Here is a 57,671-nt window from a genome sequence, read left to right as displayed (position 1 = left end):
CCGGCTAAAGGCTTCAACTTATTAATAGCAGCTGGAATTCTCTCTCTAGGTATAGTATCTAATTTATTTGAGCAGGCTTCCACAAGAGCTGTTTCCGGGAATTTATCTTGCGCAATAGTTTGCATACTACAAAGTGCCAGTAAGGCAAGTAAGATATATTTCATATAGTTAGGGTATCAAAGCACAAGATATAATTTTATTACTTTTGATACATGCACATCGATCCAAATACTGGGAATTTTACCATCACAAACAATGTTATCATCTCACCAAGTTTGATGCGTAGCACTTTTTTGGAGATGGTGGAAGGTTTGGGATTTGAAAACTGGACTTCATCGGATCGGTATACCTCCTATCTCTTACGCAATTTCGAGCAAGGGGAATGGAATATTATTATTTGGTTTGCTGATGAACAAGTTACCCACGCCTCTATCAGCCCCGGTAGTAAATATACATTCGAACCTTGGGCTATGTCGCCCGAAGAAAAGACTTGTGTGAAAGCCCAGTTAAAAGCCCTGGGTGGTGCTATGAAGAAAAGTTGGGGTTCTCTTTCGTATAATGAAGACATAAAGAGCGGGTTTGTAGATATCGTTCTATTATACCGATCGCCAACTGTACCCGCTCCAATTAAAAAATTATTCGAGCAATCTGAAAGTACCAGCGGCACTTTGCATAAGCTAGTGGGGAAGATTTGGAAAAGGCGGTAGTTAATCCCAGTACATAAATGATTGTGGCGTCACAAATTGCGCATTCATGTCTTTGGGATCAATTGGTTCAGCATACAATATCGGCGATCCTATTTTAATAGCATAAGCTTTATCACGCCCATCAAAATAAGACTTAAAAAAGTCATATTGTACACCAGAAAACTCCTTCGTTTTATTCCAAATTGCTTTGGGAGAACTTGTCAAAATGTCTTCAATCAAAAATTCACCTACAATTCTACCAACAGGCATTGTAGCATAGACTACAATTTTATTAACATCTTTATTAGTAAATATGGCTTTTCTATACTCAAACTTCTTTTCGCCACTAAATATTTTCTCAACAAATTCTGGCTTAATCGATAATAATACACGCATTAATTTCTTCCTTTACCTTGATAGTTGTATTTGAGAAGTCAAAAGTATATTGAAAGTATATAGTTATTATAATAAACTTCTCTACTCATTAAACGTCTTCTTCACAAACCCCGATACATCCACCTCCACAGCTTTCAACTGTTTCTCCAATGCTGCTACACTCCTATCAAACACTTCCCGTGTAACGCCTTCATTCTCCCTTCCTGTCAAGTAAATTTTAAATGTTGTTGGCCGGTGCTTTACTTGTGCTAACATCATATGCATGCCTGGAAATGTTTCACTAATGGGGGTATACACATCTTTCACATCGTACACTGGAATGGCCGTGGTCATGTCGAACACAGGGAACTTCGAAGAATCTACCGGGCCGGGATTGCGCCTGCGATCGTAGCCGTTAATAATATGTAGTGTAGAATCGTATACTCGGAAATACAAGGTCGTGTTGGCACTATCATTCATATTCAAGATCGTTTTCGTCATGGGTTTAAAAGTACGACCACTGATGACGATCGTTTTGTATGCAAAAGAATCGGGATGTTGAATATACTTTTCTAAACTATCATTCGCCATTTGGTTTCTGAACATTTCTATGCCCGTTACATCCACAACGGCTACATCCGGTAACATCACTAACTTAGCGGCTGTATCATTCGTGTATAAATACATTGCGCCTTGTGAACGTACAAATGAATCTATCACGGCTTTCGAACGATCAATATTCTCTTCGTAACGTGCGCGTTGCTCCATGGCATATTTAGCGAAATCAGGCTCTTTTCTTTTGAAGAGATCTTTACCACACGTACGAATAAATGCAGTAATAGCAAACACCGCTGTAACGGGTATCATCCATGTAGGACGTTTATTACGCGCTGTACTTTGCTGGGCTTGGCGACTTAATGCTCCTTCCGGGATATTGGTTGCCGATGGTTCATTGACGATATAAGTGAATGGATTTTTCTTTTCAAACTTCAATAGCTCCATTGTTAACTGGGCCGTAAAGCGTTCGAATTGTATAATATCTTCTTCATTGTTAAACAAATTCGCCCGGTAAGAAAGTAACCAAGTTGCTTTCTTGCCATTCTTCAAGCTCAGTTTTAACGAAGGCTTCGGCAACCAAACCGAGTTATGGATCTTCACAATATCGCTATAAGCAATGTTTCCATATACCAACGAATCAAACCCATCACGCGTAAAAACGATCTCATCTTTCCCCCGCCTATTACGCAATAATAAAATCATACCCACCACCAACGGCACTACCATCGAAAGCGCAAACAACCAAGCCGAGCGAGGATACCAATAGGCTACCGAAATACCAAGAAAAATAGGCACAACAATTACTAATACAAAATATAGCCAGGGAGTAGGCTTCTGGAAGCTAAAACTAAGCGGGTTTCTCATCTCTGCAATCGATTAATGGAACCCCGAATATAAAAAAAATTCCCCAGCCGAAGAACGACCGGGGATTACATGTTTATCAACCAAATCAATGGCTGTAATTGATGGTAGTGAACTTAGTTAGCAAAAATGGTGGCAAGCTTCTTGTTCAATTCCTCGCCACGTAAGCTGATAGCCATAATGTTGCCATCCTTATCGAGGAGGTAATTAGCCGGTACCGCGCGTACGCCGTATAAACGACCTACCTCGTTGTTCCAACCTTTCAAGTCACTCACATGAATCCACGGTAAGCCATCTTTTGCAATGGCTTCTTGCCACTTATCTTTCTTATCATCCAATGAAACCCCGATGATCTCGAAACCCTTATCTTTATATACCGCGTATTGCTCGCGCAAATTAGGGTTCTCGGCACGACAAGGTCCGCACCAGCTAGCCCAGAATTCTACCAACACGGTTTTGCCTTTCAAGCTGGCTAATGAAACAGGTTTGCCATTCACATCTTGCTGCGTAAAACCAGGCGCTTTCGCTCCCAACTTAATGGTTTTAGCGGCTTCGATACGCTGGCCCACTTCTTTCCCAAAATCCATCTCTTTCAACCAAGGAGCCATGGCTTTAAAGATCGGTTCAATACGGGGGACATCCACATTTCCACCCGCACCTTCCGACAAGGCCACCATACCGAAGTACGAGTTAGGATTCGCTTTCGCGAATAACACTTGCTTTTCGTTGCGCGCGTTGATGCTATTTCTGAACATGGTGTTGACCTTATTTACATACACCGTATCTTTCTGCTGTTCGGGTGTAAGTGCCGAGAATGCTGCGTTTGCTGCCTTCGTTAAATCCATGATCGTACCCCCAATTTGCTTGTTGTACGCTTGGTAATCGTTATACACTTTTGAACCAGTGAAAACGGCTGTTGCCAATGAATCTTTCGAAGTGATAGTTATTTTTTCTTTACCGAAGTAGAAGTATATAACATCACCTGCATACACTGCTTTGCTTTTACCTCCTACACCGTCGTGGTTCAATGCCAACCTCGCATAAGAATAACCCGCACTTTGACCGGCGAATTTGAATTCCCCGTTCACTAAAGTGGCAGAATCTTCAACGGTAGTGCCGTTATCCATGAAATCGATGTACGCCTTAGCAGGTGCGTTCAATTGACCAATTTTACCGGAAATGGTAAAAGGTGATTTTTGAATGGCTGCTTGTCCAAATGCCAATGCAGGCAATATACTAGCGGCCGCGAATAATATTCTTTTCATAAATGGTTTCCTTAATCTTAGTATTTAATGTTCGGGTAATCTTCTTTTGCATTGATGAGCTGTTGCTCATTTTCCATGGTCCAATCGAAAGCAATCTTTGCTTGTGCTTTTAAATCTGCACCGGCAGCACCACTCATGAAATGCACAAACTCCCCGAGGTTAAGATCTTCCGTATATTCTTTGAAGCCTTCCCAGTTGATTTTTGTATGCACGTTTTCTGATATGCTCTTCATGTACTTTACAAGTAACTGTGTTTTGCCATACTTCATGTACAATGGATACCACCAATCTCTAAACCAGTAATTACGACGGTTCGGATTTGGATAGTTCACGCCATTGGTTTGGCCATTCCTGATCACTTCTTGTGCCCAATCGTTCCATCCCATCGCTAAGAATGTGTCGAAAATCACAATGTCGGCGAATTGGCTATCTCCCCATAATTTAGCAGAAGGAGAACCTTTAATGCCATAGCTGGAACCTTCAATGATATGACTTACCTCGTGCGTCATTACTGCCATCATCGTCATGGTATCTTGCCATACACTTGATGTAGCTACAAGCATGTTGCGGTAATTCACTGTACCATCCATGTAACCTGCTAAGGTGGCAAAGAACACGCCGCCTGGTTCTAAATACTCTGGGCCATGTGCAAATACCAATAAGCGTCCATCTTCACCATAGGCGCCGTATGTAGCTTTCGTGTATTTCCATACTTTGTTCATATTAGGACCCGCCCAACGTACAATATTCGAATCCACATCAGAAGCTAGGTACACCGCTACTTGATCATCTAAATACGCACGGTGCATTTCCGATCTAAAGTCCCACCATTTTTCACGAATTACTTCAGGTGCGAACTCCACTTTCGTGGTGGCTTCATTTGTATCATCTTTTTCGCACGACGCCAACATGCTCATCGCCACGGCGCAAATGCTGAATATTTTTAGGTATAATTTCATGATTGCTTGTTTGATTACGCTTCATTTATCAACACCGGTGTAGGCGATGTATCACGTACACCGGTGTTTGTATTTACTTGCGAATAATAATATCGACCGGCTCGCCTGGGATACCTTTCACACGGCTAACAATTGGCCCGTTTTGGCCTACGCTTACATCCAATTTCAACACTTCCCCGTCAATACCGGCTGTTAACTCGGTACCGGCTAAGTTCAATTGAATCATCGTTACTTTCTTACCACCGAAGTTGGCATCCAGTGCGCGTAAATCTTCGTTCACTGGGTTGTAGCGGTAGATCTTATCGTTGGAAGTGAAGTAGAAGATATCTACTGCACTACGTTGCCATTTGGTAGTAGCCGTCACTAAATCAGAGCCTTTGAATACACGTTTGTGAATAGGCTTAATAGCACGTTGTGCATAGTTGGCCATATCAACCGACATGGCATATTCATACACTTTACCGTCGGCTGCTTTAAAGTAAGCATACGATGGGCCCATTACAGCTTGCATAAAGATCAATTCACCGGCTTCAATGCTTTTCGGGTTGAAAGCCGCTGCTGTTACCGTGTAATCGCTACCCATGTAGTTACCACCACCGTCGAACGATACAAACGCACGGCTCTTCATATCAAATCCAAAGTAGAACACCGGTGTGCGAGAGAAGTATTTCGACAAGGTATAATCGCCCGGCACCATGCTAGAGAACTTACCAAAATCTGGTGCAAACGGAGCCGTTTGTGTTACAGAGAGGTATAGTTTGTTATTAATGATACCTGTTGGCACCCCCATAGAACCTTCAAAGTATTGGGTAACCATGGGTGTAGGTGCTTTGAAAAACTGCTCGATAAACGTGCGTTTTTTCAACATTGTACTACCATCTAGGATGATGCTAGGATGAGTTTCATCTTCACAGATTACCCACATATCTTCTACCGTATTGGCTTGGTACGCTAATGGCTTAGCATACAATTGCACCGGTTTTGAAGGAAGGTTTTCGTTGTGAAGGTTGAAGTACAAGTTCGCGTTTACTGTGCTATCAGGACGAATAAACGACAACTTTGTAACGCCATTATCGAGGCTCAATACAGCAGTACCTTTCGAGAACTGCGTACCACCCATAACTTTGAACTTATAGAAGTATTTAAGTTGGTTACGTTTATCGGTAATGGTTAAACGCGCATTACGTTCCATGGGTTTTAAATTGTACACCATGCGTAATGGGTAACCTGTATAGGTTTCGGCACGTGCCTCTTCCGCTACAATAATTTCCCAATAGTATTCTAAGTCTTTTAATGGATCGCCACCTTCTAACTTTACGTCTGGACTGATGATCAAAGAATCACCCACCATCGCGTTCACGGTCGAATCCACAAAATTTTTAATCACCGGTTCTGTCGGCGGGGTGTAGGTATAATTCCCCAAATCTTTCTTACACGCACCCATTCCTACGGCCACCAAAAAAAGGATATATACGAAGTGTTTCATAAGCAATAATTAGAAGATGATTTGTTGACCATATTCATCCATGAACACATACTTGTTCGCAGATTGGAAATACTTTAAATGGAAACGTTTTGTTGGTGATGCGATGTTATAGAAATCGTAGTCGCCTGTATTATCGTTTCTTTTCTCTAACATGTACCCCGTTTTGGTATTTTCCGCTACCCATTCGAATGGATAATTGAGGAAGTAACTAACGTTGGCGATGTAGTACAACGCTCTTGGGATTTCCATGTACGCATCTGGGTAAGAACCTGGGATAACTAAATCCCTTGTACCCGATGAGATCAAGAATAACTGGTGTTTCGTTCTACTGTACCTGCCCAGTTGAGGCCATGCAGGCCACCATAATGGTTGCTCTAAACGGTTCGAGAAGAAGATACGTTTCGAGCGGATATCATCCGGTAATTCCGAATCGAAGTCCTTTCCTCCGTAAACACGTACCGTTAAATCCACCGATTTATTCGCCAAGGCTGTATCTATGTTCAACAAAATAATCGGCACCATGGTAGTACCCGAGTCTGCCGGCATAATATATTCCGATTTCAAAGGCTCGAAATGCAGGTTTCTAACCGCCGATGTGCCTTTATCAACAACAGACATGGTGAAGCTGCGGGGCGATTTTGATTTTTCTCCCGAGATAATCACCGGTATCCACACCGTATCACGTTCTAAAGTTGGGTTATAGGCAAACGAATAAACAATGCTATCCGTGTTTTTATATTTCAAGTAAATGTTGTCTTTCGACACGCTGTAGGATAAGATCTCCGACTTCTTACAACTGAAAAAGGCCAAACAGATCAATGCAGCGAGTAAGCAATATTTTTTCATGATGCCGGTTTTAGTTGTTTCTGTAAGCGTTTTCATCATCTGGTAATGGGAATACGAAAACGTTGTTGCTAGGTTGTTTAACCTGGGTTGAGCTGATAACCACGTTTGCATGCAAGCGTTTGTACATATAGAACATTTGGCTTTCACCATAAAACTCTTTACGCGCTTCTTTCATCAATAAGTTCAAGAAGTTATCTCTTGATCCCATATTGGTTAAAGTCATCCCAATACCGCGCATTTTCCTAGCCGTATTATAATACTCCACAGCCATAGCAGGATTCGTATCCATGCTCGCTTCTGCCGCGATATAGTACATCTCCGTCAAACGCATGGCCGGTGCTACCAATGGATGCATATTCTTCAATGGTTCCGCATTTCTTACATATTTCAATAAAATAGCTCGTTCTGTACCACCGGTCGCAGAAGCCTGGGCTCTAAACCATTGTTTCAAGCGCCAGTCTTCCCCACCTGGACCGGCGATCTCGTAAATATCATTTACTTGCGAAGTTGTACCACTTAAGCTAGGGTTCGAATTCGAATATGTGCTGATCAACATATCCTGGATATTTTTAGTATCCACAAACCAAGCGGTCATTAACTCGTTATACATAATGCGATCTTTCTTTTCTACGTCCGTTTGGAAAACATCTGCCTCTTTAGTAGGCAAGAATTTCTTCGCTTTAATGACTTCTTCTGCATTTGCTAATGCATTGGTATAATCACCTTTATACAAGTACACGCGGGCTAATTCACCACAAACCGTATAATAGTTCATTCTATGTCTACGGTTTTGTAAAAACATATCGGGTGTTTTCAATTCAGTACCTGTTGTTGAGCTTGGATATCCTACTACGTATGTTGGCAACAAAATAGGATCGCTTTTCTTCAACAATTCTTTCGCACGGTTTAATTCGCTTACCAAGGTATCGAGGGTGGCTTTCACTGTAGAGAAAGGGGTAGAAGTAGTACTAATCTGAGTCACAAAAGGAATACCACGCAAGGTGGGTCCAGATTTAAACGATGGAGCAAACATGCGTAACATATCGAAATGTAAATACGCACGTAAAGCAATCGTTTCTCCTTTAATCAAGGAATAGTTAGTGCCTGAAAACTTAGTTGTATCGTTGTCGATGTAGGCTAAAATGTAGTTACAATTCGCAATTGACTTATAAGCATTCGTCCACACCGAGTAAGCCATGCCACGCAAGGTGCCATTATAATAATCGAAGTTGGCTGTATTTTGCATGTTCACATCACTCGCGAACTGGTAGTTCTGTGCTAACACATCCAAGTTGCCGAAGGTAAGGTTACCACCGTATAAATCACGGCCGGCACAGCTTGTATACACACCATTCAATGCCTCTTTGAATCCTTGTTCATTCGAGAACAATTCCTCTAAATCGATCTGTGTTTGAGGCTTAATGTCGAGTATTTTACTACAAGACGAACATACCCACAGCAGCATGCATATCAATAAGAAATTTTTCATGTCTATTTTGATTAGAAGGTGGCCAATAAAGAAACCGTTAAACTGCGAGCAAATGGATACGATATACCACGCTCTTGTTTAATAGACGCAATTCGGAAGATGTCGTTGCCTTGGATGGCACCACGAAGTGACTGTAAGCCCCAACGGCGTGCAACTTCTCTTTTCACGTCGTAAGAGAGGTACACAGATTGCAATTCAAACAAGTTATCTTTCTGAATAAAACGGCTCGATGCATATGTTGTATTCAAATCGGCAATATTCTTATACAAAGCCTTATCACCTGCCTGTATCCAACGCATCGCTAATGCACGGCTATCTACGTTAAACCTAGGATCAGCATTTTCTACGCGGTCTACCAAGGTTTGGTTATACCAATCGCCACCAAATTTATAATGCGCACTTAAGCTCAACATCCATTGTTTGTAAGTAACGTTTGTTCCTACGAAACCTTCACCTTTCGGTGTCATATTACCCACCGGCTGTGTTTCACTGATGTAGTAGTTGTACGTTAATTTACCATCACGCATCACGTAAATTTCACGACCATTTTGCGGATCAATACCCATCGATTTAACGGCGTAAATTGTATTAATCGACTGCCCTTCTTGGTAACGTAACAATGGCACACCTTGTGCTTTATTATCCTCGTTCAATTGGTAATCGTTCACACTTTCATTATACTTCTTCAAGGCATTAGAGATCTTTACAATCTTATTCTCGTTGTAAGCATAGTTACCAGTGAAGTTTACGTTTAAATCTTTCGATTTATAAAGGTTGGCCGACAAGTATAATTCATAACCGTTATTAGCCATATCACCCAAGTTTTCTTTATAAGTAGTGTAACCGGTTGATGGCGCTACGTTAATATCGGTTAATAAGCCTTTCGTTAATTTATGATAGTACACCGGTGTGATCACGATACGATCGTTGAACAAACCAAGCTCCATACGGAAATCGTAGTTCTGCGTTTTTTGCCAAGCAAGCGCACTGTTACCATAACCATTTACAATAGCACCAATACCTGTTGAATACCAGTTAGCTGTTTGGTAAGAGTAAGTAGTTCTCGACAAATAAGGAGGGAAGTCAACGGAACCAACAAGACCCGTAGTAGCCGTAAATTTCAAACGAGATACGTTTGGTAAAATAGCCCTAATGAATTCTTCATTGTGGGCATTCCAACCAAAACCGGTCGACCAGAATGGCGCTGTCCTGTTTTTTGTACCGAAAGTGGAAGATCCATCCATACGGAAAGATGCATCTACTAAGTAACGATTTTTATAAGAGTAGCTACCGTTAAAGAACGAACCCAATAAGCGGTTTTGCGTAATATCGGCGTTAGGAGCCGAATTAGGGGTATAAATTCTTGCGAAAGCCAAGCTAGAGAACTTATCATTCGAGAAGCCGCGCGCTTGGAATCCTTTGTAATCCATTTTAGTAGATACGTAGTTCGCACCTAATACAGCGTTAATAGCATGACCACCTAAAGTTTTGTTGTAAACCAAACGGGCATTACCATCAAAACGTGTATAATTTGTAAAATTAAAGGTATAGGAACCTCTATTGAGGATTTCTTCTGTTGGGGTATTGATGAAGGCCGAGCTATATGGAGAAACGAAAACGTCGTTAGTGGTTTTAGTATTGTTATAACTTATTAAACCAATCAAACGTAAATCGTTATTAATTTTCCAATCCGCCGAAAATGCATCGAGCAACTCGGTATATTTCGATTTATCGAAGTTGCCCAAGCTTGCCTCGTACAGTGGATTGTATACAGGTACATTCTTGATTTGATCAGGACCATCTTTATAAGTATCTACTCTCCAATTCGCAATTTCTTGTATCAACTTGCCGTCTGGTCCATAAATCGGGTAATACGGGTTCATGCTTACATACGTAGAAAAGCTACCATACTTAGAATTTTGTTGATTAACAGCGGTAAGGGTCAATTCGTTTTTGATTACCAACCTGCGAGATGGGTTGTAACTGAAACTCATACCACCACTGTATTGATCGCGGTAAGAGGTTTTCATTACACCAGGGTTTGTTTGATAACGTAAATCGATACCATAACGGAACGTAGTATCACCACCTTCGGCATAAATCGTGTGCTTCTGGCCGTATGCATTTCTCAATGGTTGTGATAACCAGTAAGTATTAACGCCGCTCACCACGTTTTTCAGCTTCGCGTAGTATTGTGCTGTTAATTCATCTACCGTATTGGCCGAGTTGTTAACACCAGAGTATAAACCCGCTAAACGTTCGTATTCCAGCTTATCGGCCGCGTTCAACACGCTATAATCCGATAAGTCTGCCGCCGTCATACGCATTTCACCGTTATAGGTTAAACGAAGTTTACCAGGAGTAGGTGCTTTCGTTGTAATAACAATTACACCATTCGCTGCACGAGAGCCATATACCGCGGTTGCCGCTGCATCTTTCAAGATCGTAACAGAGGCAATACGGTTAATATCAAAATCCACCACTTTCTGTAACGATACTTCAAACCCATCCATAATAAATACAGGTAAGTTATAGTTGCTCGACAAGTTATTACGATCCAATACCTCGCCGTTCATAGCAGGTAAAGAAGTAGAACCACGTACGTTAATTTTAGGCATCGCATTCGGATCGGAACCGAGGATATTATTTTCACTGATACGCATAGAAGGGTCGAACGACGCTAAACCTTTTAAAATGTTTTGCGAGTTCAACCGCTTCAACTCATCGCCTTTTACCACGATGGCATTACCAGTATAATTATCTTTCTTAATTTGTTGGTAACCTGTGATGACCACGTCGCTCAAAGCACTCGATGTAGGTGCTAAAAGAATAGTAAGCGCCGCTTTATTCTTAATCACAATTTCTTTCTTCTTATACCCTAAGTAAGAAACCTGTAACACATCACCCACAGCAGCATCAATTTTAAATGCACCGCTTTCATTAGTTTGAGCAAAAATATTCTTGCCTTTTACCACGATGGTTACTGCAATCAACGATTCGCGTGTTAAGCTGTCGATGATCTTACCCGTAATTGGGCCTTCTTGCATAGGTACTTCCGCCGCTGCTACGCGTGTAGCGGGTGGAAGGGAAATCACAATCGTTTTATTAACAATTGTATACGTTAATGAAAAGTTCTTTAAACATACAGTCAATGCATCTTCTAATGCAACATGTTGTAAGTTGACATCCTGTTTCAGCGTAGCGGGATTGATATTGTCTTTATAAAAAACTAAGTACCCGGTTTGCTTTTTAATGGTTTTGAAGATAGATTCTAGGGACGCGTTTTGCATATTCATGCTCACGTACGATGTGTTCTGACGAGCAAACACTGATACAGAAAAGCTACACAGCAAAACGAGCATCAACGTCGATCTCAACACAACACACAAAAGTTCCCTTACCCCTGCCCTGCGCGGCAAAGGAGAACAATGAAAATTGAATTTCATGGAGATAATAATTTAAATCGGTAAAATGTTTTTGGCCTTCTTGCCGTCGATTACGGCGTACCGGCTGCGTTGTAGAAAATGTTGGCTGATCAATGCATAAGCAGACTCTTATTTAGTTTGGTTGATAAATTTTTAATACTACTGTTCTAGAAAATTGGTTGATTTTACTTGTCATACGACACAATGATCGTATTACCTTGCATTTCGAAATGGATATTATTTAGCGCTAGAATTTTTAATACGTCTTCTAATTTGTTGCTACGTTCGATTTCGCCGGAATACCTATCGCCGGGGAACTTACCGCTAAATTGTACATTCACATTATACCAACGCGCAATTTCGCGCATGATGCTGGTGATATCTTCATTCTTGAAAGAGAAGATTTCATTCACCCAAGCCGTTTCCAGCTCTACATCGGCATTGACTTTACTTATTTTACTACCATCCTTTACAACGATCACCTTTTCACCGGGCGCGATAACAATAGTGTTGTTGGCATTGGTTACTTTCACCGCTCCCGTTACTAAAGTTGTTTCTAACTGGCTTTCGTCTTCATAGGCGTTAATATTGAATTGTGTACCCAGAACTTGCACAGCTTGCTCGCCGGATTTCACAATGAAGGGATGTTTTTCATCTTTTGCTACATCGAAAAATGCTTCTCCCACCAAGGTTACTACCCTATCATGATCGCTAAAACTTGTAGGGAAGCGAAGTGATGAAACAGCGTTCAGCCAAACCTTTGTACCATCGGGCAGCACGATCTTGTATTTTTTCCCGTTAGGGGTAGAGAAGATATTCATCTGTGGCGGCGCTGTAGGATCATCCGCATGTTGATTGTACACAAGTGAATTATCACTTCCTTTCGTGACCTCGCTACCCCCTTGCTCTGCGATGGTGCCGGGTTGTTCCTCATCAAGATAAATTACTGACCCATCGGCCAGTTGCAGCTGCGCCCTGTCCATTTTGCGCGCGCTGATGGTTTTAAAATGGTTGGAAGTTGATGCGATGTTATTTGTATAGAAATAAATACTGGAACCAATTGTTAAGAATACCGCCGCTGCTGCTGCCCATTTAATCCACACGAACCTTCTCTTCCTTGGTGCAGCAAAGTGTGACGCTATTTTGAGTTCGATATTGGCTTTCATTTGATCTCGTAAAGCAAGGAATTCATGTTCATTAGCTGCCGTGATCAACTCGTCTTCCCCCTCGAAAACATCAAAATAGGCTTCTAGGAACCTCGTTTCCTCCGCGGTGGCTCGGCCTTCGCGGTATTTTTTTAAGAGTAGGATAAAGCGTTCCTTATTTTGATCTTGGTTGTCCATCAATTACAGTGTTCAATATTATAGAGTCGAAAAAACGGGATGCGCCCATTCAACTACAAAAAATTTTTATTAATTTTTCTTAACGAGGAATTAATCGAGGTGGTGGAGGATGAAAAGGATGTGTATACACATCAGCGCATGGCGCACTTTCTGTAAGGCTTTGCCGATTTGGTTGCGCACTGTTTTAATAGATATGTTCAATTCGTCGGCTATTTCTTGCGTAGTCATGCCTTGGTGAAAACGCATATTAAATATAACCCGTTGTTGTTCCGGTAAGGAATCGGTTAATGCTTTGAAGGCAGCCATGAACTCTTTAAAGCGCATGTTTTCATCGGCCTGCCCGTAGGTAGTAGCCGGTTCATCCCCTTCTTCGAAGTTCGTATGTACAAGAATATACTTGCTTTGCTTTTCCAATTGCTTGAATACCCCGTTCCGCGCAGCCACATGTAAATAAGCCCCAATATTCTCAATAGGAGCCGCCTCGGCTCGTGTCCAAACCTGTACAAATACATCTTGGGCCACGTCTTGCGCGAGTTCCGTGTTAAGTAGCCGTTTATACGCGGTGTTGAATACGGATTTCCAATATTTATTGTAAAGGATGTCGAATGCTGCTTTATTCCCTTGGTGTATTTCGGTGAGCAGCCGATCATCCGTTACATGCAGCAAATCGTCACTGTCCATAACTTCGTACATTTATATGAGTCGGGAAATTGAAAATAGCCCATCCTACTAGTCTAAAAATTTTTCTCCAATACAATCGCGCGAATGTAAAACCTTGCAAGATACCAGTCCATGGCGATTTTATCCTTTTTGCCAGGTATATACGACTTACTAGCTTTGGTGCATGACATAGGTGCTATAAAATTACTAAATCGTTTTAGGAAAAGAAAATAGAGAAATGAGCCTTTTATGGCAATATAGTATTACTTTTTGCTGAAATAGTATTAGCCAGAACAACTGTAAATTGAATGTTAACAAAGTTTTATTGGGAGGTCGAAATATTAGTTGAAAATATGCCCTGTTGGGGATGTAGGTGCTTGATAGCTGCAGCTATCTTAGTGAACGGTATGTACTCCCTATAGTATAATAACTCGTGGTTTACTACCAGTACAATATCATTCCGAGGTATTGTCTTGCCTTGGGGAATGCGTTGTATATATAATACATCCTGTACAATTTCCCACGGAATGGTGGTACCTTCTATAGTAATGTTTTTCGAGGTAACAACTACTTTTCTTTTTGTAAAGAAAAAACCACTACTAAGCATTAATATAATGCCCAACAACGCATTCAACAACACACCTTTAACCACCATTCCCCCATCTCTATCAGCTAATCCTTTAGCAACAACTATCACCATCAACGGTAGCATAAAAAAAATAATAATAATCCAACTCCCAACATTCAAATCGTCGGCTTTCAATACAATAGCCTTGTTATTCTTCTTTAACATGTGCGTAATAGGAGCATCGTGCACATCTAAAATACGGTATGGGTGATGGTGCCTTCTTGGCTCTTCGGTTTCATTTCTATCTATCTGCTCCCTGTATGTCATGCTATCACTTATTTAATATCTCTCCAAATAGGATGATAATGTGCAATTGCCTCTAACAATTTCCTACGGGGAATAGAGGTTTTATGGTATAGAAATTTATCTTTCAGTTCTAGTACTAAAAATGCTTCATGTATGCTATTCAACTCCAATGCATTTCCGCCTTCGTCGATTGAACCCCGTTGAACATGAAACACATTAGAAATGGCCGACCACGGAACAGCCCCCGTAGGCATCACAATCTTCTCTGGATCAAATCTAATTTGCCGATGTTCCTTCCTACCCAACCACGCCCCCAATACTAGGATAGCGCTGGCAACTAATATAAAAGGCGTGTAGCTCATGGCATTTTCTACGATCATATTCATAGGAATAATAGCCAGCGATATACAAGCCACAGCTACTAAGAAACTAGTACTCGTAAATGGGTTCGATTGCACATACCCACCCTTCGCGTTATACTTAGTATGAGGACCTATTTGTACATCCTGGATATGCAATAGGTCAACAGTGCAATGTGCATGGAATTGAAGAAAGTGTTCTTTTTCGTATGCAATAATCTTTTCGTACCGTTCGATACCAGCTAGTTTGGTGTAGAATGCCATGTTATCTATTTACTAAGTATTAAATGGAAAGATGATAATATGTTATTGCTTCTAATAAAGCATTCTCCCATTTTGATGTTATATAGTAATGAAAACCATTTTTCAACTCCAATCCGAAAAATGATTGAAAACCTACTTGTAACCGTTGAATGCCTATTAGTTTTATGTGATGTGCCATGAATTAATGTAGTCAAGGGCGATAATAGGCTATGGCAGTGAACATTCTTTTCGCAGCAATCGACGTTTCGTAATACACCAGCCTGTCATTCAACTGGATCACCAAAAATACTTCTACCTGCCGCCTCTTACCATATCCCCACTTCCTGGTTAAGTAAAACACTTCGTCTACTTCCGGCCACAAAAAAGTACTATCATCAAATGTAATCCCATGTTTTCCAATTACCAAAGGATCTATTGGCTTACTAGCATTGTATAAAAAAACACCAGCCCAAATAAAAGCACACACAACAAAAATATAACTCGATACTTTCCCATCGCCATACAATAACGCTACTACTCCACCCACAATACCCAAAATTGCTAAACCTACCGGCATCAAATACTGTTGGAAGAAACTAGGTCGTAGTTCCACCTGCGAAAGCGGGAAAGTAGTTTTGTGATTAATTTCAACTTCGCTAATATGAATGATATCTAGCTTTGGATTATACTTTTCTCTCAAATAGTACATTTCAAACTCGTATAATCTTTGGTATATCCCTGTTTGTTTATACGTGGCCTCTTTTTTAAAAAACATGCATAGATTAGTTGAATTAAAAAATATTAGGTCCACAGCTTTTACTCCATTATCCCATACTTAGGATTATAATGCACAATGGCCGAGAATAGCTGCTTTTCTGACACTGAAGGCGCAAAATATATTAGGCTCGTAGGAGTTTGAAGCACTAAAAAACTTTCGTTATGGCGATACTTGATATTAGCAGTACTTCGCCATTCCCTGTATACAAAAAATATTTCTTCTACATTTTCCCACAATACCATATCTCCATCCATATTAATCCCCTTTTCATCCACAATAATAGGATTACCAGGCCTAAATAATATGACCCCAATATATCCCACGGCCGCTAACAATGCTAAGTAAACCAATGCATCTCCACCTCCACGGGCAGTAGATGAAAAGAAAGCTTCGTTGCCTGAAAATAGTAAAAAACATATTACACCAATAGGCGGTAATAATTTTTTGAAAATATTGGGATAAAGTTTATAACCGCCAGGTGTATAATTTCTATTCGGCTCCACCCGTGTTTCTAAAATGTGAACGATATCTACTGTTGGTAAATAGTATTGAGATAAGAATATCTTCATCTCGTGGGCGTAGACACGATAATACCTAGGCGTGTGCTCGTCGGAAGGAATGTGATTGAATAACATATTTGCTGTTATAAATTAGTTAGGTTGATAACAAGATACTATTTTTTTTAAACTACCTAGGTCGAAGATGATTGATAGCTGTTGCTAACTGCTGTAGGTTACCATTAATAGGGAAAAATCGAAATGCTTTATCCTGGTGAAAAACGATATACTTAACATGGTAGTATTGCTTTAATTTTTTACGGTAATATACAAATTCCCTGTCCACCACATAAATCTCCTGTAAAGCCTTCCAAGCAAAGAATTGGTCTGATAGAAATAACCCATTACGTGTAACTTTATAAGCTATCGTTCTTTCTGTTTTCAACACTTGAATAAACAATAAAACAGCCAACCCTAAAATTATACTCGTCAATATTAAAGCTTGCACAATATGTGCTTTCCCAAAAGATACGAATACACCTGCCACTGAAAGCATTGTTATAAACATCAGCACTACTAGCACAATAGGTTGACTAGTATTCTCTTCATACGTAAGTATCTCATCGTCTTTCAACTTTATAGTAATAGAGCGCGGTACCTCCCGAACATCCTGCACTGTAAAAGATGCTTGGTTGAACGATTTATCAAGATGTTGACGCTCATGATCGATGAGTCGATGTAGTGGTAAAACAAATTCCATGAAATAGCAAAGTACTATAATTTTTCAGCGGACACAATTTGATTGCACGGAAATCATAGGTATTCGAATGCACGCAAATGAGCTCCAAGGAAACACGCGGTGCATATTATAAATGCAGAAGCTCGTACATCCAGTTTGATTTCAGCCAATTTGCAACAATTATTTGAAGCACGAGCACACCACTTACGCATCATTTCATGAATAAGTCATTATATTTGTTATACACCACTCATGCCATATTGAGGCAATTTAAACAGGACAAGTATTAATATTTTCATGACATTATTAGAATTGGTCACTTATTTCCGCCAGGGAGCCGATTTTCAAACTTTTTGTAAAAACCATTCATTGAATATGGATAGCGAAGTCATTGAAATTTACACAACGCTCCCACTCCATATAGATAATGAACTATATTTTTTTGAAATTGAAAAAACGGGGGGCAAAGTACATTTTCAGTACGACAACCATATATACTTCAATCTTATTGACTTCTTCTATTTTATGGATGCCATTGAAGCCTCTAATGAAACATCAAATGCATCATCTACCGATCTTGCAATAAGTAAACGGTTATTTGACTATGCAATACACGACGCCTAGACACTAATAGGAGGCGGCCTTATACAGACCGTCTTCAGCCAAATTACAAACATTTCATTTTCAATCACTTCCAAGTTCACTCCATGTTGTTACCATGTAATTTCCATGTAGCTATAAAGTGTTTCCTATGTGCAATGATGCTAGTGGCATCGTGCATCCTCTTATGTTTCCTTTTATTTACCCTTACCCAACCCACTAATAATCAATACAGAGCCTTTTAATCCACTGCTCCTACACTTCCTTCTTACCCCTTAACTTTAATAAACATACAGGATTGTTTGTGTTTGTAACCCAGCACATCCATCAAGTTTTATTAACCACTAAATCAATTCGTTATGAGCAAGCCCAATGCGCTCAACCTGAAGCGCCTGGAAAAGGTGGCTTTTTACCCAACTAAGAACGGTTATATCACTGTTGAACGTCAACGGAGAAATATTAACTGGGAAGGGAGCAATATGAGAAAATACGTTCGCACCGCAAAGAATTTGGTGCCGCTGCACAAATAGCCTCTAATGTGCACATGGCCTTCAAAGCATCTATGGAACAATTTCGCGATAAAACTATGTACAGGAGGCTATCAAGCCAGTTATTGGCGGCCTTACAGCAAGATGTAAGCCATGTTCGGGGTGAACGCACCGTGGAAAACGGCAACCTGCAAGGCTTAAAAGGCTTCGAATTTAACAAGCAAACGCGCTTTCACCGGGTATGCCGCGCATCGCACCAGGTGCAATTAAACAGGGAAAAGGGTACTGTAGATGTAACTTTCGACAAGTTCGACCCCCGCTACGAGCTAACGGTACCTAAACACACCACCCATTTCAAAATGATGCTAACTGTACATGCTATTAACTTCGATACCCATCAAACCGACAGCTATAGCACGCTTACGTCTACCATACCTTTACATACCCAACTACAAGACGGCCTTGCTTTACACCTCGATTTCAAACCCAACGATCCACGACACTTGATAGTATCTTTGGGCATCATATTCGTAGAAATCCTAGACGGCCGCGAATACGAGATTAAAGCCGGCATACACAATGCTATGTGTATTACAAGGGTATACGAAAAGCAAGCCCTGGTTACACAACCCGCAAAGCCATCAGCAGCTACTATTCTTGCTCATAAACCTGTAGCGCTTATTCCTCCTACTACATTAAAAAGGCAACATCAAAATAGCACCCGTAAACTACATCGTTCCATTATAGGTACAAAGCAAGTATCAACAGCACAAAAAATGGAACTAATAGAATAGACTTCGGTGATGTTTGATGGTACATTTCTTACTGTAAAAACTACAGTAAGCGGGATAGCTATGCTTTGCAGGTTCATTTTTTTAAGGCCGTAGGTGATTAATGGCCGTTGCTAGATGCTCTTTATCCGGTGGCATAGGAAAGTATTGGAAGTCTTCGTTAAAGTATAAAACGAAATATTCTTTGGTGTCATATACCTTCCGACCTTCATCGTAGTAAGGAAAAAACCGCGTTACAAAAAACACTTCGCCTATCCCTTCCCAGCCATACAATTTATTCCCAAACACAATACCATTTTTATTCACCGTATATACTACGCGCGGCTTTTTACGGAATGATAGATACATACCAAAAGCTGTAGCTATTATAGTAAACGCTATCCCAACTAAACTTGCTAGGATATTTGCTTTTCCATTGCCCCCTGCTATCATTACTTGCAGGAAAACAAGCACTGTCCCTATAAACAAGATCACTAATGCATCGGAATTAAAATCACGGCAAATCTTGAGTTCTTCATCATTAAGTTTAATGGTAATAGAGCGATGTATTTTGTTAACGGGCTCTATATCGAAATATTCTTGTTTCCTGCTATTGGATAAATTCTCTTGTTCAAAATCGACTAATAGGCTCATCGGGCTCGTGGTTTCCATGCTTCTATAGTTAGGTTGTTAACAAATTACAGAAATTTACTGGTATCATCAAGGCTTGGACGTGTTCTATAAGCGTCAACTTTCACCAATAGCATAAAATTCGTAACTTCCTACACAAATCATCCTTTGTGAATGGAAAAGATTGAATTGCAAGCCCCCACCCTTCATATCAACACTCACACTCCATTGAATCTTTCAATGGATGACCAACATCTATTTGCAACAGCATCCTCCCTTACGCCAACACCTGTTAGTTTACTACGGGTCATGAACGCGCACATCCTAAAATGTCAAATATTTACTTGGAAACCGTTACGTTTCTATACGGCATACACCAACATTTTACCCATATCCAAGTGGGCAATTAGTAAAAGGTTGTTTCGCTTCTTCACCACAGCTAGCACAATCTCCACTGCCATTTGGCCTACCGACGAATGGAGTGCCGAGTACTACCATTGGTTTGCCGATGCATTACCTAGGATACTGGCAGCCACAGCTATTGTAGGTAATAGCTGCCCTGTTTTGCTACCCGCTTACTATGCAGAAAGAACGTACATACCCAGTTCTTTAGCATTTCTAGGGTTACAAGCCATTTACTACAACAAAGGGAAACAACTACAAGTAAAAGAATTGATACTACCCAGCCATACAGCACCCGTAGGTGAATCGCATCCACATTACATGAAGTTACTGCGTGAGCAATTCATACAACACAAACCTACTGGCCAACGTAAAATTTATATTAGTAGAGAAAAAGCACAGAAACGGAAGATCAGTAATGAACAAGCAGTACAAACCTTAGTAAAGCAATATGGTTATGAAGTACATGTAATGGAAGACTATTCGCTAACACAGCAAATAGAGATATTATCATCTGCTAATAGCGTTATTGGGTTACACGGAGCAGGTTTAACCAATATGTTATTCATGCCCGCCGGTAGTAAAGTACTTGAAATTAGAAATGAAGGTGATAATAAGTTGAATTGCTTCTATTACTTAGCATCGAATTTACAGCATCAATACTATTACTTAACAGCCAAAGGGGATAAAGCAGATACGTATGATGTGATAGTGGAGGTGGATGTGAAGAAGTTGGAGGAAGTGATGAAGCTAATGGAAAAGTAAGTGCTTTACATCTAACTGTTTGTTTAACATTACATATAAAGCACCTACTGTGGAAATTAAGATTTTTTAGGATCAAGGAGCGGCATAGAAAACAACACCATCATTACGATACTCCGGCATAATTGTTTGAAAATTTGACACCTTCGTATAATAATGGTTTGTTCCTACACTACTATAATAAGTGTATATTGGCACTGATCCAGCAACGGGAGTACTATAGACGTAAAATATTAAACCCGTCATACTCCAATTAGGGTATTGCAAAATGGAAGGGTCATTTGCAGTAAGTGATAAACAGTGGTCCTTTAAACTTGAATTGTAGTATTCATAAACAGGTATACGGCCTGTAGCAGGTTTAAGAAATGCCCTGAAAACACGGCCATTATTCACCCATCCACTATAAAAGTAATTGAAATTCTGGTTTGGAGTAAAAGCGTGATCAGAATTGGCTGCATGGTAGAAATCAGTTATAGGTTGCGCTCCAGGATCCCCGTTAGCTGTAAATAAATAGGCTAATGCAAACATATCGTACTGGCTAAATGTAGAACTTCCTGTACCGGCATGACACGCTTCCATCCAAGAACGGTAATCTGCACCTGATGGTGTACCTGGAATTTGTACTGCCCCAAGTGGATTAACAGGCTCGGCAACGTTAATACCACAACTTGCTCTATTAAAATAGTCGGTATGACGGAAGCCAATTGTATGCCCTATTTCATGTTGAATAATACTGGCTGTATACCCAACACTGTTCACTGTAGAAATATAATATGTGTTAATATTGATTACAGATGCAGGATTACCATTTACATCTGGAAAACCAGTCGCATCATTAACACCATCACCAGCATAACCTAGAGAAGTACTTACTTCATAATATCCCTTCACTAATATATCTTGCCCGGTACTTACTCTTTGAAAAGTTAATTGGTAGCCTAGATCATTAAACCTTGCAATTGCTTCATCAACAGCTTGTTGGAAGAATACAGTATTCGCACTTCCATCTAATGCAACTTTAATTACTCGAGGAAGTCCCGTTACAATATTATATGTTCGGTACTGTTCTGTTTTTGCAATCTGTATAACAGGACTACTTGGTACCTTACTATCCAAGTAAGTTCTTGACAAGTAAATATCGTTTTCCACGATAAATCCTTTGCCCATGGGTATTATTCGAGATGTATCAAAGCCTAATGCTTTAATCTTCTGAACAATTGACGCATCTAGTTGATTGGTTGACACATCATTTTTCTTACAAGCGGATAAAACAAACAATCCTACAGCAATGCATACTACTAGCGTTTTTTTAAACATAATTTGTAATCATTAAGGGTGAAGAGAAAAGGGTTAATAAGCATCGTTAAATACAGTTAACATTTTATATAATTGCATAAATGTATTGATATACAATGCAGTGAGAAATCAACTCTCAATGTTTATATATATGTTTGCCACATGAATAAGAAAATTCTTAAAAAAATGGAACAGTATAAAAAGATTGCACAAAAAAACACTGTCACTGCTTCAAGTACAGTACCGGATGCTGTTCTAAGAGAAGACAACTTATACAAAGTCATCCGTACTCAAAAGGATGCAGATACATTTATGATCGAATTGAATAACGTGATTAGGCAAGCACAGGCACAGCGATAAGCACGTTTCAACACCAAGCTATCTCATAAATATAAATCCCTCTAATAATACATTACATGCACAAAGAGCTTTTAAAAAAAATGGAACAGTATAAAAAGCTTGCAGCAAAAGGTACAGCTATTCCAATGCCTACGGTATCAAATACTGTTAAAAGAGAAGATAACTTATCTAAAGTTATCCGCACAAAAATGGATGCAGATATCTTCATGAATGAAGTGAAATTCCTCGTTAGCATTGCAAATAAATAAACATCTCACTTTATTATACTCCAAAAAGGATAGCCACCAGCTATCCTTTTTTATTCCCCACAAAAAAAGCCCGCCCACTACAAGTAGCGACGAGCTTCATCTAGGGTTAAATAGGAACGTGCATTTAATGACCTTTCAATATGGCCATGATCTTCTTAAATATCTCGGTATTCTCATACACCCCTCTAAAATCCATTGAGCGAGGACCATATGCAAATACAGGTACCATCACCGAGGTATGATCGTTGGTGCTGAAATGCCCGAATACTGTGCCTTTCTCTAAATCACCATCCAATAAGGATAAGCCGCCTGTTTCGTGGTCGGCTGTTACAATCACCAGTGTTTCACCATCTTTATCGGCGAACTCCATAGCGGCAGCAATGGCATCATCAAAATCCAACATTTCTGTTACTACATAGGGTAACTGGTTGGCATGACCGCCATAGTCAATTTGTGCACCTTCTGCCATGATGAAAAAGCCAGCCGGGTTCTTTGCCAAGGTAGTCATGGTTTTCTGCAAAGCAGCTTTCAATATACCACCACGCCCATTCAACATAGAAGCACCAATAGTATCGTTAATAAGCAAGAATTTACCTGTTTGAAGGGTATTTAAGGCATTTACATCCGTTGTGAAGGTAAAGCCTGCCTGTTCTATTTTTCCCGCTAAATTGCGGCCGTCTTTGCGCTTTGTAAAGTGCTTCTCCCCGGCACCAATCATAATATCTACATTGCTTCCTAAAAAGGCATCTGCAATTTGCTCCGATTCACTTCGGTCTTTCGCATGACCATAGAAGGCCGCCGGTGTAGCATCGGTAATATCTCCTACGCTAATTAAGCCACTGCTTTTCCGAGTAGGGGCCAGCAACTTGGGAATAGCATTCAATTTAACTCCCGTTGCATCAACAGCGATGTAACGGTTATTCGTTTTCTCGCCCGTAGCCATGGCCGTACCACCGGCGGCAGAATCGGTAATATAACTATCGGAAGAAGCGGTGATCGAAAACCCGATATTCTTAAACTGCGTAAGGTTCAGCTTTCTCCTATTGGCGGTAAAGCCACTGTAGATTTGCGTTAAACCCATGCCATCACCAATCAATAGGATCACGTTCTTTACTTTACCTTGCCCATCGTTGTTCACATATTTAGCCCGGTAAATAGCATGTACCAAGCTACTATCGCCATGGAAACTAGATGCTTGCTGTGATTGTAAGAAGGTCGACAATTGCGCTGGGTGATCTGTACCAATGTAATCGGCGCCGAAATGCATTAAGGTGCGCCATGTATTCACGTTATCGGCGGTACCCCAGAAACGAACTTTTTTACCGGCCGTATGGGCACTGTCGATCCAACGTTCGATCAATTTCCTACCCTCCTCCACGATCACCCCTTTCCCGTTCCAACGAGAGAATGTTTGCAGATCGGCACTTACCATAGGAATACGTTTCGATTGTGTAGCATTGTAGATAACACCTTTCTTACCATCGAATAAGAGATAAGCAGGGTATTTATCCCAAGTATCGAGCGGTGGATGGTTCCCCGAAATCACGATTTTAACATAAGGGTTATGGATAATAACCGGGTACTTCTCCAGTACTTTTACCAGCGCTTGCAAGGTAGGCTGAGCGGCTGTTTTAATATCGATAAGGAGTTGCAGCACTTCTGTGCTTTTCTTTGGATAAGCATAGCCGCTATTTTTTTCAAGAGTATGCTGAATGGGTTGCAAATACAAGGCTTCTAAGGTAGCAGCGGGTGTAATATCTTTCCGTGTGTGCGACACGAACAATGTACCATCCACTAAAAACACATCTGCTTCAATAGAACCGAGTTGTTGTTGATAAGCCGCGTAAAAAGGAACAGGCTGTTCATAGTCGTTATGAGAATGCCCATTAAGCGTAGTATAAGGGCGATTTTGAGCGAAGGAAACTTGGCAGGATAAAAGAGCTGCACATGTAAGAAGGCGGACGAATTGTGTATTGTATGTCATGTTAATTTTCTCTCCCTGTTTTTACTAGTAATGAAAAGCGCATGGTCGGACCCCCGCCATGCGCCTTTTGTTATTATGTGTCGTTAAAATTTCAATTACCAACCTACATTTTGCTTCACAACACCGGCGCTGTTTTGTACTTCACTGTTTGGAACTGGCCAAACATGGTGCACTGCCGGGTTGAAGTTACGTGCAGGCCATGCAATAGAACCATCGTAGTGGTGTAAAGGCTTGGCGTAAGCCGCTTGCGCATCACCCCAACGTACTAGATCCGCATGCCTGTTGGCCCATTCGCCCGCTAATTCCGCCCTTCTTTCCTTCTTCAAATCGGCTAAGGTAGCACCTGTAATAGGTTTCAAACCGGCTCTTTTGCGGGTTAAGTTAATTTCATCATCACCACTCTTACCTTGCATAATGCGTGCTTCTGCTTTAATTAAAAGAACTTCAGCGTAACGGATTAAAGGCAATGCTAAATCGGTAGTAGGATGATCGGGGTTCGTACTAGCATGAATACCACCTGCATAAGTAAATGGCTCCATGTACTTACGGAATTGGAAACCCGATAAGCTATTCTTCGAATCGTATACTTTGTTCTCACCAAAATACACAAATTTATCACCCGGTTTCAAGATAGTTGCTGCTCTACGCAAATCGGTAGAGTCGTAAGAATCGTACAATTCTTTGGTAGGCATATAATACCCCCAACCATTGTACAAGCCCCAACCTTTGTTCTCTAACATTACGCCCGGCAATATGCTACCGAAACCGTTTCCATCTCCTTTCGCGAAGGATGCTACCGACCAGATATATTCTTTGCTGTAGTTGTTAGCGATGGTGAATACGTCTTCGAATTTATCGAGCAGTTTATGTTGACCGCTTAATATCACCGAATCGGCATATTGTTCTGCTTTCACATAATCTTTCTTGTATAAGAACATTTTGCTCAAATAGGCAAATGCCGCTGTTTTGTGAGGGCGACCATATTCCTTTTCAGTATACGTACTGAAATATGGTAAGTACTCACTAGCCTTGATCAGTTCGCTTGCCACGTAATCGTATACTACATTCACGTTTGCAGCACGTGGGATTGGCTTATCAGCCACCACGCTATCGCGGCTAACGATAGGTACACCCGCACGGGCATCACCATAAGTAGAACCTAATTCGAAGTACATTACACCACTTAAGAAATACGCTTCACCAAGAATACGACGCTTCAATTTCTCGTCCATATTAATCTTCGGCACATTCTTAATAATGTCGTTCGCACGCTTGATGGTGATATAACGCATCTTCCATTGCGATTCTGTATAATCTTTACCTATAAAGTCGCGGTTGAAGTTTTTGATGTTATCACCTTCCGCTTTAACACGACCGGTTACCATATCATCGCTGGCGTTAATGAACCACCAAAATCCACGGCCATAGAAGTTTTCGTTATCAAACCATTGGTACATGGCATTCGATGCGTTTACGGCATCTGTTTGATTGGTCCAGTAGTTGCTGTTACTGGGGGCACCTTCAGGAACAATCTCTAATTGTTTTGAACATGCACTCAACAAGCCTGTGGCAGCAAATAAAAGCGCTAAATTTTTTATATTGCGTTTCATTGAATTAGTTTTTAATCGATTAGAAGTTAACATTCAAACCTACCATGATCGTACGTGCTAAAGGGTAGCGAGCTTTGTCGATACCTACTTCGTCGGTACCTACTTCTGGATCGAAGCCTTTGTATTTCGTGATCGTGAACAAGTTGCTACCGGTTACATAGAAACGTACCGTGTTTAAGCCGGCTTGTTTCAAGATGTTGTTAGGTAATGTATAACCGAGTGTTACGTTTTTCAAGCGTAAGTAAGCACCGTTCTCCAAGTACCAGTCTGATACAGTACCGTAGTTACCATTTGTGTCTTTAGAATTGAGGCGCGGAACATCGGTGTTCGTGTGGGTAGGTGTCCATGCATCTAAAATACCTGTTAACATATTGTAGTTGGTACCGATGCTGGGGTTCATGTTGGTATATTTCAAAGCATTGAACAATTTGTTACCGCTTACACCTTGCGCGAATACGTTCAAATCGAAACCTTTATAGCTGGCATTGAAGCTAATACCGTAGTTTAATTTAGGGAACGGTGTACCGGCAAAGTATTTGTCGTTATCATCGATCACACCATCATCGTTTCTATCTACGAACTTGCGATCGCCCGGTTTAGCAGCCGGTTGGATTTGTTTACCGTTGCTAGCTTTGTAATCAGCAATTTCCTTTTCTGTTTGGAATAAACCGGCAGATTCTACTACCCAGAAGTTATACAACGATTGACCGGTTTGTATACGGATTGGTGTTAAAGAGCTACGTACGTTAATGTTAGAGGTATTGATAGAAGTTCTATCACCCAAGCTCAACAACTCATTCTTCAAAGTAGAAGCGCTGGCGCCAATATCCCATTTAAACTCGCTTCTATCGTTGCTGCGGTATGTTACACCAAATTCCCAACCTCTATCTCTTACTTCACCCACGTTCTGGTACATTTGGTTCGATACGCCCGAAGTACTTGGCAAGTCAACCGCTAAAATCATACGGTCGATGTTTTTAGAGAAATAATCAACTGTAACAGACAAACGGTTATTCAAGAAACCCAGGTCCATACCTACATCCGATTGTTTCGCTTGTGCCCATTTTAAGTTCGGGTTAGAGATCGTGTTTTCGGCATAACCTTGGTTCAGAGAACCTTCTTTACCCATGTAGATATTAGAAGCCGATAAGTTAGCATTGTAAGCGTTAGAAGGCAATGAACCTAAGTTACCCAACAAGCCATAACTACCACGAATTTTCGCGAAATCTAGGAAGGTTAAGTTTTCGCGGATGAAGTTCTCCTGCGTTAAGATCCAACCACCTGTCACCGCGTAATATTTCTCGTAACGGTTTTGAGAAGGTACTAAAGAAGTACCATCGATACGGCCTAATAAACCGAGTAAGTATTTGCTTTTGTATTCGTAGTTCACGCGGGCGATGTATGATTCCAATGCACGTTTGTCTTTGCCGCTTTGCGGTTTAGTAAATGCCCCAGCGTTACCTAAATAACGGTAGATAAAGCGCTCGTCGTTGAAATTGGTTCCTTCGGCCGACAAATACTCGGATTCATTCTTTTGGAACGAGTAACCTGCTACGGCTGTAATGTTATGCACACCATTGAAAAGGTGGTTATAGGTTAAAGTTTGTTCCGACAAGATATCCGTGTGATTACTCATCATTTGGTACAAATTGTTATTCTTATTGATTTTACCGATCTCAGGAACAGCCGTTGTAAATACCTTGTTGCTGGTCATGCCCTTGGTAACTGCCACGCTCGATAAGAACTTCAGGTCTTTCGTGAAACGGATTTCTGCGTAAGGATTTACGGAGATATTGAAGTATGGATTTCTATTATCCAAACGTTTCAAATACGCTACAGGATTTGCCAAATCGCCGTAAGAACCGGCGTAATCGATTGGCATACCGGCGAATGTACCATCGGCATTGTATGGTTTTACGTTACGAGGGTAACCTAAAGCGGTGTAAATAACCCCAGAATAAGGAGAAGTAGTATTGGCGCCGTTACCTTGTTGGAAAGTGAAAGATAAATTTTCACCAATTTTCAACCATGGCTTCATTTGCACGTCGCTGTTCAAACGGAAACCGTAGCGTTCGTTATAGGTATTTAAGATAATACCATCTTGCTTGCGGTAACCGAAGCTCATGAAGTAATGCGATTTATCGGAACCGCCTTTTACTTCTACATTATAATCTTGCACCTTCGCCGTACGGAAGATTTCGTCTTGCCAATCGGTTAAGGTTAATTGTCCGCCTGGGTATTTCGTACCATCAAAAGCCTCTGAACGTGGAATACCAGCAGCGTCGTAAGCAGCGTTTTCCACATCTGCGAATTGTTTGGCAGATAATACATCCATTTTCTTAGCCACCGACTGCCAACCGTTTTTCACATCTACGTTGATGCTCATGCTACCGGCTTTCCCTTTCTTCGTGGTAATTAAAATAACACCACCAGAAGCTTGCGCACCGTAGATAGCCGCAGAAGCGTCTTTTAATACGGAGATAGACTCGATATCGTTCGGGTTAATAGGCCCCCCTTTGTAGATCATACCATCTACAACGTACAGCACCGATTCGCCGTTGATACCACCGATACCGCGGATGTATACTTTAGCAGGACTGTTAGGGTCGCCGCCTTGGTTTTGTACCATCACACCCGGTACTTTACCTTGCAAAGCATCTTGCACATTATTTAAAGAGCGGCTGTTTAATTTATCTAAAGGCACTTCCGCGATAGCGCCAGAGATCAACGCCTTACGTTGAGAGCCGTACCCTACCACTACCAATTGGTTCAAACCGATCGTGGTTTCTTCCATGGTAATATTAAAAGTGCGTTCGTTACCTACAGTAATTTCTTTAGTACCGTAGCCGATCATGCTTACAACGAGGGTAAGGTTAGGGGATGTAGTAGTATTGATAGAGAAATTACCCTTGCTATCGGTTGTTACACCTGTTGTAGTGCCTTTTACCATAACGGTAGCACCTGCCAGTGGGCCATCTTTATAAGCTACCGTACCGGTTACCTTAATTTTTTCTTCTTGAATAGCACTGAGGCTTCTAGCGGGTTGTGATGCATCGAAGATCAGCACGGTATTGAATCTTTCTTGGAATTGGAGTGACGATTTTCCTAGCAACTCTTGTAAGATAGAAGCGACAGAAGCATTTTGGAAAACTTGTGCTTTCACTTGTACTTTTTGTAACACAGCTTCATCATACGCGAAATTCACGTGTGCGTCGTGTTCTAATTTTTTAAGCGCAGTGGATAGATTGCCTACAGGCGTTTCAAATTTCTTCATTACTTTTTGCAAAGCTTGCGCGGTGGCACTTACTGCTGAAGCGGTGGCCGTAGAAGCCAACATCAGCATCCATAAAGCCACGGCAGACTTGCTGCGGATAGATGATAAAACTTTGGTGAGTTGCATATTATTTGTTGTTAAAGTATGTACATAGAAATCCCGTTATGCTATGTAGTTATAGCATGTACCTTTATATCAAACCCTTGATATACTTAATAAATGAACAGCTCTTCTCCTTTTAATTGGAAGTGAAGCTTCGGTTGGTAACTGATTTTCTCAATCACTTCCAACAGCGCTGGAAGGCCCATGGTGGCCGGCACGCGGAATGTAATATTACCTGCGCGCAAATCGCTACTTGTTTTTACTGCTACATGGTAGTGTAATTGTAAGGTGTGTACCAAGGTTTGTAAGTTGGCATCTCTTAGTACCAACTCGTTATTCCTAAAGGCATCCACATCTTTTACATCTACTTTTCCTATTAAAACCTTTTCTTTATCAATTGTTATGTATTCGGATGGGTGAAGGATATACCCTTTATTGTTGGCATCTACCACGCGCACTTTACCACTGGAAACGCTCACCCTATGTAGTTTGAAAGTTTTATTATACTCTACTTTAAAAGCTGTACCCAGTACTTGTGTTTGCACATCATCGTTTTGCACTATAAAAGGCTTACTGAAATTGGGTTTTACATCGAACAGCGCTGTTCCTTTATTCACCTCCACCTTCCGTTCATTACCTTCAAACCCTTCATTGTAAGCAATTTCAGCACCCGGCGCTACTACTACCATAGAACTATCGGGCAAGTACACGATTTGTACAGCCGGTTGCGTATTGGTTACCACGAGCCTTTTGCTATGGTGTTTGTTTAGGTACAACACGGTTGATACAGCGGCTACCCCGATAGTGGCTGCCGCCACCATCCAACGTTTATACATACTGCGCACCTTCGAGGTAGGCTTTACCTTTTGCCAAGTGCCTGCTTTGATCTTCGCCCATTCGCCCGGTAAAAAATCTTCCATAGCACCGGCATTCTTTGCTTCGATGGTTTGTAACCAATCGAATAACAATTGCTGTTCTTCCGGCGTACAGGTATTTTTACTGTGCTTCTCTAATAATATTTGTAAATATGCTTGATCCAAAACAAGGTGCTTTATAAGTAAGACACAATTGCAAACCGGTATAACTATCGAGAATTTGGAGTTAATGATTTGGTAACATGAAAATAGTTTATCGCGGGATAGTTAACACAACAAAACGCTGATGGGTATTGGATGTAGTTACATTAAAAGGCTTTTTTAACCCGGGTAGTTACCGGCACAAGTAACCCGTGCTATTCAATTATATAATATACTGGTAGGAATTAATGATGATGGGTTAAAATCACCATCAAAGCAGCTGGCAACGACCAGTTCGCCTTTAGTTTTTGCAAGGCAGCATTTACTTGGTTGCGTACGGTTTGAGGGGAAGTGCCGTACAGTTCAGCAATTTCGGCAACGGGAATGTTCTCTACACGGTTGAGGTAGAATACTTCTTTCATTTTACCTGGTAACGCATTGATACGGGAAAGAATTTCGTAATTCGCCTCTTTGAGTTGTAATTGTTGCGTGGTGGAGTAATCAATATCTTGTACAATGGCGAGGAATTGTGCTATGTGCTGTTGATAGGTTTGTTCTTGCCGCATGAGGTTAAGTAAGCGGTGTTTCAACGAGGTGAACAAGAAGGCTTTTATATCGTGCACAAGGGGTAATTGGGATTGCTTCTCCCATAAATAGATAAAAAGGTTCTGCACAGCATCCTGGGCCAAACTTTTATCACGCATAATCTTGTAGGCATATAAATACATATCATCCCAGAATAAGTCGAACAGCTGCTTAAAAGCATGTTCGCTACCGGCTTGAATATCGGCCCATAATTGATCGTGCGTGTGTAATTGCGGAGAAGGCATAAATCTATACTCTGGTCAAAGGTATAGGAAGCTTATCAAGATTATGCGAAGGGGATGTTTATCAAATTGTTAAGAAGGGGAGAAGGGGTGAGCAGCATCATTAATACAATGCCGGTAAGCCGGGGAAAGCCGTATCAATCCGTTTTGGCTAGTTCCGTTAATTTAATAGTAGGTACTGCCGGGATGTTCCAAGTGTTTGCAGCGGTGGCATTTGAGCCAAGCATTGCACCATTGACATTAATTTTGTGTGCTAGCTTATTGAGATGATATGAGCTTGTTGTAGAGATTTAGCATACCTGGGTAATCACTATCATTCTCAAAACCTTTTAGATCACTTAGTCTATTAAAGCAGTGTATAAAATATGATTCAATATTGCTTTTATAATTTAGGTCTTTTAGATCCCATTGATCGAGCAATACATACACCGTTTTTGTAACGAATAATCCCAAACCAAGATCAGCAAATCTACCAAATGGTAAAACAACATAGTTCTCAAAAGCGTGAAAGAGCTCTCTTTTTTTATTCAAATCGGACACTAATCTGAAATATAAATAACCAGCCTTCACTTGTAGAACTTGTAATGTTACTGAATCGCTCTTTTTCCTTAATTCTATAAGATATTCAATAATCTCAGCAGCTGGAGCATCTTCCGAATTTGTTAACAATTTTGTTAACACTGCTCTTATGGCTTGTGTTTGAAGTTCAAAAGTACCATCTAAATAATTACTATCCACTAATGACTTCCACCATTGAAATACCATCATTATATCGTTGGTAGTATTTTCTTTTTCAACCACTTTCTCCACAACACCACCTAGTAGAATTATATAATCTTGTTGCAGTTTAGGTGATACAATAAATTCATTCAATCCAATAATTCTCTCATGCCATTCTTTCAATAACACCATATCATTTTTATCCATAATGGCATAAAAGATAAATTTGAATATATCGCTTACTCGTTGAATAAAGGCATTCGTATTTGATGAAATATGCCAAGAACGTAGTTCTTCAAATGTTCGTTCAACTTGTTCCCACTTATTAACATCTGCGAAATGATTAATCATACCATGACAACTTAGTAGCACCATATCATTTATATCATTGGTACTAACCTCCTTCATAATGCCTGTAATTAAATGATGGCATTGAATTACTTTCTCCTCATCTATACCTATATAGAATGAAACTTCATATAAATTGATCCTACATTTCCAATAATAATAATCATGCTTGGGTAGTGGTTTGGCTATTTCAAGTAACCTATTCTTGTAATGAAGAATATACTTTAACTCACTAATTTCAATCCAATATTTAATTAAGTTAATGCCTACTTGGAGGATTCGTTCTCTAAAATCATCATTTTTAGTACCGTCTAAATTCCAAAACTGCTCAATACTAGACATTAATTTCACCTCTTCATGGGGAACTGTTTTCCACAATCCCACTAATCCTTCTCCAATTCTATCAACCATTTTAGCATTTTGGTTGTCCTTACACCAACTTATCATACGATCAAAATATCGTTGATATCCATCGTCACTATTCTTTAGCAAGTAAATGCATATTTTACTAGATACTTCTACTAACTCAATAGTTACCTTAACATAACGCTTATAATCAGTCATTATACCCAATACATTCACAAACGTTTCATAGTATTGGAAGGCCTGCAAAGGATCTTCTTCTAATAATAAATTGGTGATTGCATTAAATGCTTCAGCTTTTAGTACCCAAATTTGATCATGATAGTCTACATTTCCTTCCTGGAACATCTCAGAAAAATGCGCCAGGGAGTCTTTTCGTTGCTGAATATGTTTAATATATGATCGTTTACATTGTAAAAACAAATTATGCGCAAAATTATCATGCACGGCTCCATAAATACTACATGCTTCTAAATAAAGCTCTTCTTTAGAGAAAGCGTCTCCATGATGATATTCCAGCATCGCCGAAATAAGATTGAGCCTATTTTTCAACATCAACGGCGTTACATATTCAATGGATAACAATTGGGCATAACACTTTTTTATATTATCATACGATTTGCTTAGTATATACCCATATCCCATACTGGTTAAAGCCCTGGCGTACATGGATTTTATATCAAGATTATCCTTTTTGTTATATAAGGCTGCCAAACGTTCAAAATGCGCCTCTGCTTCTTCCATATTTGTGAATGCAGCATGTGCAATTTGTACATTTAATAGGGTTGCAAATGCATTATCAACTTCTTCAAAATCATATTTATAAAATAGCTCTTCAATTTTATCTTCAAAAAAACTTTTGAAGTGCTCAAAATAAATATGGTCTACGTAAGTAAAAATATTAACCACAGCATTAAGAATGTCGGCAAACCATCTTACCCACCAGCCATCACTACTTTCAATCGGTAGTTCTAATAAAGTTTGTAAAGATGTAATAGTTTGATGCTTATCTATATTTCTGCTTGTACTAAAGTCTTGAAATGTCCGAAATACAAAACGGCCGTATTCTATAGGTTTTAGTACCCATGCCATTTCGATGGAAGTGCGTTCCCGGTCTTTTTCTTGGCGTGGATATTTACCATTCCGCTTTAATTGCCAACGTACAAAATATTCGCCCAAAATATCCGGCTCTAGTGGGCTACAAGTAATTTCATGGTTCGAGCTAGGAGATGCTAAACGGTATAAATCTTTATCAAAATTATCGTTTGGTAGCCATTTGTGGTTTTGATCTAAAACTTTGTCCAAATCTTCCATATTCAAACCACCCGTCATAGTAGCAATGGCCAATAAATTCAAATGTTTATGCAATACTTCTTTATCTTCAATAGCTGCAGGAAGCCAAATTTTTTGTAAGTAACGATCTAATAAATCTTCAAATACATGATCAATATCCCAGTCATTAACGTCATTACTATCTGCAACAGCCAATGCTAAGATGATAGCAAAGAGTGGTCGCTTGCGTCGATCTTCGTCTTGTGAATACAATTTACTTAGATAATGCTGGGGGAACTTTTGACCTTTTTGCTTCAATACGTAACTGCAGATTTCATCAATGCTTTCCATATCCAACTCCTGCAATTGTATAGCTTCTCCACCGTAGAAGTTTGGAATATCTCCTAATTTAATAGCTCTTCTAAATTGATCGGACCAACTTTCTGAAAAACTTCTCTCTAACAGGATGAATTTAACCTTAAATGGCAACGTATCTTGTTCGTTGCGTTCTTTCAACAGTTTTAATATTTTAATCACTTCGTCTTGCACGAAAGCGGTATAATCAATGACGATTAAACAAGGGCAAACCGGTTCCCAATTATACCATTGGAAGGAAGCAAGTTGGTCGATATTGGCAAAGCCAGCATGAATTGTTTGGATATGATCCAATTCACAACAAAACTCAAGTGCTAGGCGACTTTTACCCGACCCAGCAGCACCGGTTACCATACACCACTCAAACAGCTCTGGGCTATCCCAGAATTCGTGTAATGTATTCAGCTCATCCGTTCTCCCAATTAATGGTACATATCTAGACCGGAAGGTAATTTCTGCATAAGAACTGGTGTCAAAATTTAAGAGTAAAAAAGGTTGCGGGTTAAGCTTGGTTAAAATATCCTTAAAATACTGGGGAGATTTGCCATAAGTATCAATGAACTTATTACCCCATGCCGATAAATCGACCGTAAGTTGCTCAAGTTTTATCTTGATATCACCTAGCCACTCTGTTTGAATAATGGCCCTTAAACGTTCGTCCGTTTTGATTAATTCATGAAAATAATCGCACATCACATCGAAAATCGACCATTTTCTTTTTTTATCTGACCATCCATTTACGAGTATATCATTAAAGGTTGTTGGAATGGTATGTTTAGAGGGTAGCTGTTGCAGGTAATTTTCTAGTTCATCAATGATAATAGCAGCTAAACGGCTAATAAAATCTGAATGTTGTTGCGACAGCCATTGACTTTTTTCTTTTGTAAAATTTAGCAGGATGGGTTTATCTGTAATCGTATTTAACGGGATGTAATGTGGATCGGAAAACTTATGTAATTCGTTTTCAAAAAAATCAGCGATAGTGCGTTGTACAGCTTCTTGTTTCCAGTAAGCGTTTACATCTGTTTCTGCCGAGGGAGGGAAATTTGCACGCCACCATTGTGCAGCTTCAGCCCCAGCAAATAGTAAGCTTTTCCTTACAGCTTTTTGAATATCGTGGTTAACTGGTAGTTCCCTGTCCTTATAAGCTTCGCGCAGTAACTTGAAGTTTCGTTGTAAAGGTTCTTTCAATTGATCCTTCGTAAAATCTACGGCTAGATCACCCATTAAACCGGCAAAAAAGAGAGTAACAGTTTCAAATATCATAACGCTAACCATTCTTTTATTCCTCTATCGTGGATATACTGGGGAATAGCAAGTCATTGTCACTTACCGGTGATAGAGGTTATTGTATAGGATTGTAATTGTAATTTCTTTTGTACAGAGTAGAAACGGTTCACTTGGAACTCGTTATCTCGAATATAAGAAAAATCGTACAGGTATTTGATATGGAGTGGGTAGGATATTTATTGGTATTTATAAGATAATAATTGGAATCAAAACTGTATTGGGTTATGAATGATATATATATAATAAAAGATGGGAATAAGTGGAAGTCGGAATTGTAACAGTCGTTTCTGTTAATTGGGTTTGTTGAATATTGATTCACTCAATGATAGCGAAATACGAGTTCCTTATGTACTTATATGCTTTCTCCAAGAACTCGTATCGTGTTTATATAAACCGGTTTAATTGTAAAATCAACAACAATCCCAAGTATAAAATACTTTGGAGAAATCACGTTTTGCTAAATCATCCGGGTGAATGAAAAAGTTGCCTACGCCTGCATCTCCCCACATAATTTGTTTATCTGAATCCAGTTGAAATAGTAACCTATATGCACTAACGGATGGTTTATATTCCCGGGGATCGGTTTGTGTAAAGTAGGCATATCCACCTAACTTATGTCCACTACCATTAAAAGTATCGAAAGCGCATTGTTCTAGTTCTTCTTCATGTGCCGGATATTGTTGGATAATATCCGCCCAGTCAAATTTTGTTGTGAGCCTACCTTCATAATCACTTCTTCCAAGAAACTCATTTTTAAGTTGAAAAGAGAGCTTATGGGGTTCAAATACTGGTGAATTATTGGCTGTTAAAACCTCATCAAGGAAAGTCAAATTTGTTTCATACTCCGCTACCTCATCAGCTGAGAAGTAAAGCACTTTGAAATCGCTGGGTATATCATCCTCAAAGCTCATTCCGTATACATCATTATGAGTGCCAATATAAAACTGTAAAAATCCTGTGCTAGGCAACATTGACTGAGCAGGTAATTCGCTGCAATTAATTTGTGCCAAAGGATACATATAATGGCCATGCTGATCTAATGGATACGTAAACCCCTTAGGAATACACGGATAATGCCCAAGTTTACTATCAGCAAAGGTTAAGTTTTCGCTGGTTTTTGCTGAAATAGCAATGCATTCCCTTTCGGTGCGTTTGATTTCCGTCCAATGCTCGGCGAATGCTTGGGGAAGTATTAGACCAGGCATTACTTCAACCTCGGTTAAAGGACTGTTAGGTGTAGTAGAAGCTTGCTTGGGATTAGCGCTTCCAAATAGACGTTTAAAAAAGGACATTGTATAATCGTTTAGATAGATTTGATATAGGAATGCTGTAGTTCAAATATATAATAATTCGCTATCCATCTAATATGGATTTGCATCTTTAAATTATTACTACATAAAACGAATATGTCGATAATTGGTCGAGGTAATAATACATGCTAAAGAAAGCGGGATTGTAAAAAGAATGCGAAGAAGTAAAAAAAGAATAGATTAGGAAAGTTCAACATAAAACAAAAAAGCTTCACATCGCTGTGAAGCTTTTTTCATCCTTGCGGGCTACGAGGGACAGTTTTCGAACCTTTTAATATCGTCACTGCAAAATGTCATAGCCTTCACAGAAAAATAATCAGTTTAACACACGATCATTGAAAATTGGAGGCGCTCAAAAGCCCCTCCTTAATACTATTATTTATTAAGACCAATAACAACTGAGTATCTTTTTGAAAAGGGTAACCGAGTTCTGACAGAACGTCAGCTGCTACAATTGTAGTACCACCAGCCGTTGAAACCAGTTTTTCCTTTATTTGTAAAAAGTTGCAACTGTAATATTCGTGTATTCTGTAATGTCTTGTTTCTTTTTTTAACTCGGAAACTGCTGCAAGAGCTTGCTTGCGTCGTAGTTCCTTTGCTTCTATCTCGTATTTTGGTGTCATAATGCCATTTATATAGCAATTTACAACTTTTCAGGAATTTTTTTTACAACTTTTTCGAAATTTTTTGTAAGTTTGCCATGGAAAAAACCCACTCTGCAAAGTGGGCTATTATTTAACTTATAAATCATATAGATGGCAAATTTAGGCTCTTTATTTGAGATTCCCAAGTGGAGTTCAGAGCGGCAACAACAAATGGAAAAAATTTACCTCATGAAAGGAATTGATTTAGAATCGATTTTCTATATTGCCCATGAAAAAACTTTGAGTAATCCGACACCGGTTACGCATCGCGGTAAAAGCTTTATGTCTCAAACCATGAATGGTAATTTGATTGGGACTATGAAAGAGATGTATCCAGATCATATGGAAAAAGACGTACACGGTAGGGATTTCTTTTCATTGGATGCTCAAACGCGGGTATACTTTAAAAAGCTGGATAACGCATACTGCCCAAGAAATATTCCCACTAACCATGTAAGGCAGTTAAATTCAGGAGAGCTTCTTTTAGGAGATACACCAATTACTGTGCTTTACGCTGGTTTTAGGTTGGAAAATGATAATATATGGGATAATATTACAGGGTGTTATCTTACAGAACTAAGGGATATGCACAAGGTGCTATGGGTCAGTGACTTATCTGACTTAGCGTCTCAAATGGGTGGAACCACACTTCCTACAGTGCCAGTTATGCCTGTAAACCTGCCAGATGACATTATTGTTAAACCTAAAGTAAGAGGTACTGGCGAACTCGGAAATACTGCCGACGGAGCCGTTTAATAAACGATTGTGAGGCAGGAGCATTCCTGCCTCACAATAAATTTATAAAATAAATAATATGATATTGAACCCGAAGCAAATCGTCCTTGCCAGAAACATGAGAGGATTGTCTCAGGGAGAATTGTCTAAAAGGCTTGGACACGCGAATCAATCTACTCTTTCAAATGTAGAGAAGGAAAAATTGCCCTTTACTGAAGAGCTTGCAAACCAACTAGCCGAGGTCTTGTGCATTCCAATAGCTTTTTTTTCAAAGGAAAAATCGTTCACAAGACTTAGTAAGTTTTACTATCGGAAAAGAAATGCTTTTCCAGCTTCAGAATTGGTACCATTAGAATCAAAAATGGAAATAATTCGTTCAGGCTATGAAGAGCTATTAAACTCGGTTGATATAAATATTAAGAAATTACCGGCTATTCCTGTTAAAGGTAATAATAGCCCTGAAGCAATAGCTAACTCTTTCAGATTGTTTCTAGGATTAAATGATGATCCTATAGACAACCTTGTTACTATGGTTGAAAAGCTAGGTATTACAGTTCTTTTTTTAGATGTTAACTCTGATAAATTCTCTGGGTTAACTCTTCAAACGGACATTAATGCGCCCTTAATTGTTCTTAACAAGAACATGCCTAACGATCATAAAAAGTTTACTATAGCACATGAGTTAGGGCATCTTATCATGCACATACCATTTGCAGAAGACCCAGAGTTTTATGAAGATTTAGAAGATTTAGATGCAGTAGAACAGCAAGCGGATAGTTTTGCTGGGGCTTTTCTTATGCCAAAGAAAAAGGCTCAATATACATTTGCCAACTTAACCTATTCAAGATTAACAGAACTTAAATTATATTGGAAAGTTTCTAAACAGGCGATCATTTACAGAGCCAAAGAAATAGGAGCTATCAATGCCAATAAATTTAAATTCCTTTTTATTGAACTGAGTCGCTTTGGCGAAAGGAAAAAAGAAAATATTGAGATAGCTATTGATATGCCGGTTCTCTTTAAGAGGATTATTTCTGTGTATGAAAATGAATTAAAATATTCTAGGAAAGCTATTTCAGAAGACATTTTAGGAATTTCAGAACAAGATTTCAATATTTGGTTTGACTTTAATGAAAGACCAAGATTGAGGGTAGTCCTAGACTAGAATACCGTTTTTTAGTATCGGTTTAAATGGGCTGTAGTTGGATACAGCCCATTTTTATTTAAGAACAGAACAAGCTTAAAAAACATCCATATATCCCTCAAGTTCATTCGTTATATCTCCCTCGTCGGGGATTGTCGTATAAACTGAAAGAATAGACACATCTGCATCTTCAGCTGCAATGTCTCGCTCATAATACACTTCCAATTCAACTTCCGCAGTCTGAGTTGTTTCCAGTTCAACTTTTGCTCTACTCCTATCATATCCATAATATCTATCATCTTCTTTATCATAAATGCTAAACGAGTAATTATTATATGTAACCTCTATCTCACATTTTATATCATAGTCAAACTGGAGAGTATAATAACCCTCATTTTCTTTATCGACTATTGAAAAATCATATATCTCAATATTTATAGTTTTAACCCTATTAATGTCTATTTCAAATGAAAGTTCATCTTTTACTTTTTCTTCGAACGCATGTGATAGCTTTTCGATGATTTCACCCTTTGACACTTCGAAAATTTCTGAAAGCCAGCCATCTAAATCTTTATTGTATTGTTTATTAATCTTATCTAACATTTCCTTGATGTCAGAAACTGGTATTAATCTTTCTGATTCATAGCCTTTAAAATCACTATCTCCACTAATTACATATATTTTCTCTCGTTTTTCTAAGCACCATGAATCTAAAGCAGATAATACTATCGCATCTGGAAATTCATATTTTTTCTTACCAGGAGAGAATGGCTTTTCACCTTTGAAATACTTAGTAACAATTGTTTTTAAGTCCGCATATTCATATGGTACTGTTTGAACATTTCCCTCCTTAATGAACATTTCGAGTTCCATCGAAAGTTTGGAAAAATCTAATTCAATATTAAGTTCTGGAAGTTCAATATAGGCTTTAAATTCAGGAATGTTTCGCAGTATTCTTGCACGCTTAGATATGTTATCTTTGAATCTATTAATTTCTTGTTTCGCATTTAGTAAGTCTTCTCTAATATTACTTTTTATTTCACTTTTTGTAATTTCAGTCAAATATAAATTTACAAAGTTTATTCCACCCCAATAAGCCAATCGTTTCAAATTCTTATTTTGAAAAAAGTTGTTCGATACGAAGGCTTGTGTATCTATAAATATATTCCTTGTTTCTAACATAGTTACTACTTGATTAAATTAAGATTAAGTCGTGATCAAACTTACTATATGTAAAACAGACGATACCTGTATCCTTTGATACGGTTCATCTCAGGAAAATGTGATCCCCGGAGCATAAGTTGCAATATAACGATTGTTACTCCTATTTCCATAGTGCCACATCAACAAACCTTCACTATGGAGAACCCTTCCATCAATTAATTATTTATGTAAGAATGGTAGCCTTTCACGAAAGGTTAAATGTCTCCTGTTTCATGATCGAATATGTTCATTTGACCACCCTGATTAAACCGCCCCATCTGCACCGCTGTTCCCTTCTCAGGTACTTCTATTACCACATCAACATCATGCTGGAAGCTATTTTCTCCTCTAAAATTGCCCTGTTTGGTAGACTGGAAAACATAGATAAAAGATTTAGCCGGATACTGGTCTTTCAAGCTTCGAAGAAAATCAGGGGATAATCCAAGCCGATTTACACTATCCAAAAAGATAAAGTCATAGTTAGTAAGATCGGCAGGCAGCCACCTTTGACGAGTTGCGTAAAGGCATTACTACCTACAAGGAAAATGGCTGCTGCCATTTCAGGATCAAATAGGTAGAAAGAATGGACATTACTATACTTCATTACAGGTGAAAATTATTGTAGAAAAAATAGGAGTGCCCGATATGATTATCGATTGATCCGAATAACATAAATTGAGAAAATAAAATTTCATTATACATATAAAATTTTTTAAATGGCAAACTGGGAATCTAAAAACATCTCTGATGTTGTCAAAGATATTGACGACAGAAAATTTGTCCTACCTGTCATCCAAAGACGCCTTGTCTGGGAGGAGGAGAAAATGGAACTCCTTTTTGATACCTTACTACGTGGGGATTCCTTTGGAGGCGTAATGGTTATTCGAGAAGATAAAAATACTCAGCCACTTTTTCCATTCAGGCCATTTACCAAAGACGGCGAATCTATTCCATCAGCAGAGGTTGATACGATTCCTCAGCAACAAAGCTTTGTCGTAGATGGACAGCAACGCTTACAAACATTTTATATTGGCCTCACAGGTACCATAAACGGAAAGATTTTATACTTTGACCTATTTAGCAATTACAATGGGCAGTTTGAATTTCAATTTGAAGGAGATTTTAGCAAACTTCCTCGACAAGCTAAAGAAGATTCAAGCAAGCTTATAAGAGGCTATAAGTGGTATCCTGTTAATGTACTATTCAATGAACTGAATAGATCGAATAACGATAGGATAGTAGCAAGGAATATAATTGCATCAGGTAATATTATTGATGACCAGGAAAAGTTTCATATTGAGGAGAATGTTGCTGCTTTTTACAGGAATATTTTTTCCGGTAAGACATTGGGCATCTCAGAGGTCGCCATTGATAAAGTCACCTTTGATGAAGTAACCAACCGCCAAAGGATAGTGGAATTATTTAGAAGACTAAATGATGGGGGTACCAAACTTTCACCATTTGACTTAGTTGCATCCATTTTTAAAGGATTTGATTGGCGAATGGAGAAGTTTTTAGAAGAAACTATAGCAGAGTACTCTGATATAGGACTGAACCAAGATAACTTAATCAAGTTGATTTTCTTGCTTCAAGATAATCACAGGAAGGAAATGACTAATATTGATGCAATTGATGCAAAGTTTGCAATCAATAATAAAGAAAGGATAATAAGCTCCTTAATCGCTCTTCGAAAGTTCTTGCAAGCCTCTGATTTATATAATTATTATAAAGAAGGTAATCGCTCATTCATTCCGCTATATTTTGTCTTGTACCATATCTTCCACAAAGAACTTGCGGACAATGAGATTGAGAATTTCTTTAAAAACTACGATGCTAACAACTCCGAATTTCCAAGGATAAAAAAGTGGATATATTATTCTCTTATTAATGGGGTATTCAAAAGCAAAGGTGCTGGCTGGATTCCGTATAAAACAGGGATAAGGAAATTGCTTGATGAAATTAAGGGCCATAAAAACAAAGAATTTCCAACGGATGACTTATTTGATGTTTACTACGAACACGGAGTTACATTTACAGAGACCTTTGATGCTTCTAATTTGGATGGATTGGATAGCCAGTTTCTATTTTACCTGATGTATGACAGGAAAATGATTATAAGGGTTCAGGATATTGACCATATAATGCCCAAATCAATTCTTGAAGGACTAAATTATGAGTGGCCTAAGATTAATAGTATCAGGAACTATCAACTCATTGACTATGGCACAAACAGGGGCGATAAAAATGCAAGTCCTTTTAAGGATTGGATAGATACCTTGCCAGATAAAAAGTCATTTGTTAAAAGCCATCTAATACCATTGGATGAATCTCTATGGCTGGAAGCTGAATTTGAAAAGTTTATTGAAGCAAGAGAGAAACTTATTCTCAATAAGATTACCTCTTATATGGGTGAGTAAATAACTCGAAAGATATCTCGCCGGTCAATTTGACCGGCTTTTTTCACCCTAATTCGGGAATGTTCGGCCCAAATCAGGACATTGCCGCCCAAACCGGGAACCCACACTTTGGGAAGCAGGGATATTGTAAGAAAACAATTCCTATGAGCCATTTAACCAGCCCTGCTAATACAGACAAGCTGCAAGTAATCCTCAATCCCCAAAAGCTACCCCTTACCCCGGATAAACTACGGGAGCTTTCAGGCTTGCAAATGACAGATGAAAAAGCAGATGAAATTATTCACTCTATAAGGTTGTTTTGCAGGGTATTATACCAACTTTCCCATCAAATAGATTAACCATTACATTACCTCTTAAATACTGATAAACAATGACTGTAGATATTTCTGCTTTCAATCAGTTTGGGAACAGGCCAAAGAAGATCACCACCTTTGTAGAATCTAACCTGGTGGTTAGTTATTCCCGTGTATCAGGCAAAGAACAGTTTGATACGAACCTTAGTCTGGAAACCCAAACCAAAGCCATTGAAGAATATTGCCGCAGGAATGGCAAAACTATAGCTGCCAGTTTTGGTGGCACCTACGAAAGTGCCAAAACAGATGGGCGTAAAGAGTTTAAGCGTATGCTGGATTATATAGCTAAACATAAGGCAAGATCAGCCAGATTGTAGTATATATGACAGACCGTTTTAGTCGCACCGGTGGCAATGCTATAAAACTTGCGCATGACCTGAGAGAAAAGTATGGTGTTACCATATATGCCGTAGCACAACCAACAGATACCCGTGATGAAACCGGCGCATTCAGCCAGGATTTGCAATTGCTGTTCAGTAATTATGACAATAAGCTAAGAAGGAAAAGAACAATAAGCGGCATGAAGGCCAAGCTGGAAAAAGGAATATGGGTAACCCGCCCGCCACAAGGCTATGATATTGTAAAAGTGAATGGAGAACGCAAGCTGGTAATTAATAAAGAAGGACTGTTAATCCGAAAGGCTTTTCTATGGAAAGCGGAGGGTGTAAAGAATGAAGCAATACTGGAACGATTAAAGGCATTGGGATTGAAGATGATTAAACAACAGCTTACCAAGACCTTTAAGCGCCCTTTTTACCGTGGTATTATTAATCACGGTTTGTTGGATGGTAAAGTTATTGAGGGCCAACATGAGAAGCTGATAAGCTATGAAGTGTTTTTGAAGGTAAACGAGATCAATGAAAAGGCTGTTGGTTTCAATATACCTCATAAAAAAGAAAATGATTACCTGCCATTAAAGGTGTTCTTAAAATGTGATAGGTGTGGTGAACCATTAACAGGGTATGAAAGGCGTAAAAAGACCAAAACGAAGGTGTTGAAGTTCTATTATTACAAGTGCCGCACCAATGGATGTAAATGCAACCGTAATGCCGCAGAACTTCATCAGCTATTCGAAGACCTGTTGACTACCCTGCAAGTATCAGAGGAATTAATAGCACCCATACAGTACGAAATGGAAAGGTTTTACGAGGAATGTTCAAAAGACAATGTTGAAAAGGAAGCTGCTCTTAAAAAACAACTGGCTGCTATAGAAAAGAAAATAGAAGATGCCGAGGAAAGCCTTTTATTAAAGCAGGTAACCCTGAAAGTGTACAATAAATTCAATAACCGGTATCAGGAAGAAAGAGCTAAAATTATTAAGGAACTGGCCGAATGTGCAAAAAGCATTTCGAACCTGCCGGAAGCTCTGAAAAGAACGCTGTCTTTTACGCGCAATCTCAGTACAGCATGGCGTTCCAGCGAAGCGACCCAAAAGGAGGAATTGCAAAAACTGATCTTTCCGGAGGGAATTGTATATGATCGGGAAAAACGGGCATTTCGAACCCCTAAGATGAATTTGATTTTTCAGCTAATTGCCCACCAGTTGGGCAATTTCGCTTATAAAGAAAAAGGGACTTACCATTACTTTTATGATAAGTCCCCTTTTGCGGACCGGACGGGACTCGAACCCGCGACCTCCGCCGTGACAGGGCGGCATTCTAACCAACTGAACTACCGATCCTCAAAACCAAAAATTTCTACTATATTTCGAAATTTCTAACAGCAATTGTAACACCGCTGTCCCGTTTTGGGATTGCAAAGATAGCAACAAAAAATTCAATTAAGCAAATCTTTTTTAAAAAAACTTTCAAGTACTATCTTTACACCGTATTAAACCTTTAAATGTACTTATGCAATTCCTGGATTTCGAAAAACCTATCGCGGAGTTATACGATCAGTTGCAAAAACTGAAAGATGGTGGCGAGAAAGCCGGCGTAGATGTTTCTGCTACGGTCAAAGAATATGAACAAAAAATAGCAGATACACGCACCAATATCTACGAACACCTTACAAGCTGGCAAAGGGTGCAACTGAGCCGCCACCCCGATAGGCCATACACATTAGCCTACATTGAAAAAATGTGTAACGGCTTCCTCGAGCTTCATGGCGACCGTAACGTTAAAGACGATAAAGCCATGGTAGGCGGTTTTGCTGACCTCGATGGCGAAACTGTCATGTTCATCGGGCAACAAAAAGGTATTAATACCAAAATGCGCCAAATCCGCAATTTTGGTATGGCAAACCCAGAAGGCTACCGTAAAGCCCTCCGTTTGATGAAACTGGCCGAAAAATTCAATAAACCTATCGTAACGCTCATCGATACCCCGGGTGCATACCCAGGCCTCGAAGCCGAAGAACGTGGCCAAGGCGAAGCGATCGCTCGTAACCTCTTCGAAATGGTGAAATTACGTGTACCGGTTATTTGTATTATTATCGGTGAAGGTGCATCAGGCGGCGCGCTCGGTATTGGTATGGGCGACCGTATCCTAATGCTCGAAAACAGCTGGTATACCGTTATCTCTCCAGAAAACTGCTCTACCATCTTATGGCGCAGCTGGAACTTTAAAGAAAAAGCCGCAGAAGAATTGAAGCTCACTTCCGAATATATGAGCAGCTTCGGTCTTGTAGATGGCGTTATCAAAGAACCACTCGGTGGTGCTCATGTGAATCCCGATGAAATGGCTGCGATCCTTAAAGCTAAGATCAAATCCACCATCGCGGAACTTAAACAAATAGATGCAGATACCCGTATCAGCCAAAGAATCGATAAATTCTCAGGCATGGGCTTCTTCGACGAAAAATAATTTTTTTCGATATAATATTTCCAACAATCAAAATTTGTTTCGACAGACAATTTTATGCTACAGCAACAGTTAAGGGGCACCGGCGTTGCGCTGGTGACGCCCTTTAAAGCGAACGAGGACATCGATTGGCATGCGCTTGAAAAGCTCATCAATCATGTAATTGAGGGTGGAGTGAATTATGTAGTAACACTCGGTACTACAGGCGAAACACCCACATTATCAGCCGAAGAAAAATTGGACCTTATAAAGTTTACCTTCGAAAAGGTTGCCAAACGGGTTCCAGTAGTAGTAGGCATTGGCGATTACAGCACCAACGATGTAATAAAGCGCTTGCAAAAGTGCCCACTCGATGAAGCTGCTGCTGTATTAAGCGTAGCACCGTACTATAGCAAACCTACGCAAGAAGGTATCTACCAACACTACAAAGCTATCGCTGCCGCTTCTCCGAAACCAATTATCCTCTACAACGTGCCAGGCCGCACCGGTCGTAATATGACCGCCGAAACTACCGTACGCCTCGCCCACGAAGTAGAAAACATCGTAGCCATGAAAGAAGCCTCTGGCGACATGGCACAATGCATGCACATCATCAAGAACAAACCAAAAGATTTCGTAGTAGTAAGTGGCGACGACGTGCTCGCTATGCCACAAATTGCCTGCGGAATGGAAGGTTTGATCTCCGTTGCCGCTAACTTCTTCGCAAAAGATGTAAGCGATATGGTAACTGCTGCCTTGAAAAACGATTACGCAACCGCACAACAACTACACTACAAGATGTTAGACGGCTTCGAATTGATGTTCGCTGAAAATAATCCTGCTGGTATTAAAGCATTCTTGCAACAAAACAATATCATCCAGAACTATTTCCGCTTACCGATCGTTCCTGCCACTGCTGCTCTCCAAATTCAAATCAAAGAATATTTGGAAAAATACTAAGCCAAGAACAACGATATCAAAAGGCGCTGACGCAAGTCGGCGCTTTTTTTGGGCCCATCATCATCACCCTATTCATCCCCCGGTGCGTCGCACACTTCCACGCTACCACTCTTTTCATCTTTTTTCCATAAAGCCTTCCATACAAACCACCACCACTTTACCACTTTCTTAGATGTAGCCAAAAAATTAACATCCATATATCGTAAATTTGCAGTTACTTAAAAAAACGGTTAGAATTATGTCGATATCAACACAAGCAGAATTTGACGGGATGACCGCCGTGGCAAATGCCGTAGCCAATACACTAAAACTAATGCGTGAATATGCCCAACCCGGCATGTCAACAAAAGAATTAGACGATTACGGCAAGAAGATTTTAGAAGAATATGGCGCCAATTCAGCTCCTTACCTCACATATAAATTCCCTGGTTATACCTGTATCAGCGTGAACAATGAAATCGCGCATGGTATCCCTTCTACCAAAACTGTATTGAAGGAAGGTGATTTAATCAACGTAGATGTATCTGCCGAACTAAACGGCTTTTGGGCCGACAATGGCGGTTCTTTTATCCTTGGGAAAGATATTCAAGGGCTACAACCACTTGTAGATGCCTCTAAACGCATTTTATACAAAGCCATCCACGAAATCAAAGGCGGCGTTAAAATCAATGAAATAGGTGGTCTTATTAATGCAGAAGCGAAAAAAGCAGGCTTCCGCGTTATTAAAAACCTCGTAGGACACGGTGTTGGTCGCAGTTTACACGAAGCGCCCCACGAAATCCCATGCTGGTACGATCGCCACAACCGCGCGAAGTTTAAAATCAACTCCGTAGTGGCTGTAGAAACCTTCATTTCCACCAAAGGAAGTGAAGCCTTCACAGAAGCCGATGGCTGGACACTCACCGGCCGCGATGGCAGCTTCGTTGCACAACACGAACACACCATCGTAATCACCGATGGTAAACCCATCATTCTTACTTCCGCAAACGAAATCTGGAACTAATACCAGGTTGTCATATAAAAAAAGGTCGACGCACAATAAAACGTCGACCTTTTTTGTTTTTTATGCATTTCAATTACTTTTAGCATCTTACGTACAAACCCATTCCCCCACATGAGAAAACATACCATTATTGTTCTATACTGCCTATTACTAACGAATATGCTTTTTGCCCAAGTACAAGGCTACCGTGGTTTACCTGAGCGCATGTTCACACTTCCCAACGCAGCATCAAAAGAAGCGCACCAACAATTGGCAACAGCATATTTAGCGTATGCCGACTCCCTTTCATTCGCCAACAAAGCATTGTCTAAAAATACGTTGACTGCTATTTATCATTCTCGTGCTGCCGCTTACGCTGTTTTAGAAAATTGGGATGCAATGAAAAAGGAAGTTAGCCAAGCAAAAGCTATTGATCGAAAACTTCGTGCGAAAAATGCACTGGTAGAATTCCAAGCACTCTATATTGCCAAAACCGCCACGCACGGTAACTTCTATGAAAACTATTACAATGCATATAAAAAACTGGTGCTACCATATAATAAACAATTACAAGAAGAGATCTATGCACATTTAAACTTCCTATTTACCGATTACCAAACTATCCATCAAATAAGTATCAAGGAAGCTCAAAAAGATGGCGTGATTAACCAAGGAGCTACAGGACACTTTCTAATAGCATATTTATTTGCACAAGTAAAAGCTGAGCTAGCAGCTACCAACGATCATACTAAAACGCCACCACCGGCAGGTACCGCTAATTAATTATCTTTATTCCCACATGAAGAAGATCATATCGCTTGTTTTGATAGCATTATTCGTAAGTAAGGCCCTTTGCGCCCAAATGCCTAAATACCAGGATATACCGCAACGCACTTTCAAATTGCCCGCTAGTCCAACACAAGCTGATTATGAAAAAGTGGCTACTGAATTCTTGGATTATGCCGATTCATTATTCGATGCCAACGACCAATTATCGAATCAAACAAGAACATCCTTATTCGTAACTACGGCATATGCATATGCAATTTTAGGTCATTGGCAGGATGTAGCCACCTCTTTAAGAGGAGCGATGAAATGGACCCCCAAAGGCTTCCATCCCTATAAAGTCAACCTCGATATGATGATTTTCGCCCACCTAAAAACAGCCCCCGTTAGCAATTACTACGACGCTTACTTAGCCACCTTCAACGAGCTTACAAAAGGGTTTAATGATGATTATTTAGATCAGCTCAGAAAATACTCGCAATTCTTATTTACCGACTTCCAAAAGATTTGTGCCAATGCTTTTGAAAATGTGAGAAAAGCCAATGGGAAAGCTTTCAATGTAGAACAAAGCGCCTTGGGAAACCTGATGGGTGGCTATGTTTTTGGCCAATTGAAAGGCCTGCTCATCGAAAGCAAAGCCACAGCCATCAATAAAAACACGCCCATTCCCGGGATTTAAGCCAATTCTTGTAACAAAATATTATACCTGGTCGTCTCTACGTTGTTGAGACGGCCGTTTTTTATTAGGAATTACCTAAATTGAAGTACCAAAATCACACGCCGACAAAGCCATCTATAAACCTTAAAGCGTTTTATGAAAAAAGTTATCCTCGTGTTTGCCTGCCTCAGCCTCGCTATTGCGCTGCCGGCACAACAACCCGCTTATGCAGATGTTCCCGAAAAAACTTTCGCCATCCCAGCACAGCCCAATGCTGCCGATTACCAAAGTATCGCGCAGAAATACCTGCAATATGCCGACTCTCTTTTCGGGAGCAAGACAAGTTTATCCAAAGAAACAAGGAAATATATTTTCGTCACCAGCGCATTTGCCAACACCATCTTGGAGAAATACCCCGCTGTAGTAGCTAACGTCGACAGCTTCCGGGTACTCGAAAAAGATAGAAAACTAGTGTCACTCGCCGGTTACTCGGAAGTGATGGCCTTTGCCAAAGCCAAAATGATGCCTCACGGCAACTTTAATGATAACTTCACCACGCAGTATGATGCACAAATTGGCCCCCTCGACCAAGAAGGTCAAGACCAATTATTAAGCTTCGCCAGTTATTATTACACCTCTTATGCCGATGCCAGCAAAGAAATTGCTGCTGAAGCGGGCAAAAATGGTAAAGTAAAAAGCGAAGAACTGTTTGATGTACTTGGCACCTACGTGTACGGTATCATCAAATCCCAAGCCTTCGCTGCTCACCAAGCCTATGCACAAAAGCTAACGCTTGCCAAATACGATATCCAGCGCGATGTACGCATCCCGCTCCGCGATGGTACTAAGCTTAGCGCGATACTAGTGCTTCCAAAAGGCGCATCGCCCAAACTTCCTACGATTTTACGTGTTAACTGCTACCCAGTTAATGAAGGTTTTGAAGTAAATGCAACTAAAATTGCCGCCAATAAAGGTTACGCTAGCTTAACTGTATATAACCGTGGTAAATACAAATCGGAAGGCGTTTTCCTCCCGTTTGAAAATGATGCCAAGGATAACCACGACATTATCGATTGGATTAGCAAACAATCTTGGAGCGATGGGCAAGTAGGTATGTACGGAGGCTCGTATTTAGGTTTTGCACAATGGGCTGCGACTAAATACTTGCACCCTGCTTTAAAAACAATTGTACCACAAGTAGCCGTAGGTGCAGGTATCGATTTTCCTAACCCGCAGGGCGTGCAATTAACGTACAACTTGCAATGGTTGAAATATGCTGCCAGCCAACCCATGACCGACTTATCACAAATGCGCAACCAGGATCGTTGGGATAAAATCAACAATGCCTACTTACGTAACGGTGTAGCATATAACAAACTCGATTCCCTAGAAGGAAGCGGAACCGACACCATTTTCCAACGCTGGTTAAAGCACCCCACTACCGACGATTGGTATGCTGCTCAAACTCCTACTCCTGAAGAATTCGCGAAAATCAATATTCCCATCTTCACCACAACAGGGTATTTCGATGATGATCAAAGAGGGGCTATGTATTACTACCGTATGCACAACCAATTCGGACCAAAAGACGCCATAAATAATCACTACCTATTTATTGGTCCATTCGACCATGGTGGTGCACAAGGCAACCCAAGAGCCGAATTAGCGCCTTATAAAATTGAAAAAGAAGCCTTGTTAAACCAAGTAAACTTGGTATACGAATGGTTCGATTATGTACTGAAAGGCAAACCCAAACCTGCGTTCTTGCAAGACCGTGTGAACGTATTCGTTATGGGCGAAAATAGGTGGGCACACTTCAATTCGGTTCAGAAAATGAACCGCGATACACTTAATTATTATCTTTCTCCCAACAACCAACTACAGGCCAAGCAAGCAAACTCAAGTCCTATCGCTATTAAGTTTAGTACAGCCCCGGGCTTAGACGACACTTTGCATATCTATACCAATAACAACGCCATGGTAACCGAAGAAATCTTCAAAAAGAAAACGAAGCTGCTTTTCGAAACACCGGTTTACCAAGAAGCTTTCGTATTGAATGGCAGCCCAACGTTGGACTTGTACCTTAGCATAGATGCACCTGATGCAGATATCTTCTTTACCATCTGGGAGGAAGATGCCAAAGGAAAGCTTTGGCCACTATCGCAAAGTGTACAACGTTTATCCCATGCGAAAACCATCCATCAACGTAACTTGTTAAAAACAAACGAAGTATATCACTTCACCTTCGATAACCTTTACTGGATCACCAAACGCATCGAGAAAGGTAGTAAGCTGAAAGTAACGGTAGCCCCGTTGTCCGACACGTTCTGGCAAAAGAACTATGGTAGCGGCAAGGATGTAAGCACCGAAACCAAGGCCGATGCCCGCAACATCGAATTGAAGATCTACAACGATGCTAAACGTCCTTCTGTTGTGCATTTCCCAGTTATGTAGTTTCACTTTTTAGAGGTTCATTATACAACGCATTGCCATAAAGGCAATGCGTTTTTCTTTGTATAAAGCGGCTGTTTGTAGATATGTTTTTTATGTAATAGGAGAAATTAGGGGGTTGATACCGATTTTTAACCTGTTGGTGTAACATTTTTTATGGGCCAGTTAGATGGAAATACTTTTACATCATCAACACAACCTATATGAAATCTATTAAACGCCATCTAATACTTGGAGCATTTTTAGTAACCGGTTTTGCCGCAAATGCTCAAACAATTAAAGGTTCCATTGCCGACGCAGGTAGCAAGCAAGGTTTACCGTCCGCCACGGTAACCTTGTCAGCTACCAATTCTACCCCGATTATCAAAACAACTAATGACAAAGGCGAATTCGTTTTCAATAGCTTAAAAAACGGGGCCTATAGCTTACGTGTTACCTTCATGGGATTCAAAGACACAACGATTGCGAACATCGCTGTGAACAACAATACCATCAACATTCCAACAATCTTATTGAACAGCACCAGCAGCAGCCTCAAAGCCGTTGAAGTAAAAACAACACCACCGTTAATCACGATGAGTGGTGATAAAATGACCATGAACGTAGCCGGTTCCCCAGCTGCTACGGGTTCTACTGCCTACGAATTGATCCAAAAAGCACCGGGTGTTGTGATAGAGAATCAAAGTAACAAACTCACCTTGAACGGTAAACCTGTTACAGTGTATATCGATGGTAGACCCTCACGTTTATCTCCAGATGATTTAAAGAACCAGTTGAGCGGCATGTCGGCCAACAACATCGATAAACTGGAGATTATGAGTAATCCATCGGTGAAATACGATGCACAAGATGGTGCTATCATCAATATCAAATTCGTAAAGAATAAAAACTTCGGTACCAACGGTACACTTACTTTAGGTGGTGGTGCTGGTGTATTTCCACGTGGTAATGGAGGTATTACGTTGAATAACCGTAATAAAAAAGTGAATATCTACGGTGGTTACGATTACTTGTATACCAAAACCCGCAATAACGCCATTAGTGATCGATACTTCACGAATAACTATGTTATCCACGATGTAAACCCAGTTGATGAAAAAGCACAAACACATAACGTGAAAGTGGGCGTAGACTACGACCTTAACTCGAAAAACTCGTTTGGTGTATTGTTGAAAGGCAGCTTCTCGGACCGCGATCGTTTGAATGAAAACATGACTTACTTGGGTTTCCAAGGCAAACAAACGGATTCTACTTTATCGCAAATTAATACCGGCGATGTAAGAACCTTTAACCCTTCTGCGAACGCATACTACAAATACGCCAATGCGCTCAAAAGGAAAGAATTCACCATCAACTTCGACTATTTCAATTTCAATAAAGATTGGTACGATGGCTTTAACACAGCCTACTTCTTACCCAACAGCACTAGCCCATTCCGCCAAGATGCATTGCGTAACAACTCATTATCCAATATCAATTTATACTCACTCAGCGCCGATTACGAACGCACAACGAAATTCGCCAAATGGGAAGGCGGTGTTAAATCAACTTATACACAAACAGATAACGACCTAAACTGGGAATTATTAAACACCGGTAAATGGGAAAATGATGTCAGCAAAACAAACCACTTTATCTATAAAGAAAACGTCAACGCAGCCTACTTACAAGGTTCTAAAAGCATCAAAAAGCTTGCATTAACCGCTGCATTACGTTTAGAACATACTTACGCAAAAGGTGACTTACGCGCTACGGAAAATTCGGCGGCTAGTTCTTTCGACCGCAACTATTTGCAATTATTTCCTAGCGTAAACGTGAACTATAATAAGGATATGGCACATATCTATAGCTTCAGCTACCGAAGAAGCATCCAACGATTTGGTTATGATATTGTGAACCCATTCATCAATTATAAAAACGCTTATACCTATTCCCAAGGTAATCCTAACATTAAACCGATGGACTTACACGCCATGGAAGCTGGATTTATCTACAAATACACGTTTATCACGAAAGTTGGTTGGGTACACAGTGGCAATGCTTTAACAATGGTTTATAAACAAGATGAAGAAAAGAAAACATTAGTAACTACTTACGACAACCTCGGTAAATTTAACGTAGCCTATGCTAGCATGGTCTTTACTAAAATGTTGTACAAAAAATGGCAAACCATGACCATGTTAAACGGTTTGTACTTTAACGTGAAAGATGGTAGCCAAGGTGGTTTCGAAACCAATAGCTTCGCCTTAATGTTCAATTCTACCAATACGATTACCTTGCCTAAAAAGTTTGTTTTGGAAGTAACCGGTTCTGCTTCTACACCAATGGTAATGGGTGTTACTAACATTGGCGCAATGGCTTCTTTGGATTTGGGTGTGAAGAAAACCATCTTGAAAGACAAAGGCTCATTGAAATTAGGTGTTACCGATATTTTCCATAGCCGTAAAGTAGATTACAAAGTTGATTATCAAAATATCCTGAACAAAGTACATTCTATCCCTGATTCTCGTGTTGTAAACCTCACTTTCAATTACTCTTTTGGTAATAAAAATGTGAAACAAACGAAAACAAGGAAAAGTAGTATCGAATCAGAAAACAGCCGTACAAATGCAAGTGGACTTTAAGTCACTTGCATTTTGAATTAGGAGTGTTATATTTATCATTCTAGGAAGAAGATATGTTCGAACAAATAAAAAATATCATCAAACGCGACTGGAAGAAGATTTTCATCATTTTCCTCATCCTGTTAGTCTATTATGGCTTCGCTATATTCATGGCTTGGAACGTGTACATGGCCTCATTTAATAATGGTCATAACTCCTTAGCCGGAATGGTATTAAGCAGCATACGTGGTTTATTGGAAAACACGATATTCACGTATATCCTTATTTACCACGCCATGATTCCCCTTTTCCACAATAGGAAATTTGGCCGGTTCTTTATGATTGTGCTAGGGATATTAGTAGTGAAGATTATTGTAAGCTTTTGGTTAGATTACGGCTTAGTACACGAAACGTACGAAATATCGATGCGCAAAACCCGGCAGGATAATGATAGCAGTATGGCTTTCAAATACTGGGTGCTCGAAAACCGGAAATTGTTCTTCTTGGCTTCGCTAGTGATAGGTTATTTGCTGAATTTGGTGGTGATATTTGTAGTGGCCTTAGTGATTGATTGGAATAACCGCGCCAAAACACAGAAAGAACTAGAGAAACAGAAACTGGATGCTGAGCTATCTGCTATTAAATACCAAATCAATCCACACTTCCTCTTCAATTCGCTCAATTTCATTTATAGTAAAACCGTGCCGCTAAGTGATGAAGTATCACACGCGGTATTATTACTATCTGATATTATGCGCTACGCGTTGGGGAAAGAAGAAGATGCAAATGGTCTTGTGAGTTTAGACCGCGAGTTATTACACATGAAAAATGTGATCGACATTAACCAAATGCGCTTCAATAACAAGCTAAGCATTCTTTATAACGAAAACATTACCAATCATAAAGCCCGCATTGTACCGCTAATACTAATTACATTAGTTGAAAATGCATTCAAACATGGCGACCTTTTAAACCCGAACGAGCCATTGGTGATACAAGTAGATGTTGATGATTCGAAATTGCGGTTTTATATTTGTAACAAGAAGAAAAAAGGCACAAAAGAACTATCAACCGGGATTGGCCTCAAGAATGTACGCCACCGCTTACAACTCATGTACGAAAAGAAACATACGCTTAAAGTACAGGAAGACGATAATTTTTACATAACTGAATTGACTGTTAATTTCTAGCCATGATAAACTGCATTATTGTAGATGATGAACAACATGCCATTGATTTATTAGTGCATCATATCGGTAAAACACCTTTCCTTAACTTGGTATTTACCAGTACAGATCCCGTTGAAGCACTACAAGTAGTGAACTCGCAAAAAATTGATTTGGTTTTCTTGGATGTGCAAATGCCCACCATGACAGGCATAGATTTCATTAAAGCAATTAACGGGAAAAGTAAGGTAATTTTAACGACGGCCTACAGTGAATACGCTTTCGAGGGATTTGAGAATGATGTGTTGGATTACTTGTTGAAACCCATTTCGTTTGCTCGCTTCATTAAAGGAGCGCAACGCGCTATGTCGTTCATTACCCCCATTGGCAATACTCCATCACAGCCAGCAGCCCAAGAAGAGGACGATTTCATTTTCGTAAAAACAGAACAAAAAGGCAAACTCATCAAAATCAATTTGCCCGATATTGTTTACATCGAAGGTTTGAAAAACTACGTTAGCATCAATACCCAACAAGGCGAAAAAATCATTGCCTTATTGAATATCAAAGATCTCGAAGAACGATTGCCAGCAGGCCGCTTTACGCGTACACATAAATCCTTCATTATTGCAACCGCTTATATCACGATGATTGAAGGTAATATGGTACACCTGGAAAATACCTCCAGTACCATTCCCATTGGCGACACCTACCGCGAGCCGTTTATGGCACAGATGAAAGAAAAGATTATGTCAAATAAAAAATAGTGTTAGTCCCGGCCCATCGCCGGGACTTTTCATTTTCTTAAACTGCCGACCCCGCAAAATTCAATAACTTGCAGCTTTAACGTAATTATTATGGCAGGGAAATCATGGCAGCAGTTAGGATTCCTATTCGTGTTTATAGCCTTTATAACGGCTTGTAAAACAACAAAAGTACAGGAATCTCCAAAGGAGAAAGGAACGCTAGTGTTCCACCACCAATACGTATTACCAAACCACACCAAGTTTGAAGGCATTGATATCGGCGGTTTATCCGGCATCGACTACAACGCCGATAAACAGGAGTATTATATGATTTGTGATGATCGCTCTGATTTAGCTCCCGCAAGGTTCTATACAGGCCGTGTACATATTAACGGTTATAAAATCGATAGCGTTTCCTTCATCAAATCCACCACGTTCAAATTACCGAATGGCGATACTTATCCCAAACGTGCGGTGAACCCAGCACTTACGCCCGATCCCGAAGCACTGCGATTCGATCCTACACGCCGTGTTTTCCTTTGGACAAGCGAAG

General features: G+C 39.9%; 51 protein-coding genes, 1 tRNA gene and 1 pseudogene (2 of these 53 only partly in view). 23 read left to right on the top strand and 30 right to left on the bottom strand.

The window, feature by feature from the left end; genetic code table 11:
• Positions 1-164, bottom strand: the 5' portion of a protein-coding gene (locus LX64_RS03540) for a tetratricopeptide repeat protein (RefSeq protein WP_111596208.1). It extends 691 nt beyond the left edge of the window; 164 of the gene's 855 nt are visible here — the first part of the coding sequence; the start codon lies at positions 162-164; its stop codon lies beyond the left edge, outside the window.
• 48 nt (positions 165-212) lie between these two features.
• Here LX64_RS03540 and LX64_RS03535 point away from each other — a divergent pair, with 48 nt between their 5' ends.
• A complete protein-coding gene (locus LX64_RS03535) occupies positions 213-707 on the top strand; it encodes a hypothetical protein (RefSeq protein WP_111596207.1) in 495 nt (164 codons plus the stop codon).
• Here the strand turns inward: LX64_RS03535 and LX64_RS03530 are convergent, their stop codons facing one another.
• The 15 genes from LX64_RS03530 to LX64_RS03460 all read right to left on the bottom strand — a co-directional run bounded on the left by LX64_RS03530 (position 708) and on the right by LX64_RS03460 (position 17,464).
• The gene (locus tag LX64_RS03530; RefSeq protein ID WP_111596206.1) at positions 708-1,082 is read right to left on the bottom strand and encodes an ASCH domain-containing protein; all 375 of its coding nucleotides are present in this window, start codon (positions 1,080-1,082) and stop codon (positions 708-710) included.
• Between the two features lie 81 nt (positions 1,083-1,163).
• The gene (locus LX64_RS03525) at positions 1,164-2,483 is read right to left on the bottom strand and encodes a hypothetical protein (RefSeq protein WP_111596205.1); all 1,320 of its coding nucleotides are present in this window, start codon (positions 2,481-2,483) and stop codon (positions 1,164-1,166) included.
• 113 nt (positions 2,484-2,596) lie between these two features.
• Positions 2,597-3,745 carry a TlpA disulfide reductase family protein gene (locus LX64_RS03520; RefSeq protein WP_111596204.1) on the bottom strand — a complete coding sequence of 383 codons (1,149 nt, stop codon included), beginning with the start codon at positions 3,743-3,745 and terminating at the stop codon, positions 2,597-2,599.
• Positions 3,746-3,762: 17 nt separating this feature from the next.
• Positions 3,763-4,704 carry a hypothetical protein gene (locus tag LX64_RS03515; RefSeq protein WP_148707178.1) on the bottom strand — a complete coding sequence of 314 codons (942 nt, stop codon included), beginning with the start codon at positions 4,702-4,704 and terminating at the stop codon, positions 3,763-3,765.
• 73 nt (positions 4,705-4,777) lie between these two features.
• Entirely contained in the window at positions 4,778-6,190 is a 1,413-nt protein-coding gene (locus tag LX64_RS03510; protein WP_111596202.1) for a PKD-like family lipoprotein, read from the bottom strand.
• A 9-nt stretch (positions 6,191-6,199) separates the two neighbouring features.
• Entirely contained in the window at positions 6,200-7,036 is an 837-nt protein-coding gene (locus LX64_RS03505) for a DUF4843 domain-containing protein (protein ID WP_158538513.1), read from the bottom strand.
• Between the two features lie 10 nt (positions 7,037-7,046).
• Entirely contained in the window at positions 7,047-8,525 is a 1,479-nt protein-coding gene (locus LX64_RS03500; protein ID WP_111596200.1) for a RagB/SusD family nutrient uptake outer membrane protein, read from the bottom strand.
• A gap of 11 nt (positions 8,526-8,536) precedes the next feature.
• Positions 8,537-11,821 carry a SusC/RagA family TonB-linked outer membrane protein gene (locus LX64_RS03495; protein ID WP_211324718.1) on the bottom strand — a complete coding sequence of 1,095 codons (3,285 nt, stop codon included), beginning with the start codon at positions 11,819-11,821 and terminating at the stop codon, positions 8,537-8,539.
• A 314-nt stretch (positions 11,822-12,135) separates the two neighbouring features.
• Positions 12,136-13,293, bottom strand: coding sequence for a FecR family protein (locus tag LX64_RS03490; protein ID WP_111596198.1), 1,158 nt, complete (start codon positions 13,291-13,293; stop codon positions 12,136-12,138).
• A gap of 90 nt (positions 13,294-13,383) precedes the next feature.
• Positions 13,384-13,974, bottom strand: a complete 591-nt coding sequence (locus LX64_RS03485; RefSeq protein WP_111596348.1) for an RNA polymerase sigma factor — start codon at positions 13,972-13,974, stop codon at positions 13,384-13,386.
• A gap of 301 nt (positions 13,975-14,275) precedes the next feature.
• Positions 14,276-14,848 carry a hypothetical protein gene (locus LX64_RS03480; protein ID WP_111596197.1) on the bottom strand — a complete coding sequence of 191 codons (573 nt, stop codon included), beginning with the start codon at positions 14,846-14,848 and terminating at the stop codon, positions 14,276-14,278.
• 8 nt (positions 14,849-14,856) lie between these two features.
• The gene (locus LX64_RS03475) at positions 14,857-15,450 is read right to left on the bottom strand and encodes a hypothetical protein (protein ID WP_111596196.1); all 594 of its coding nucleotides are present in this window, start codon (positions 15,448-15,450) and stop codon (positions 14,857-14,859) included.
• Positions 15,451-15,640: 190 nt separating this feature from the next.
• Entirely contained in the window at positions 15,641-16,204 is a 564-nt protein-coding gene (locus LX64_RS03470; RefSeq protein ID WP_111596195.1) for a hypothetical protein, read from the bottom strand.
• 41 nt (positions 16,205-16,245) lie between these two features.
• The gene (locus LX64_RS03465) at positions 16,246-16,776 is read right to left on the bottom strand and encodes a hypothetical protein (protein WP_148707177.1); all 531 of its coding nucleotides are present in this window, start codon (positions 16,774-16,776) and stop codon (positions 16,246-16,248) included.
• 118 nt (positions 16,777-16,894) lie between these two features.
• Positions 16,895-17,464 carry a hypothetical protein gene (locus LX64_RS03460; RefSeq protein ID WP_111596193.1) on the bottom strand — a complete coding sequence of 190 codons (570 nt, stop codon included), beginning with the start codon at positions 17,462-17,464 and terminating at the stop codon, positions 16,895-16,897.
• A 276-nt stretch (positions 17,465-17,740) separates the two neighbouring features.
• Here LX64_RS03460 and LX64_RS03455 point away from each other — a divergent pair, with 276 nt between their 5' ends.
• The 3 genes from LX64_RS03455 to LX64_RS03450 all read left to right on the top strand — a co-directional run bounded on the left by LX64_RS03455 (position 17,741) and on the right by LX64_RS03450 (position 19,325).
• The gene (locus LX64_RS03455; protein ID WP_111596192.1) at positions 17,741-18,067 is read left to right on the top strand and encodes a hypothetical protein; all 327 of its coding nucleotides are present in this window, start codon (positions 17,741-17,743) and stop codon (positions 18,065-18,067) included.
• Between the two features lie 335 nt (positions 18,068-18,402).
• A complete protein-coding gene (locus tag LX64_RS25930) occupies positions 18,403-18,573 on the top strand; it encodes a hypothetical protein (RefSeq protein WP_158538512.1) in 171 nt (56 codons plus the stop codon).
• 32 nt (positions 18,574-18,605) lie between these two features.
• A complete protein-coding gene (locus LX64_RS03450; protein ID WP_148707176.1) occupies positions 18,606-19,325 on the top strand; it encodes a hypothetical protein in 720 nt (239 codons plus the stop codon).
• An 81-nt stretch (positions 19,326-19,406) separates the two neighbouring features.
• Here the strand turns inward: LX64_RS03450 and LX64_RS03445 are convergent, their stop codons facing one another.
• A complete protein-coding gene (locus LX64_RS03445) occupies positions 19,407-19,973 on the bottom strand; it encodes a hypothetical protein (RefSeq protein WP_111596190.1) in 567 nt (188 codons plus the stop codon).
• Positions 19,974-20,105: 132 nt separating this feature from the next.
• Here LX64_RS03445 and LX64_RS03440 point away from each other — a divergent pair, with 132 nt between their 5' ends.
• Positions 20,106-21,098: a glycosyltransferase family 61 protein gene (locus tag LX64_RS03440; RefSeq protein WP_111596189.1), complete on the top strand. Its 993-nt coding sequence runs from the start codon at positions 20,106-20,108 to the stop codon at positions 21,096-21,098.
• A 72-nt stretch (positions 21,099-21,170) separates the two neighbouring features.
• On the opposite strand, the gene LX64_RS03435 is transcribed toward LX64_RS03440, so the two are convergent.
• Positions 21,171-22,412 (bottom strand): M57 family metalloprotease, encoded by a 1,242-nt coding sequence (locus LX64_RS03435; RefSeq protein WP_111596188.1) that lies wholly within the window; start codon positions 22,410-22,412, stop codon positions 21,171-21,173.
• A gap of 141 nt (positions 22,413-22,553) precedes the next feature.
• On the opposite strand from LX64_RS03435, the gene LX64_RS03430 reads away from it, so the two are divergent.
• Both LX64_RS03430 and LX64_RS25735 read left to right on the top strand, forming a co-directional pair.
• Positions 22,554-22,751, top strand: a complete 198-nt coding sequence (locus LX64_RS03430; protein ID WP_111596187.1) for a hypothetical protein — start codon at positions 22,554-22,556, stop codon at positions 22,749-22,751.
• Positions 22,752-22,807: 56 nt separating this feature from the next.
• A complete protein-coding gene (locus LX64_RS25735; protein WP_148707175.1) occupies positions 22,808-22,999 on the top strand; it encodes a hypothetical protein in 192 nt (63 codons plus the stop codon).
• A gap of 124 nt (positions 23,000-23,123) precedes the next feature.
• Here the strand turns inward: LX64_RS25735 and LX64_RS03425 are convergent, their stop codons facing one another.
• From LX64_RS03425 to LX64_RS03390, 8 genes are all read right to left on the bottom strand, one after another.
• The gene (locus LX64_RS03425) at positions 23,124-24,983 is read right to left on the bottom strand and encodes an alkaline phosphatase (RefSeq protein WP_111596186.1); all 1,860 of its coding nucleotides are present in this window, start codon (positions 24,981-24,983) and stop codon (positions 23,124-23,126) included.
• Between the two features lie 95 nt (positions 24,984-25,078).
• Positions 25,079-26,593 (bottom strand): RagB/SusD family nutrient uptake outer membrane protein, encoded by a 1,515-nt coding sequence (locus tag LX64_RS03420; RefSeq protein ID WP_111596185.1) that lies wholly within the window; start codon positions 26,591-26,593, stop codon positions 25,079-25,081.
• Positions 26,594-26,612: 19 nt separating this feature from the next.
• Complete coding sequence (locus LX64_RS03415; protein WP_111596184.1) at positions 26,613-29,993, bottom strand: SusC/RagA family TonB-linked outer membrane protein; 3,381 nt, start codon at positions 29,991-29,993, stop codon at positions 26,613-26,615.
• A gap of 86 nt (positions 29,994-30,079) precedes the next feature.
• Positions 30,080-31,009 carry a FecR family protein gene (locus tag LX64_RS03410; protein ID WP_111596183.1) on the bottom strand — a complete coding sequence of 310 codons (930 nt, stop codon included), beginning with the start codon at positions 31,007-31,009 and terminating at the stop codon, positions 30,080-30,082.
• Positions 31,010-31,230: 221 nt separating this feature from the next.
• Positions 31,231-31,815: an RNA polymerase sigma factor gene (locus LX64_RS03405; RefSeq protein ID WP_111596182.1), complete on the bottom strand. Its 585-nt coding sequence runs from the start codon at positions 31,813-31,815 to the stop codon at positions 31,231-31,233.
• 255 nt (positions 31,816-32,070) lie between these two features.
• Positions 32,071-36,156 carry an ATP-binding protein gene (locus LX64_RS03400; protein ID WP_148707174.1) on the bottom strand — a complete coding sequence of 1,362 codons (4,086 nt, stop codon included), beginning with the start codon at positions 36,154-36,156 and terminating at the stop codon, positions 32,071-32,073.
• A 434-nt stretch (positions 36,157-36,590) separates the two neighbouring features.
• Positions 36,591-37,472 (bottom strand): YwqG family protein, encoded by an 882-nt coding sequence (locus LX64_RS03395; protein ID WP_111596180.1) that lies wholly within the window; start codon positions 37,470-37,472, stop codon positions 36,591-36,593.
• A gap of 350 nt (positions 37,473-37,822) precedes the next feature.
• Positions 37,823-38,113, bottom strand: coding sequence for a hypothetical protein (locus LX64_RS03390; protein ID WP_111596179.1), 291 nt, complete (start codon positions 38,111-38,113; stop codon positions 37,823-37,825).
• A gap of 132 nt (positions 38,114-38,245) precedes the next feature.
• Here LX64_RS03390 and LX64_RS03385 point away from each other — a divergent pair, with 132 nt between their 5' ends.
• Positions 38,246-38,890 carry a hypothetical protein gene (locus tag LX64_RS03385; protein ID WP_111596178.1) on the top strand — a complete coding sequence of 215 codons (645 nt, stop codon included), beginning with the start codon at positions 38,246-38,248 and terminating at the stop codon, positions 38,888-38,890.
• A 58-nt stretch (positions 38,891-38,948) separates the two neighbouring features.
• Positions 38,949-40,034 carry an XRE family transcriptional regulator gene (locus LX64_RS03380; protein WP_111596177.1) on the top strand — a complete coding sequence of 362 codons (1,086 nt, stop codon included), beginning with the start codon at positions 38,949-38,951 and terminating at the stop codon, positions 40,032-40,034.
• 75 nt (positions 40,035-40,109) lie between these two features.
• On the opposite strand, the gene LX64_RS03375 is transcribed toward LX64_RS03380, so the two are convergent.
• Both LX64_RS03375 and LX64_RS03370 read right to left on the bottom strand, forming a co-directional pair.
• Positions 40,110-41,195: a PIN domain-containing protein gene (locus LX64_RS03375; RefSeq protein WP_111596176.1), complete on the bottom strand. Its 1,086-nt coding sequence runs from the start codon at positions 41,193-41,195 to the stop codon at positions 40,110-40,112.
• Between the two features lie 236 nt (positions 41,196-41,431).
• Positions 41,432-41,632 (bottom strand): hypothetical protein, encoded by a 201-nt coding sequence (locus LX64_RS03370; protein ID WP_111596175.1) that lies wholly within the window; start codon positions 41,630-41,632, stop codon positions 41,432-41,434.
• 300 nt (positions 41,633-41,932) lie between these two features.
• Here LX64_RS03370 and LX64_RS03365 point away from each other — a divergent pair, with 300 nt between their 5' ends.
• The 4 genes and pseudogenes from LX64_RS03365 to LX64_RS26420 form a co-directional block, all read left to right on the top strand.
• Positions 41,933-43,633 (top strand): DUF262 domain-containing protein, encoded by a 1,701-nt coding sequence (locus LX64_RS03365; RefSeq protein ID WP_111596174.1) that lies wholly within the window; start codon positions 41,933-41,935, stop codon positions 43,631-43,633.
• A 143-nt stretch (positions 43,634-43,776) separates the two neighbouring features.
• Positions 43,777-43,971, top strand: coding sequence for a hypothetical protein (locus LX64_RS03360; RefSeq protein WP_148707173.1), 195 nt, complete (start codon positions 43,777-43,779; stop codon positions 43,969-43,971).
• Between the two features lie 32 nt (positions 43,972-44,003).
• Positions 44,004-44,303 (top strand): recombinase family protein, encoded by a 300-nt coding sequence (locus LX64_RS03355; RefSeq protein WP_111596172.1) that lies wholly within the window; start codon positions 44,004-44,006, stop codon positions 44,301-44,303.
• 5 nt (positions 44,304-44,308) lie between these two features.
• Positions 44,309-45,055 (top strand): annotated as a pseudogene (locus LX64_RS26420) (recombinase family protein); the annotation flags it as partial.
• Positions 45,056-45,593: 538 nt separating this feature from the next.
• Here LX64_RS26420 and LX64_RS03340 read toward each other — a convergent pair.
• Positions 45,594-45,667: transfer RNA gene (locus LX64_RS03340), tRNA-Asp, on the bottom strand.
• A 169-nt stretch (positions 45,668-45,836) separates the two neighbouring features.
• Here LX64_RS03340 and LX64_RS03335 point away from each other — a divergent pair.
• Both LX64_RS03335 and dapA read left to right on the top strand, forming a co-directional pair.
• On the top strand, positions 45,837-46,790 hold the full coding sequence (locus LX64_RS03335; protein WP_111596170.1) for an acetyl-CoA carboxylase carboxyltransferase subunit alpha: 954 nt from the start codon (positions 45,837-45,839) through the stop codon (positions 46,788-46,790).
• Positions 46,791-46,844: 54 nt separating this feature from the next.
• Positions 46,845-47,726 (top strand): 4-hydroxy-tetrahydrodipicolinate synthase, encoded by an 882-nt coding sequence (gene dapA / locus LX64_RS03330; RefSeq protein ID WP_111596169.1) that lies wholly within the window; start codon positions 46,845-46,847, stop codon positions 47,724-47,726.
• 68 nt (positions 47,727-47,794) lie between these two features.
• Here the strand turns inward: dapA and LX64_RS26335 are convergent, their stop codons facing one another.
• Positions 47,795-47,923, bottom strand: a complete 129-nt coding sequence (locus tag LX64_RS26335) for a hypothetical protein (protein WP_262511786.1) — start codon at positions 47,921-47,923, stop codon at positions 47,795-47,797.
• A 41-nt stretch (positions 47,924-47,964) separates the two neighbouring features.
• On the opposite strand from LX64_RS26335, the gene map reads away from it, so the two are divergent.
• From map to LX64_RS03290, 8 genes are all read left to right on the top strand, one after another.
• On the top strand, positions 47,965-48,729 hold the full coding sequence (gene map / locus LX64_RS03325; RefSeq protein ID WP_111596168.1) for a type I methionyl aminopeptidase: 765 nt from the start codon (positions 47,965-47,967) through the stop codon (positions 48,727-48,729).
• A 111-nt stretch (positions 48,730-48,840) separates the two neighbouring features.
• On the top strand, positions 48,841-49,491 hold the full coding sequence (locus LX64_RS03320; protein ID WP_148707172.1) for a hypothetical protein: 651 nt from the start codon (positions 48,841-48,843) through the stop codon (positions 49,489-49,491).
• A gap of 16 nt (positions 49,492-49,507) precedes the next feature.
• On the top strand, positions 49,508-50,173 hold the full coding sequence (locus LX64_RS03315) for a hypothetical protein (RefSeq protein ID WP_111596166.1): 666 nt from the start codon (positions 49,508-49,510) through the stop codon (positions 50,171-50,173).
• A 135-nt stretch (positions 50,174-50,308) separates the two neighbouring features.
• Positions 50,309-52,606, top strand: a complete 2,298-nt coding sequence (locus tag LX64_RS03310) for a CocE/NonD family hydrolase (protein WP_111596165.1) — start codon at positions 50,309-50,311, stop codon at positions 52,604-52,606.
• 200 nt (positions 52,607-52,806) lie between these two features.
• On the top strand, positions 52,807-55,227 hold the full coding sequence (locus tag LX64_RS03305; RefSeq protein WP_111596164.1) for an outer membrane beta-barrel family protein: 2,421 nt from the start codon (positions 52,807-52,809) through the stop codon (positions 55,225-55,227).
• 53 nt (positions 55,228-55,280) lie between these two features.
• Positions 55,281-56,396 carry a sensor histidine kinase gene (locus LX64_RS03300; RefSeq protein ID WP_111596163.1) on the top strand — a complete coding sequence of 372 codons (1,116 nt, stop codon included), beginning with the start codon at positions 55,281-55,283 and terminating at the stop codon, positions 56,394-56,396.
• 2 nt (positions 56,397-56,398) lie between these two features.
• Positions 56,399-57,139 carry a LytR/AlgR family response regulator transcription factor gene (locus tag LX64_RS03295; RefSeq protein WP_111596162.1) on the top strand — a complete coding sequence of 247 codons (741 nt, stop codon included), beginning with the start codon at positions 56,399-56,401 and terminating at the stop codon, positions 57,137-57,139.
• A gap of 90 nt (positions 57,140-57,229) precedes the next feature.
• Positions 57,230-57,671, top strand: partial view of an esterase-like activity of phytase family protein gene (locus LX64_RS03290; RefSeq protein WP_111596161.1) — the start only. 731 nt of this gene lie beyond the right edge of the window; only the first 442 of its 1,173 coding nucleotides appear in the window; it begins with the start codon at positions 57,230-57,232; the stop codon falls past the right edge of the window.

This window comes from Chitinophaga skermanii, assembly GCF_003259335.1.
In the GTDB taxonomy this organism is placed as follows: Bacteria; Bacteroidota; Bacteroidia; order Chitinophagales; family Chitinophagaceae; genus Chitinophaga; species Chitinophaga skermanii.
Note: the sequence above shows the minus strand (reverse complement) of the source record. Positions and strands in the feature narration are given on the sequence as shown.

What these genes read in the sequence shown, in the direction of transcription:
- LX64_RS03500 (WP_111596200.1), bottom strand. Translation starts at nt 8,525, where the DNA reads ATGAAAAATTTCTTATTGATATGCATGCTGCTGTGGGTATGTTCGTCT.
- LX64_RS03465 (WP_148707177.1), bottom strand. Translation starts at nt 16,776, where the DNA reads ATGAAGATATTCTTATCTCAATACTATTTACCAACAGTAGATATCGTT.
- LX64_RS25930 (WP_158538512.1), top strand. Translation starts at nt 18,403, where the DNA reads ATGAGCAAGCCCAATGCGCTCAACCTGAAGCGCCTGGAAAAGGTGGCT.
- LX64_RS03510 (WP_111596202.1), bottom strand. Translation starts at nt 6,190, where the DNA reads ATGAAACACTTCGTATATATCCTTTTTTTGGTGGCCGTAGGAATGGGT.
- LX64_RS03470 (WP_111596195.1), bottom strand. Translation starts at nt 16,204, where the DNA reads ATGTTTTTTAAAAAAGAGGCCACGTATAAACAAACAGGGATATACCAA.
- LX64_RS03485 (WP_111596348.1), bottom strand. Translation starts at nt 13,974, where the DNA reads ATGGACAGTGACGATTTGCTGCATGTAACGGATGATCGGCTGCTCACC.
- LX64_RS03475 (WP_111596196.1), bottom strand. Translation starts at nt 15,450, where the DNA reads ATGGCATTCTACACCAAACTAGCTGGTATCGAACGGTACGAAAAGATT.
- LX64_RS03335 (WP_111596170.1), top strand. Translation starts at nt 45,837, where the DNA reads ATGCAATTCCTGGATTTCGAAAAACCTATCGCGGAGTTATACGATCAG.
- LX64_RS03435 (WP_111596188.1), bottom strand. Translation starts at nt 22,412, where the DNA reads ATGTTTAAAAAAACGCTAGTAGTATGCATTGCTGTAGGATTGTTTGTT.
- LX64_RS03520 (WP_111596204.1), bottom strand. Translation starts at nt 3,745, where the DNA reads ATGAAAAGAATATTATTCGCGGCCGCTAGTATATTGCCTGCATTGGCA.
- LX64_RS26335 (WP_262511786.1), bottom strand. Translation starts at nt 47,923, where the DNA reads ATGGATGTTAATTTTTTGGCTACATCTAAGAAAGTGGTAAAGTGGTGG.
- LX64_RS03515 (WP_148707178.1), bottom strand. Translation starts at nt 4,704, where the DNA reads ATGAAATTATACCTAAAAATATTCAGCATTTGCGCCGTGGCGATGAGC.
- LX64_RS03395 (WP_111596180.1), bottom strand. Translation starts at nt 37,472, where the DNA reads ATGTCCTTTTTTAAACGTCTATTTGGAAGCGCTAATCCCAAGCAAGCT.
- LX64_RS03320 (WP_148707172.1), top strand. Translation starts at nt 48,841, where the DNA reads ATGAGAAAACATACCATTATTGTTCTATACTGCCTATTACTAACGAAT.
- LX64_RS03375 (WP_111596176.1), bottom strand. Translation starts at nt 41,195, where the DNA reads ATGTTAGAAACAAGGAATATATTTATAGATACACAAGCCTTCGTATCG.
- map (WP_111596168.1), top strand. Translation starts at nt 47,965, where the DNA reads ATGTCGATATCAACACAAGCAGAATTTGACGGGATGACCGCCGTGGCA.
- LX64_RS03400 (WP_148707174.1), bottom strand. Translation starts at nt 36,156, where the DNA reads ATGATATTTGAAACTGTTACTCTCTTTTTTGCCGGTTTAATGGGTGAT.
- LX64_RS03420 (WP_111596185.1), bottom strand. Translation starts at nt 26,593, where the DNA reads ATGAAACGCAATATAAAAAATTTAGCGCTTTTATTTGCTGCCACAGGC.
- LX64_RS03385 (WP_111596178.1), top strand. Translation starts at nt 38,246, where the DNA reads ATGGCAAATTTAGGCTCTTTATTTGAGATTCCCAAGTGGAGTTCAGAG.
- LX64_RS03295 (WP_111596162.1), top strand. Translation starts at nt 56,399, where the DNA reads ATGATAAACTGCATTATTGTAGATGATGAACAACATGCCATTGATTTA.
- LX64_RS03505 (WP_158538513.1), bottom strand. Translation starts at nt 7,036, where the DNA reads ATGAAAAAATATTGCTTACTCGCTGCATTGATCTGTTTGGCCTTTTTC.
- LX64_RS03530 (WP_111596206.1), bottom strand. Translation starts at nt 1,082, where the DNA reads ATGCGTGTATTATTATCGATTAAGCCAGAATTTGTTGAGAAAATATTT.
- LX64_RS03365 (WP_111596174.1), top strand. Translation starts at nt 41,933, where the DNA reads ATGGCAAACTGGGAATCTAAAAACATCTCTGATGTTGTCAAAGATATT.
- LX64_RS03495 (WP_211324718.1), bottom strand. Translation starts at nt 11,821, where the DNA reads ATGAATATGCAAAACGCGTCCCTAGAATCTATCTTCAAAACCATTAAA.
- LX64_RS03355 (WP_111596172.1), top strand. Translation starts at nt 44,004, where the DNA reads ATGACTGTAGATATTTCTGCTTTCAATCAGTTTGGGAACAGGCCAAAG.
- LX64_RS03390 (WP_111596179.1), bottom strand. Translation starts at nt 38,113, where the DNA reads ATGACACCAAAATACGAGATAGAAGCAAAGGAACTACGACGCAAGCAA.
- LX64_RS03460 (WP_111596193.1), bottom strand. Translation starts at nt 17,464, where the DNA reads ATGGAATTTGTTTTACCACTACATCGACTCATCGATCATGAGCGTCAA.
- LX64_RS03300 (WP_111596163.1), top strand. Translation starts at nt 55,281, where the DNA reads ATGTTCGAACAAATAAAAAATATCATCAAACGCGACTGGAAGAAGATT.
- dapA (WP_111596169.1), top strand. Translation starts at nt 46,845, where the DNA reads ATGCTACAGCAACAGTTAAGGGGCACCGGCGTTGCGCTGGTGACGCCC.
- LX64_RS03305 (WP_111596164.1), top strand. Translation starts at nt 52,807, where the DNA reads ATGAAATCTATTAAACGCCATCTAATACTTGGAGCATTTTTAGTAACC.
- LX64_RS03405 (WP_111596182.1), bottom strand. Translation starts at nt 31,815, where the DNA reads ATGCCTTCTCCGCAATTACACACGCACGATCAATTATGGGCCGATATT.
- LX64_RS03310 (WP_111596165.1), top strand. Translation starts at nt 50,309, where the DNA reads ATGAAAAAAGTTATCCTCGTGTTTGCCTGCCTCAGCCTCGCTATTGCG.
- LX64_RS03415 (WP_111596184.1), bottom strand. Translation starts at nt 29,993, where the DNA reads ATGCAACTCACCAAAGTTTTATCATCTATCCGCAGCAAGTCTGCCGTG.
- LX64_RS03450 (WP_148707176.1), top strand. Translation starts at nt 18,606, where the DNA reads ATGGAACAATTTCGCGATAAAACTATGTACAGGAGGCTATCAAGCCAG.
- LX64_RS03315 (WP_111596166.1), top strand. Translation starts at nt 49,508, where the DNA reads ATGAAGAAGATCATATCGCTTGTTTTGATAGCATTATTCGTAAGTAAG.
- LX64_RS03380 (WP_111596177.1), top strand. Translation starts at nt 38,949, where the DNA reads ATGATATTGAACCCGAAGCAAATCGTCCTTGCCAGAAACATGAGAGGA.
- LX64_RS03360 (WP_148707173.1), top strand. Translation starts at nt 43,777, where the DNA reads ATGAGCCATTTAACCAGCCCTGCTAATACAGACAAGCTGCAAGTAATC.
- LX64_RS03430 (WP_111596187.1), top strand. Translation starts at nt 22,554, where the DNA reads ATGAATAAGAAAATTCTTAAAAAAATGGAACAGTATAAAAAGATTGCA.
- LX64_RS25735 (WP_148707175.1), top strand. Translation starts at nt 22,808, where the DNA reads ATGCACAAAGAGCTTTTAAAAAAAATGGAACAGTATAAAAAGCTTGCA.
- LX64_RS03525 (WP_111596205.1), bottom strand. Translation starts at nt 2,483, where the DNA reads ATGAGAAACCCGCTTAGTTTTAGCTTCCAGAAGCCTACTCCCTGGCTA.
- LX64_RS03445 (WP_111596190.1), bottom strand. Translation starts at nt 19,973, where the DNA reads ATGGAAACCACGAGCCCGATGAGCCTATTAGTCGATTTTGAACAAGAG.
- LX64_RS03480 (WP_111596197.1), bottom strand. Translation starts at nt 14,848, where the DNA reads ATGACATACAGGGAGCAGATAGATAGAAATGAAACCGAAGAGCCAAGA.
- LX64_RS03455 (WP_111596192.1), top strand. Translation starts at nt 17,741, where the DNA reads ATGACATTATTAGAATTGGTCACTTATTTCCGCCAGGGAGCCGATTTT.
- LX64_RS03425 (WP_111596186.1), bottom strand. Translation starts at nt 24,983, where the DNA reads ATGACATACAATACACAATTCGTCCGCCTTCTTACATGTGCAGCTCTT.
- LX64_RS03440 (WP_111596189.1), top strand. Translation starts at nt 20,106, where the DNA reads ATGGAAAAGATTGAATTGCAAGCCCCCACCCTTCATATCAACACTCAC.
- LX64_RS03535 (WP_111596207.1), top strand. Translation starts at nt 213, where the DNA reads ATGCACATCGATCCAAATACTGGGAATTTTACCATCACAAACAATGTT.
- LX64_RS03490 (WP_111596198.1), bottom strand. Translation starts at nt 13,293, where the DNA reads ATGGACAACCAAGATCAAAATAAGGAACGCTTTATCCTACTCTTAAAA.